Below are 53629 nucleotides of genomic sequence, written 5' to 3' on the forward strand. Positions count from 1 at the left end.
TGCGCCGTCAAAGCAATCCTTAGTTGCGGTGCGGCTAAACGGCCCGGAGTACGGCCGCGCAGACGCGGTCCACCTCGTCCTCGGTGAGATAGGGGTGCATGGGCAGCGACATCACCTGGTGGCACAGCGCCTCGCTGACGGTCAGCGCCGGGGCCGCCGAGAGCCCCGCCGCATGCGCGCCCTGATAGGCCGGCTGATGGTGCAGCGGCTTGGGGTAGTAGACGCCGAAGGGAATCCCGTCCGACTTGAGCGAGGCCTGCACGCGGCCGCGCTCCCCGCCGTCCGCGAGGCGGATGGTGTAGAGGCCCCAGGCGCTCTGCGCCTCGTTGGAGGTGCGCTGGAGCGCGACCTTGCCGGTGAGCCGGGCGGCGTACCAGGAGGCGACCTTGGCGCGGTCCTTCAGCTCCTGCTCGAAGAGGTCCATCTTGCAGAGCAGGATGGCGGCCTGGAGCGTGTCGAGCCGGCCGTTCATGCCGGTGCGCAGCACCTCGTAGCGGCCGCCGCCCTCGCCATGGGTGCGCAGCGAGCGATAGAGCTCGGCGCGCTCGGCGCTCTGGGTCAGCATCGCGCCGCCATCGCCGTAGCAGCCGAGAGTCTTGGTCGGGTAGAAGCTGAGCGTCGTCACATCCGCGTGGCAGCCGAGCGCCTTGCCGTGGAGCGTCGCGCCGAAGGACTGGGCCGCGTCGTCCACCGTGATCATGCCGTGCTTCTTCGCGATGGCGTTGAGCGCGGGCCAGTCGGCCGGCAGGCCGAAGAGATCCACGCCCACGATGGCGCGGGGCTTCAGCTTGCCTTCCTTGATCACCAGCTCGATGCGGCGTTCGAGGTCGGCGAGGTCGATGTTGAAGGTGTCGGGATCCACGTCCACGAAGATGGGCGTCGCGCCCAGCACCAGCGGCACCTCGGCGGTGGCGGTGTAGGTGAAGGCGGGGAGGAAGACCGCGTCGCCGCGGCCGATGCCCTCGGCCATCATGGCGATCTGCAGCGCATCCGTGCCCGAGGAGACGCCGACGGCATGGGCGCAGCCGGCGAAGGCGGCGAGGCGCTGCTCCAGCTCGGCGACCTCGGGGCCGTTGATGAAGCGGCCGGAGGAGAGGACATGCGCGATGCGGCGATCCAGCTCGGGGCGGATCAGCGCCTGCTGGGCCTGCATGTCGAAGAGAGCGATGGGACGGGTCTGGTCGTTCATGGCGCTTTCGTGAGCCAGGGGCGCGGATCGATCAAGCCCCAGTCCCTTCAAGCTGTGTGACCAAGCGCTACGGTCCATCGCCAAATTATAACTAAATCGAAACGTGTGGTGCGAATGGGGAATTTCGTCTTGCCGGATTCCAGGCGAGGCGCGTCGTAAATTTGAATGCAAAGATCTATACTTCAATGCATATTCCTTGCGCTGGCCCGGGTTCCACGTCTCCCGAAAGGCCGAGGGAAGGGAAGCGCCGATGCCGACGCAGGAAATTCTGGATTCCATGGACACGCGCCGGGTCGGCGCCATGACGCTGATCCAGTCGAAACCGGGCCAGAGCACCGCCCGGAACATCCGCGGGGTCGGCTGCAAGATCTACAACTTCAGCGACCCCAATGCGGCGGTGAAGCTCGCCGCGATCGATGCCGGCGTCGCGAAGCTCGCGGACAAGGGATACCCCCTGCCGAAGCAGATCACCTTTCTCCTCTCGAACGAGGCGCAGGGGTTCCTGCGGGCGCCCACCGAGGCTTATGCCCGCAACAAGGCCGGCACGCTCGAGGTCAGCATCTTTCTCGGCATCAATGCCGTCTACGACGGCGGGCAGGTGCAGGGCGCCCTGGGCATTGCCCATAAGCTCGATCGGAAGAAGAAGGGCACCTACACCACGACGGTCGTCGTGCATGAAATCGGCATGTCCTGCACGACATGCTGAGCACGGATTATTTCTGGTCCACCGCCGCCGGCGCCGGGCTGGTGGGCGCGGCCGATACGATGCTCGCCCATAGCGAGATCAGCCCCTATGCCGCGACCAATCCCAAGGAGGTCGTGGCGGAGATCTTCTGCGCCCACAACATGGGCTACAAACTGAACAACAAGAAGGTCATGCCGCTCTACACGCGCTTCTCCGGCCCGGCCCTTCGCTGAGGCCGCTCCGGTGGCGGCCGGCCGGCGCCGTCAATGCCCGCCGCCCCCGCCCCCTGCCTTGGGCTTGCGCAGCAGCAGAACGAGCGGCAGCGCGGCCGCGAAGAGCCCGCACATCACCAGCAGCACGTCGTTATAGGCGAGCACCAGCGCCTGCTGCTCGACCATCTGCGACAGCCGCCGCAGCGCCGCCACCTGCGCCTGCGCCTCGCCCAGACGGGGCGTCAGCGCGGTGGTCAGGTTCTCCAGCCATTGCGTCGCGACGACCCGGCCCGAGCTCACCTGCTCGGCCATGTGCAGCCGGTGCGCCGCGCCGCGATCGGTCACGATCGTGTTGATCAAAGCGAGGCCCACCGCGCCGCCGAGATTGCGCATCAGGTTGTAGAGGCCCGAGGCGTTCTTCAGCCGCGCCGGCGGCAGGGTGCCGAGCGCGATCTGGTTCACCGGCACCATCACCATCATCGTGCCCACGCCGCGCAGGCCGAGCGCGAAGTACATCTCCCAGAAGCCGGAGAGGACGGTGAGGTCCGCGGTGATCCACAGCGCATAGCTCATGATGGCCAGGCCCATCGCCAGCACGACGCGGATGTCCATGCGCTGGGCCATCTGGCCCACGATGGGCGCGGCGACGAACATGGCCAGGCCCGTGACGAACATCGTCTCGCCGATCTGCAGGCTGTTGAAGCCGCGCACCCGCCCGAGGAAGAGCGGGATCAGATAGACCGAGCCGTAGAGCCCGATGCCGAGCAGGAAGGCCAGCACGCTGCCGACCGCGAAGTTCCGGTCGGAATAGGCGAAGAGGTCGACGATGGGGTCCTTGCGCGTGAAGGCGCGCCAGAAGAACAGCGTCCCCGCCACCGCGCCGACGCAGGCGAAAAGGGCGATGGTCTCGTCCTGCAGCCATTCCCAGCGCGGGCCCTCCTCCATCACGTATTCGAGGCTGCCGAGGAAGATCGCCATGAAGGCGAGGCCCCACCAGTCGAAGCGCGCGAGCAGGCTGCGGTCGCCCTCGTCGATGCGCATGGTGGACCACACGACGGTCGCGATGAGGATGCCGAAGGGCACGTTGATCAGGAACAGCCAGTGCCAGGAGAAGGTCTCGGTCAGCAGGCCGCCGAGCGTCGGGCCGATGGTGGGCGCCATGGTCGCCGTCAGGCCGATGAGCACCGAGACGCGCGTGCGCTGCTGGGGCGGGAAGATCGTGAAGGCGGTGGCGAAGACGGTCGGGATCATCGCGCCGCCGAGGAAGCCCTGGGCGGCGCGGAAGGCGATCATCAGCGGCAGCGAGGTCGCCGTCGCGCAGGCGAGCGAGAAGACCGTGAAGCCCACCGCCGAGATGGTGAAGAGCACCCGCGTGGAGAGCAGCCGCGACAGGAAGCCCGAAAGCGGGATCATGACGATCTCCGCGATCAGGTAGGAGGTCTGGATCCAGGAGGCCTCGTCGGGGCTGGCGGCGAGACCCGCCTGGATGTCGGAGATGCTGGCCGAGACGATCTGGATGTCCAGGATCGCCATGAACATCCCCAGCACCATCACCATGAAGCCGAGGAATTTTTCCCGCGACACGGCCGGAATGGCGGGGGCGGCGGGGGCTCCCAGGGTGGTGGCGGACATCGCGCGCGGCCTGCCGGATCAGCCGCTCAGCGCAGGCGCAGCGTCGCGGCGGCGGCGGCGAAGACGCCGCTGGGCGCGGAGGGATCGGCGCGCAGGTCCACCCGCGCCTCGACCGACAGGCCGGGGCGCAGCACGGCGGCGTCCTGTCCGGCATCGAGGGCGATGCGCACGGGCACGCGCTGCACGATCTTGGTGAAGTTGCCGGTGGCGTTCTCGGGCGGCAGCAGGCTGAACAGCGAGCCGGTGGCGGGGGCGAGGCTCTCGACCCGGCCATGCAGCTCGGGGCCGGCATCGACCGACAGCGTCACCGGCTGGCCGGGGTGCATGCCGCGCAGCTGCGTCTCCTTGAAGTTCGCCACCACCCATTGCCGCTCCGGCGGCGGGGCCACGGCGATCAGGTTCTGCCCCGGCCGCACATGCGCCCCCAGCTGGGCCGAGCGATTGCCGACGAGGCCGGCGAAGGGCGCGCGGATCACGGTATAGGCGAGGTTGCTCTCGGCCAGGACGAGCTGAGCGGCGGCCTCCTGGCGGCGGCCCTGGGCGGTGGCGAGCTGGCCTTCCAGCACGGGCAGGGCGGCGCGGGCGGCGGCGGTGGCGGCCTGGGCGGCGGCGACGCTCGCCTCGGCCTTGCGGCGGTCGGCGGTGGTGCGCTCGGCATTCTCGCGGCTGCCGAAGCCCGACTGGGCGAGCGAGCCGTAGCGGCCGGCATCGGCGGTGGCGCGCACGCGCTCGGCCTCGGCCTGGGCGATCTGCGCCTCGGTGGAGGTGATCTGGGCGCGCTGCTGCTCGATCTGGGCGTGGATGGTGGTGATGCCGGCCTCGGCCTGGCGCAGCGTGGCGGCGGCGGAATCGCGCCGGGCGCGCCAGTCGCGGTCCTCGAGCTGGATGAGGGGCTGGTCGGCCTCCACCTGCTGGTTGTCGGCGACCAGGATGGCGGCCACGTCGCCCTCGATGCGGGCGCCGAGCAGGACGATGTCGCCCTGGACATAGGCGTTGTCGGTGGAGGTCATGTGGCGGCCGACCTTCAGCCACCAATTGCCGCCCAGCGCGGCGCCGAGGACCACGACCAGCAGGATCAGCGGGCGCAGCCGGCGGAAGAGCGAGGGCTTCCGCGCCGCCGTCTCGGGCGGGGATTGCTGGGTGACGGCGGGAGACTGAGGGGTCTGGGCATTCATCGGACTAAACCGTTCAGTTCAGTGGGCGCATATGGCGGAGGCGGCGGGTTTGGTCAAGAGTAAACTGAACCGTTCAGTTCAGTCTTGAAATCCGCGCCGGCCCATGCCCATAACAGGGCCATGAGTGCGCAGATGGACAACGTCGACGAGATTTCCCCCAAGCGCCGCCAGGTGCTGGACGCCGCCGGCCGGCTTTTCACGAGCGAGGGCTTCGCCGCCGTCTCGATGGATGCCGTCGCCCGCGAGGCCGGGGTCTCCAAGGCGACGCTCTACGCCTATTTCACCGGGAAGCACGCGCTCTTCGGCGCGGTGGTGGCCGAGCGCTGCGTGGCGATGGTCGAGGCAAGCCGGATCGTCAACGACCACGACGCCCCGCTACGCGAATGCATGCGCCGGCAGGTGGATTTCTGGCTGCGCTTCCTGATCAGCCCGGCCGCCATCGGCACCTATCGCACCGTCCTCGCCGAGGGCGGCCGCTTTCCCGATCTGGCCCACGCCTTCTATGAAGCGGGGCCCGCGGCGGGGCTGCGCTGGATCGGGTTGTGGATCGCCGAGGAGCAGCGGCGCGGCCGGCTGCGCGCGGAGATCGACCCGCGCCGGGCGGCGCCGCAATTCACGGCCCTGCTGCGGGGCGACCTGTACATCCAGGTCGCGCTGGGGCTGATCCCGGTCCCCTCGGAGGAGGCCATCGTCGCCGAGGTGGATGCCGCCACCGACACCCTGCTGCGCGCCTACGCCGCTGCCTGATTCAGCAGCCCGCCAGCGAGCAACCGGAAGGCCTCGACCGCCTTGCCCAGCACGGCGGCCGGATCCTTCGAGGCGGCGACCCAGAGCGAGGCGTTCAGCGCCGCGCCATTGAGCAGGCGGGCCGCGGCCTCGGCATCCACCGGCTTGATGGTCCCGTCGTCGATCAGGGCCTGCAACGCCTGCGTGGTCGTCCGCAGGCAGGCCATCTGGTTGGGCCATTGCGAGGGATCGCCCAGTACCGCCGGGCCGTCGAGCAGCATGATGCGCTGGATCTCGGGCTCCAGCGCCATCTCGATATAGGCCGCGCCCTCGTCAAGCAGGGATTGCCAGCGGCTGGCGGCGCGGTCGCGGACGAGTCCCGTCCGCGCCAGCATCTCGGCGTCGATCTGCTCGATCACCGCTCGCAGCAGGCCCTTCTTGTCGCCGAAATTGTGATAGAGCGCGCCGCGCGTGAGGCCGGCCTCTGCCGTCAGCTCGTCCATCGAGGCGGCCGCGAAGCCCTTTTCCGCGAAGGCCTTGCGCGCCGTGCGGATGAGCCTGGCCCGCGTTTCCTCCATCATCAGCGCCCGACGACCCATGGCCACGACAAACTTCCTATTTCCGCATACGCGACGTATGTGAATTGACATACGCGACGTATGTCCTAAATATGCTCGCATACGGGGCGTATATCAAGTTGCCCTGGTCCCCTCACAAGGAACTCCCATGACCAAGCGCGACGCGATCTTTCCCGCCGGCCGGCAGGCCCTCTACGACATCAACAGATACTCGGCGGCGATCCGCTCGGGCGATCTCCTCTTCGTCTCCGGCCAGGTCGGCAGCCGCGAGGACGGTTCGCCCGAGCCCGATTTCGAGAAGCAGGTGGAGCTGGCCTTCGCCAATCTCCGCAAGGTCCTGGCGGCGGCCGGCGCCAGCTTCGGCGACGTGGTGGACGTGACCACCTTCCACACCGATCCCGCCACGCAGTTCGGCATCGTCAAAGAGGTCCGCTTCCGCGAGATCGGCGAGGCGCCCTATCCCAACTGGACCGCCGTGGGCGTGACCTGGCTTTCGGGCTTCGACTTCGAGATCAAGGTCATCGCCCGCCTGCCGCAGGCGACCTCGGCCTGACCGGCTGTCCCGACGCATCGCCGCGTCCTAGGCTGCCCGCTTCCAGGACGGGTGGACCGACATGACCTTGGCGATGAGTTGGGACGAATGGGCCGGCCATGACGCGACGGCCCTGGCCGGCCTCGTCCGCAAGGGCGAGGTCACCCCGGCCGAGCTGGCGGCCCAGGCCGCGGCCGGTGTCGCGAAGATCAACCCCGCCGTCAGCGCCGTGGTCGAGGTCTTTGGGGATGCGGTCGCCGATCCGGTGGCCAATGGCACGGAGATCGCGGGGCCCTTCGCGGGCGTGCCCTATTTCATGAAGGACCTCGGCCCCACGCTGAAGGGCCGTCTGCAGGAGATGGGCTCGAAGCTCATGCGCGGGAACCGCGCGGCCGCCGACAGCTTCCTGGCCGGGCGCATCCGCAAGGCGGGGCTCAACATCATCGGCCGCAGCACGACGCCGGAATTCGGCACCTGCTCCTCGGCGGAGAATCCCGAGGTCTATGTCACGCGCAATCCGTGGAACACGGGCTTCACCACGGGCGGCTCCTCGGCGGGGACGGGGGCGCTGGTGGCGGCCGGCGTCACGCCCATCTCGCATGCGACCGATGGCGGCGGCTCCATCCGCATCCCGGCGGGGTGGAACGGCAATATCGGGCTGAAGCCCTCGCGCGGGGTCTTCTCCATCGCGCCCTATGGCTCGGACCTCGCCAGCGTCGTTTCCATCCAGGGCTGCCACACGCGCAGCGTGCGCGACACCGCCGCCTTCGTGGATGCCTGCCGGGGCGGCGCGCCGGGCGAGTTCATGCCCTATTGGACCGCGCCCGAGCCCTATACCTCGCTCATCCGGCGCGATCCGGGCCGGCTGCGCATCGCGCTCTCGCATGAATGGGGCGACTACCGCGCGGAGCCCGCGCTCGTGGCCGAACTGGAGAAGGCCGGGCGGCTGCTGGAGGGCCTCGGCCATCACGTGGAATGGGTCGTGCCCGAGGTCGATTTCCGCGCGGCCTTCGCGGCGCAGACGGCCTGCTACATCACCAATTTCGCCCAGACCATCGCCGCCCTGCTGCGCGCCAAGGGGCTGGAGAGCCCGCCGCCCGAACTGGTGGAGCGGATGAACATCCGCATCTGGGAGGCAGGGATCGGCGCAACCTATTCCGAGCGGACGGCGATGCAGGCGGGCTTCAACCTCGCCTCGCGCCAGTTCGGCGCCTGGTTCGAGGAATGGGACGTGATCCTGACGCCGATCACCGCGAAGCCGACGCCGGCGGTCGGGACGACGGAATACCTCACCATCGCCGACAACCCCTCGGTGCAGGACTGGTTCGCCAACCTCTGGGGCATCTTCGCCTATACGCCGCTGTGCAATCTGGCGGGGATTCCGGGGATCTCGCTGCCCATGGGCGAGCAGGCGAACGGCCTGCCCTTTGGCATCCAGGCCATCGGCGGTCTCGGCCAGGACGGGCTGCTGCTGCAACTGGCAGCGCAGGTCGAGCGGGCGCTGGGAGAATGGAATGGCGGGCGGCGGCCGGGGGTGCATGTCACGGCGGTTTGACCGCGGGGTGGAGGGGCGGTTTTTTGCTCTTGAGGGCGTTCATGGCGTGGTAGGAATTGTGGCTCCATCGGGCGTCAAAAAGTTGGTGGAATCTTTGACATCCGAATCTGCGCGCCTTTTCAATAGGCTCTGGGAAGAGTGTTCCCCGCAGGCGCGGGGATGAACCGATTTGCCAGCCGTTCTCATTGGCAAGCTGACGGTGTTCCCCGCAGGCGCGGGGATGAACCGGTGCTAGGGGCGGCGAGCACGAGCTGCTGGTCGTGTTCCCCGCAGGCGCGGGGATGAACCGTTCGGCGAGCCGCCCCAATGCCTCACGCGGTGGTGTTCCCCGCAGGCGCGGGGATGAACCGGTGGCGACCGCCGAGAAGAAGAAGGCGAAGTAGTGTTCCCCGCAGGCGCGGGGATGAACCGGGTCTGCTGCTCCTGGGCACCAGACACGACAGGTGTTCCCCGCAGGCGCGGGGATGAACCGAGCCTCAGTGACGCGTCCACGCCAATGCGGGGGTGTTCCCCGCAGGCGCGGGGATGAACCGTCTTCGACAATCAGGTGCCGGACGATTGGCGGGTGTTCCCCGCAGGCGCGGGGATGAACCGGCAACCGTCCGCTCCGTGGCATCGACCAGCGGGTGTTCCCCGCAGGCGCGGGGATGAACCGTGGACCTATCCGACGTTCTGCTGGCCCGACAAGTGTTCCCCGCAGGCGCGGGGATGAACCGCCTTGGGGCGTGCCAAGAAAGCCAGGGCGAATGTGTTCCCCGCAGGCGCGGGGATGAACCGAAATATGGTGTCCCATGGTGTCCCACCGTCCCGTGTTCCCCGCAGGCGCGGGGATGAACCGCCGAGGGCGTAGTAGCCGTCGCCACCAGCATCGTGTTCCCCGCAGGCGCGGGGATGTACCGAAAGGGCCGACGCTCGCGACAATCGCCTCTCTGTGTTCCCCGCAGTTGCGGGGATGAACCAATCACGGACGCCGTCCAAAGGTCACCTCGCAACCAGCTAAATCACCGGCGCTCCAAAGCCCGCCGCATATCGCGCACCTGGCTCTCCGCCACCACCGGCGCCGCATTGCCCCAGCTGTTGCGGACATAGGTGAGCACCGCCGCCACCTCGTCGTCGGAAAGGTTCCACGCGAAGGAGGGCATGGCCGGTCCGGTTGGCCGCGCATCGGTGGTTCCCGCCCGGCTACCCGCCAGCACCACGCGGATCAGCGAGGTCGGATCGTCATGGACGACCAGCGGCGCCTCGGCCAGCCGCGGGAAGAGCCGCGCGATGCCCTGGCCATTGCCCACATGGCAGCCCGAGCAGCGGTCCGCATAAATGGCCGCGCCGCGCGTCATCTCCGGCGTGTTGGCCGCAGCCGGCGTCCGCGCCGCGCTCTGGCCGCCGAGGCTGCGCAGATAGACCGCCGTGGCCCGCAGATCGGCCTCCGTCCAGTGCTGCGAGGAGTGGCGCACCACATCGGCCATGGGTCCGCTCGCGATGTCGTAGCGGTTGGCGCCGGTGCGCAGGTATTCCGCGATCTCCTCCACGGACCAGGCGCCGATGCCGCTGTGCGGATGGCCGGTGATGTCGGGGGCCAGCCAGCCATCCACGACGCCGCCCATCACGAAGCGGCTGTTCACGTCGCCGCCCGTGAGGCTCTTGGGCGTGTGGCAGGTGCCGCAATGGCCGAGCCCCTGCACGATATAGGCGCCGCGATTCCACTCCTCGCTCTGCTGCGGGTCGGGCACGTATTCGCCCGGCGTGAAGTTCAGCATGTTCCAGCCGAGCAGGCTGAGGCGGATGCTGAAGGGGAAGGGCAGGAGGTTTGTCTCCACCTCGACGCGCACGGGCTCCAGCGATTGCAGATAGGCCCAGATGGCCGCGTTGTCGGCCGCCGTCACGCGCGTATAGGCGGTGTAGGGCATGGCCCCGTAGAGATGCGCGCCGCCGCGGGCCACGCCGCGCGACATCGCGCCCTGGAAATCCGCCAGCGTCCAATTGCCGATGCCCGTGTCGGGGTCGGGCGTGATGTTCGCGCCGACCAGGCGGCCGAAGGGCGTCTCGATCGGCACGCCGCCGGCGAAGGGCTGGCCGCCGGGCGCGGTGTGGCAGGCCGCGCAATCGCCCAGCACGGCCAGATAGCGCCCGCGCTCCACCTGCTCGAAGGAGGCATCGCCGCGCGCATGGGCCACCACGCCGGCCAGGGCCAGCAGCCCGATCCCCGCCAGGGCGGCCGCGCGCCTCACGCCGGCACCAGCGCGCCGGGGGCCTTCAGATAGGGGCCCCGGATCGCCGCCGCCGCCTTATAGGCGAGAGCCCCCACCGTGCCGGTCGGGTTGTAGCCAGGGTTCTGCGGGAAGGCCGAGGCGCCCACCACAAAGAGGTTCGGCACGTCCCAGCTCTGGAGGTATTTGTTCACCGCGCTCGTCTTGGGATCCGCGCCCATGACGAAGCCGCCCACCACATGCGACGACTGGTAGGGCACGGAGTTCCAGTTCCCCGTCATCGGCCGCTCGACGATCTGGCGCGGCCCCATGGCGCGGGCGATCTCCGCGACCTTGGCGGTGCACCAGCGCGCCATGCGCAGGTCGTTCTCCGGAAAATCGAAGGTGACGCGCAGCAGCGGGCGGCCCAGCCGGTCCTGATAGGTCGGGTCCAGCGAGAGGTAGTTGGTGCGGATGGCGTAGCTCGAGGCCTCGCAGCCGATGGACATGTTGCTGGCATAGGACTTCACCGTCTGCCGCTTCCATTCCGAGCCCCAGCGCGGCGTTCCCGGCGGGGTCGGCCGGCTGCCGATGGGGGCCGCGCCGATCGGCGTCACGCGGCTGCTGCCGCCGCCGAAGAAGCCGAGGCCGGAATGGTCGAAATTGTCGTTGTTGAACTCGTCGATCCCCATGCCGATCGCGCCGCCGCCGATGAAGGGATTGAAGTTCTTGTCGTCGAAGAACATCTGCACGCTGTTGGCCGTCTGGTAGCAATAATTGCGCCCGGTGGTGCCCTCGCCCGTGGCGGGATCATAGGGCTGGCCGATGCCCGACATCAGCATCAGCCGCACATTCTCGAAAGTGAAGGCCGTGACGACCACGAGATCGGCCGGCTGCTCCCATTCGCGCCCGGAGGTGTCGACGAAGACGACGCCGGTCGCGCGCCGGCCCGCGGGGTCGAGCGTCACGCGCAGCACTTCCGAATTGGTGCGCGCGGTGAAGTTGGGCTTGCGGATGAGCACGGGCAGCACCGTCGTGATGGCGCTGGCCTTGGAGTAGTTGGCGCAGCCGTAATTGGTGCAGAAGCCGCAGAAGGTGCAGGGCCCCATCGTGACGCCGAGCGGGTTGGTATAGGCCTCCGACAGCAGCCCCGAGGGGACGGGGAAGGGCTTGTAGCCCATCTCCCGCGCGGCCTTGGCGAAGAGCGTCGGCGCATAGGGCTGCTTGGTCGGGCCCGTCGGATATTCGCTGGAGCGCGGCCCCTCGAAGGGATTGCCGCCCTCCTGGATCGCCCCGCCCAGATTGCCGGCCTTGCCGGAGATGCCGGCCAGTCGCTCGAAGGTTGCGTAATGCGGCTCCATCTCGTCCCAGTCGGTGCCCCAGTCCTGCAAAGTGAGCTCGGCCGGCATGGCGGCCGCCCCGTATTTTTCCAGCAGGTGGCTCTTCAGGCGGAAATCACTCGGGCCGAAGCGGAAGTTGATGCCGGCCCAATGGTTGCCCGCCCCGCCCGTGCCGTTGCCCGGATGGAAGGAGCCCCAGGCGCGCATGGGCAGCGCCGTTTCGGAGGGGTTGTTGCGGACGGTGATGGCGTTCTGCGCCGTCTGCAGCATCAGCTCCTGGCGCTGATTGTAGCGCAGCTCGTCGGCGGCGGAAGCGATGTTGAAGTCGCGTGCCGTGTCGCGCCAGGGGCCGCGCTCGATGCCGACGACGTCCAGGCCCTCCTCGGTCAGCTCATGGGCGATGATCGCGCCGGCCCATCCCAGGCCGATGACGACGACGTCCTTGCGGGGAAGCTTCGTGGCCATGCTCAGCTCCTCCGCCGCCATTCGGGGCGTCCGGCGATGGACAAGGGCGGGAGGTCGAGCCGCTCGTTATGGCGTTCCACATAGTCGCGGTAGTCGTAGCGCGCGCCGGGGAAGCCGAGCATCTTCCACGACACCATGTCGCGATTGCCGCCATAGATGGGGTCCGCGAAGAAGCCCTCCATCGTGTTCTGGAGCAGCGCCTCGAAGAGCATCTTCGCCTCGAAGCCGGGCAGGGTGATTTTCCCACCCTCCAGTTCGGTGAGAATGCTGTCGCGCGTCTCGGGCGGCAGCTCGGCGAAGGGGCGCTGGTGTTGCTGGCGGCAGAAGGCGTCGAGCGCCGCGAGGCCGCGCCGGTAGCGCTGCTGCGGCACGAGCGCGGATTGGTCGCCCTGCTGGGGCGTGCCCTCCTGGAAGGGGCCCTGGGTGTAGAGCTTGGCCGAGGTGCCATGGGTGCCGGCGAGCTGGCGGTCGATGAAGACGGCGCAACCGGCCTCCTTGCCCGAGGGACTCAGATCGTCGGCGGGGATGAGGCGCTCCACCGCCGCCTCGACGGCGCGGGCCTCCTCGGGGGTGAAGAAGAGCCAGCCCTGGCCCTCCGGCAGTTCAGGCGGCGAGTGATCCAGGGGCGAGAAGGGCTGCTCGCCCTGGAGGATCGCGGCCTGGGCCGGCTGGATCTGTTCCGCGAGGGCGGCGGCGGCGGCCGTCGTGGCCAGAACCTGACGGCGCGTCGTTTGGGGATCCGGCATTCCGCCTCCAGGGACAGGCACCCGCCGGACGCGGAGGGTGTCCTTCCCTGAAACCATGCCACGTCAAACGGTTTCGAAACGAAATAATCTTAATGCGGGGCTTGGACCCCTCAGGCCCCGCCCTTCTGGGCCACCGTCGCCGCATCCTGGTGGTCGAATTCCGGCACCAGCCGCGACAGCTGCGCCAAGGCCAGCCGTCCATGGCCGCCGCGCGCCGCCGTCGCGATCTCGTCCAGGGCGCGGGCCACCAGCGCGGCATCGGCCGTGCGGGGCGTCGCCACCAGCAGGCCGGGGAATTGCGTCGGCCGCGGCGGCTCCTGGCCGTGGAACATTTCCTCGAAGAGCTTCTCGCCCGGCCGCAGCCCGGTGAAGCGGATCTCCACATCCTCGTCCGGCCGCAGCCCGGCCAGGCGGATCATGCGCCGCGCCAGGTCCACGATCTTCACCGCGCTGCCCATGTCGAGCACGAAGATCCCGCCTTCGCGCAGCTCCGGCGGCGCGTCGTCGCGGTCCACGGCGCCGACCACGGCGGCCTGGAGCACGAGGCCCACCGCCTCGCGCACCGTCATGAAGTAGCGGCGCATGTCGGGATGGGTGACGGTCAGCGGCCCGCCGCGCTCCAGCTGGCGGCGGAACAGCGGCACGACGGAGCCGGTCGAGCCCAGCACATTGCCGAAGCGCACGGTGATGCAGCGCATGCCCTGGCCGGTCTGCCGCGCCTCGCGGTCCAGGGCCTGGCAATACATCTCCGCCATGCGCTTGGAGGCGCCCATCACGCTGGTCGGGTTCACGGCCTTGTCGGTCGAGATGAAGACCATCAGCGAGCAGCCGGCCGCCCGCGCCGTATCGGCCACGATGCGCGTGCCATGCGCGTTGGTGAGCAGGCCCTCCAGCGGGTCGTTCTCCACCATCGGCACATGCTTCAGCGCGGCCGCGTGGAACACCAGCTCGGGGCGGATCTCCTCCATGAGGCGGCGCATCCGCGCCTCGTCGCGCACATCGGCGAGCACCGAGCGGCGGGCGACATTGGGGTGGCGCTCCGACAGCTCCAGGTCGATCTCGTAGAGCACGTATTCGCCGTGATCGAGCAGCGTCAGCACCGACGGCCCGAGAGCCGCCACCTGCCGCGCCAGCTCGCCGCCGATGGTGCCGCCCGCGCCCGTCACCAGCACGCGCCGGCCCTGCACCAGCCGCGCCATGCCCTCGCGGTCGAGCGGCACCTGCGGGCGGTCCAGCAGCTCCTCGATGGAGACGGGGCGCAGGCTGATCTTGGTCGTGTCCTGCGGGCGCGCGGCCTGGCCCAGCACGGTGGGCTGCGGCGCGCGGCGGATGGGCACGCCATGATGGTCGGCGGCGTCCAGCAGCGCCTCCAGCACATGGCCGTTCAGGTCGGGCGAGGCGAGCACCAGCAGGGAGGGCAGGCGGCCCTCGTTGCGGAGCGTCTCCAGCACCGAATCGGTCTCCTCGATGGTGCCGAGGATGGGATGGCCCTGGATGCGCCGCGCCACCTGGCGCGAGCGCCGCGCCAGGATGCCCTGCACGCGATAGGCGGGCTTACGCTCCTGCTCGAGCGCGCGGATGAACAGGTCCGCCTGATCCACCCCGCCGACCACCAGCACCGGCTGCGTCCCCGATTCCTCGGCGATGCGGCGGATGGTGCGCAGCCGGCCATTGAGGCGCGGCAGGCCGAGCAGCCCGGTCAGCGCCATGGCGTGCAGCGCGGGGAAGGCGTGGTTGGGCGAATGCCAGGCGCCGATCAGCCAGAGCGCCGCCGTGAAGAGCACCGCCGCGCCGATGGAGGCGCCGAGCACCTGCAGCAGGTCGCGCACGCCCGAATAGCGCCAGTATTGCTGCGGCAGCCCCAGCGCCCAGGCCGGGGCGAGCATGGAGAGCGCGGCCAGTGGAATGCCGAGCGCCCACCACGGGGCCTCGGGCCAGCTTCCAGGCCCGGCGAGGAGCAGCGCGACCGGCAGCGCGACGACGGCCAGGGCCGCGTCGAGCGAGAGGTTCAGGAGGATGCGTGAAGGGGCCTTAGCCATCCGGCGCCTTATAAGTCCTTCGCACGGCGGCCTCAAACATTCGGTTCCGGCCGGCGTGCCGGCCCTCGGCCAGAAGGGCGCGATAGAGCGCGACCAGGCGCTGCGCCTCGGCCGGCCAGCCCCATTCGCCGCGCGCCGCGCGCCAGCCGGCCTCGCCGAGGCGGACCCGCGCCGCGCGGTCGCTCAGGGCGGCGATGGCGGCGGCGATGCTGGAGGGATCGGCGGCCTCCACCAGCACGCCGCAGCCCGCGCTCCGCACGATCGAGGCGACGCCGGTGGCGAAGGCCGGGGCGATGACCGGCAGGCCGATCGCCATCCCGTCGAAGAGCTTGTGGGGGAGGGCGAGGCGATGGTTCTCCTCGCCCGGCTGGAAGAGGATGAGGTTCACATCGGCCTCGGCCGCGCCGCGGGCCAGGGCGGCCTCGGCGGGCATCCAGCCCGCGAGCTCGATGCGCCCGGCGAGGCCGGCCTGGGCGGCCGCCGCGCGGAAGGCGGGCTCGCTGCCATCGGTGAAGCGGCCGAGGACGAGCAGCCGCGTCTCCGGCGGGCCGAGCGCCATCGCGGCGAGAAGCTGCGGCCAGCCGCGCGTGGCGCCGACCGCGCCCAGGTGCAGCAGGGTGACCGGCCCGTCGCGATGGGCGCGGCGCGGCAGCCCCTCGGGAACCAGGGCGTGGTTGCGCACGGCGACGAGGCGCGTGCCGGCCGGAAAATCCTCGGCCAGCCCGTCCTTGGCCAGGACCACCGCATCGGCCATCCCTCCCATCGCCCGCATGGCAAGCCGCAATGCGCCCCGCGCGACGGGACGCAGCCAGGCCGGCAGGCGCGAATCGAGGCGCGAGGGATAATGCTCGTGCACGTCCAGCACCACGCGCGCGCCGCACCGCGCCCCGGCCAGCAGGGCCACGGCCCAGCTATCGGGCTCCGAGGCGTGGATCACGGCCGGGCGCAGCGTCACCGCCCGGCGATAGAGCGCCGGCAGCCGCCGCAGGCGCGACCCTCCGACGACCGTCTCGATCGCGACGCCGGCGACCGGCGGCAGCGGCCCGCCCGCGCCGGGGCAGAGATGCGTCACGGCCCAGCCGGCGGCGGCGAGGGCCGCGCCCTCCTTGCGGACCACCCGCATGTCGTCGGGCGGATGGGCGGCGGAGAGCAGCAGGATCATGCGCCCGCCTGTGCTGCCGCGGCCTCGGCGGCGGCCACGAAGCGCGCCGTCGTCAGCCGGGTGTCGTAGCGGCGCATCGCCAGCTCCCTGGCGGCCCGGCCCATCGCCTCGCGCCGCGTCGGGCGGGCGGCGAGGCGGGTCAGGGCTTCGGCGAAAGCGGGCGCATCGGCGCAGGTCTCGCCGGCGCCCTCCGAGAGCAGGCGCGCGGCCTCGCCCGGCACGTTGGAGAGCACGGGCAGGCCGGCGGCGAGGTAGTCCATCAGCTTGTTCGGCGCCGTCCATTCGGCGAATTCCGGCACGGGCGCGAGGCAGAGCAGCCCGGCCTGGCTCCCGGCGAGCAGCCGGGCCAGCTCGCGCTTGGGCAGGGGGGCGAGAAAGGTGACATTGGCCAGCCCGCGCGCCGCCGCCCCGGCCATCAGCGCCGGCTTCTCGCCGCCCTCGCCGACCAGGACCAGCCGCACGCGGCGCTCCCCCGCCGCGCGCAGATGGGCCGCCGCGTCCAGCAGGAGCCCCAGCCCGTTCGCGCGGCCATGCGCGCCGGCATAGACGGCCAGGATCTCCTGGCTGCCTGCCCCTTCCGGCCGCCAGGGCGCGACCTGCGGGCCGAAGAGGTCGAGGTCGCAGCCCTGGCCGATGACGTGCAGCCGCGCGGCCGGCGTGCCGCGGGCGAGGGCGGTCGCGCCCATGCCCTCGGTCAGCGCGACCACGGCCGAGGCCTGGCGGCAGGCCGCGTCGGCCAGGCGCGCCATGGCCGGCAGGACGCCGGGCGCGCGCAGGCCGAGCGCGGCCGGCAGCTCCGGCCAGGGGTCGCGGATCTCGAATAGGAAGGGCGTCCCGCGCAGCCGCCGCGCCGCCAGGGCCGGAAGGGCGACGGTCAGCGGCGTGGAGCTGGCGATCACGAGGTCCCAGTTGCCGCGCGCGGCCATCACGCCGGCGCGCGCGGCATAGCGCAGGAAGGCGCTGGCCCGGGCGACCAGACCCATCGCATTGCCGCAGGGGATGGCGAATTCCACCAGCTCGAAGCCCGCGACGCGCCCGGAGCGCCGCCCCCGGCGGAAGGGGCCCGACAGCGCCGTCGCCGCCCCCGCGAACTGGCCGCAGGCCAGGGTCACGGCATGGCCGCGCTGGGCGAGGGCGCGGGCCATGGCGTGGCTGCGGGTGCCGGTCGCGCCCTCGGGCGTGGAGAAATGCTGGTGCAGGTAAAGGATGCGCAAGGCGCCTCTCGCGTCAGCGATGCCGCGCGCGGATCGCCGAGATGGCCCGGAACTGCTCGGCCACCGACATCCCGCTGCCCGAAGGCAGGCAGAGCCCCCGCTCGAAGAGCCCCGCCGCCACCTCGCCCCTCACCGAGGGCGCGTGCCGGAAGGCCGGTTGGAGGTGCAGCGGCTTCCAGACCGGCCGGCTCTCGATTCCCTCCTCGGCCAAAGCGAGCCGGATGGCCTCGCGATCCCCGCCGAAGCGCCGCGGATCGACCAGCATCGCCGAAAGCCAGCGCGTGGCGCGCGCCCAGCCGGGCTCGGGCATGAAGGACAGCCCGGGCAGGGGCCCCAGCGCCTCCACATAGCGCGCGAAGATGGCGCGGCGGGTCGCCACGCGCTCCTCCAGGCTCGGCAGCTGGGCCAGGCCCACGGCGGCGAGGACCGAGCTCATGGCGTAGTTGAAGCCCGTCGTCTCGTGCTGGTAATGCGCCGCCGGCTCGCGGGCCTGGGTGGCGAGGTGGCGGGCGCGCGCGATCATCGCGCCGTCAGCCGAGAGCAGCGCCCCGCCGCCGCCGGCCGTGACGATCTTGTTGCCGTTGAAGCTCACCGCCACGAGGTCGGCGCCATGGCCGGCGGGCAGGCCGTGCTGCAGCCCGCCCAGGGCGCAGGCGCTGTCGGAGAGCACCGGCACGCCCCAATGGGCGCAGGCGGCGCGGATCGCCGCCATGTCGCAGGGCTGGCCGTAGAGATCGGCCGGGACGACGACGCGCGGCAGCCGGCCCCGGCGGGCCGCGGCGGCGAGCTGCTCGCGCAGCAGATCCGGGTCCAGCGTCCAGCTCGCCGGATCGACGTCGAGGAAGCGCGGGGTGGCGCCCATCTGCACGGCGGGGGCGACGGTGGCGACGAAGGTGAGGGTGCTGGTCCAGACCTCGTCGCCCGGCTCCACGCCCAGCATCCGGTAGCCCAGGTGCAGCGCCGCCGTGCCCGAGCTGAGGGCGAGGGCGTGGGGCAGCCGGATCGTCCCGGTCAGCGCGGCCTCGAAGCGCGTCGGCATCGGGCCGGCCGGGGCGAGCCAGCCGGAAGCCAGGGTTTCGCGCAGGTATTCGAGCTCGCTCCCGTCCAGATGCGGGGGAGAAAGATGAAGTCGTGGCGGCGTCGGCGCGCGTTCGCGCCGGAAAGGCAAGATGGGAGCGGAGGAAGACGCAACGGCCGGGTGCACAGGCGCCATGCTGATCAACTCTCGTCTCTAGGACAGACTGAGGAGAACTGATCAGGCAACCAGAATGCAAGTTATGCGTGCATAGGTTGATAAAACTCAACCTATCATTTCATGGCATGGGCCTGCACCAGATGTCGTCAGGTCAGGCCCGGCGACATCTAGGGCTTGTAGGGACGTCAGGCGTTGCCGGCCGTCTGACCGCGACGATTTTGCCACAGTTGGACGAAATCGATGGGGTTGAGCATCACCGGGGGGAATCCGCCGCCGGAAGTCACGTCCGCGAGGATGTTGCGGGCGAAGGGGAAGAGCAGGCGCGGGCATTCCACCAGCAGGACCGGCTCGACATGTTCCTCGGGCACGTTCAGCGTGAAGATGCCGCAATAGGTCAGCTCGGCGATGAAGCACTGGGTGCCGTCCGAGGTCTTCGCATCGGCGCGGATGATCAGCGCGATCTCGTAGACGTTCTCGCCTTCCTGGAGCGGACGGGCCTGGACGTCGAGCGCCAGGTCCACCCGCGGCTGCTCGCGCAGCGTGGCGTAGATGCCCGGCGCGCCGGGAACCTCGAAGGAAAGATCCTTCGTGAACTGGATGTTGAGGGTGATCGGCAGCTGCTCGCCGGCGGGCGGGTTGGGGAGCTGAATCGGCTGGTCGGACATGGCGGCCCCTTAGAGATTCTGTGGGAGAATTTGCCGGAGGCGGCTACCACGGGCCAGGGCTGGCCGCCAGAGCCGGCCACCAGAGCTACCGCCCAGCGGGGGGCAGCCATTCCCAGGGCGGGTTTGTCCGGAGGTTTGCGCATCGCGGCATAAGGACTATCTTATGTTGCGATGCCGTTGTCCGCCCCCTCCGCCCGTAAACTCTCGCACCTGCGGGACATCTCGTTGCGTGGCTATGCGCGCGACGATGGGATGGTCGATATCGAGGCGCATCTCACCGACACCAAGACCTACAGCTTCCCCTCCGAGCATCGCGGCGAGGTCCATCCGGGCGATCCGGTGCACGGCATGTGGATCCGCATGACGGTCGACATGGACATGAAGATCGCCTCCTGCGAGGCCGTGTCGGACTTCACGCCCTTCGCCGTCTGCCCGGGCGCGACGCCGAGCTTCGCCCATCTCGCGGGCCTCACCATCGGCGCGGGCTTCAACCGCGCGGTGAACGAGCGGGTGGGCGGGGTGCTCGGCTGCACCCATCTGCGCGAGGTCATCGCCCAGATGGCGACGGTGGCCTTCCAGACCGTCTGGCCGATGCGCCGGGACCAGCAGGTGGCGCAGCGCGCCGCCGAAGCCGCGGGGGCGCCGCGCCAGCGGCCCCATCTGCTCGGCACCTGCCACGCCTATGCGACGAACAGCCCGGTCGTCCGCAAGAAGTGGCCGGAATGGAGCGATCTCGCCGAGACGCCGACATCGGCCTGAGCTTTCGAACGACGATCTTGATTTCCGGCTTTCGCAGGGACATCTTCGCCCTGTGCTCTTCTCTCTCGCGACCTTTGGACGTCGCCTCGCTCGTGCGGGGCGCCTGATCGCGGGCCTCTAGCCCGGGGAGGGCCGCGCGCGCCTGACGCGCGCACCTCGCTCGGGACGGCATTCACCACCCATGGCTTCAGCGGCGCGGCGACGCGCCTGGCCCCGACGCGTCTCGTTCCGGCGCGTCCGCGGGCCGTCACAGGAAAATTTCGAGATGACCCATCACGACGCGATTCAACGCCCGCCCCTGCTGATGTCCATGGAGGGACATCTCCAGCTCGTCGCGCTGGCCGACGCCGCCGCCCGCCGCAGCCCGCTTGTCGCCAGCCTGCTGCACGAGGAGGCGGATCGCACGGAGCTGGTGCCGGCCGAGGACCTGCCGGCCACGACCGTCGCCCTCGGCTCGCGCGTCGAGTTCCAGGAGGCCGGCACCGAGGGGACGCGCCGCGTCCAGCTCGTGCTGCCCGGGGAGGCGGATATCGCGGCCGGGCGGGTGTCGGTCCTGTCGCTGGTGGGGGCGGGGCTGATCGGCCTATCGCAAGGCCAGTCCATCGACTGGCCGACCCAGGACGGGCGGATGCGTCGGCTGACGGTGGTGCGGGTCGAGCCGGGGCTCGGCGGCTGAAGCGTGATCCGCTTCGGCGATTACGCCCAAGCGGATCGCGCTCTAACCGACTTCCGATGGCGCCCGGAGCGTCAGCGCCAGGGCATGCAGCCCGCCGGAGAACTCGGCCTCCAGGGCGGCATGCACGGCGCGCGAGCGCGCCACGCGGTTCATGCCCGTGAAGATTTCGCTCACGAGCAGGACGCTGTAATGCGTCTGCCCGCCCGGCGCGGCGCCGGCATGGCCCGCGTGTTTGGCGCTGTCATCCACCACCTCGACCCGCACCGGCGCGAATTGCGCTGCCAGCGCGGACCGGATCCGATCGGCCCGATTATCCATGTCCACAGCTTTCGCCCGCCATGCCGACGTTGCCAACCCCATTCCGGGCAACCATAAAGTCCGGATGGCGCGCCGCGCGAGTTTCCAGCCCCAGACCGACCCCAAGGCGCCGCCTCGCGGCTGCGCCTCCTCGGGTTGCGAAAAGCACGGCGAGTTCCGGGCGCCGAAGGACCGCGCCTTGCGCGAATACCTCTGGTTCTGCCTGGAGCATGTGCGCCAGTACAATTCCGGCTGGGACTTCTATCGCGGCATGGGCGAGGCGGCGATCGAGACCGCGATCCGCTCGGACACCGGCTGGCAGCGCCCGACCTGGCCGCTCGGCAGCCTCGGCGGCAGCGCGCGGATCGATCCCGACCTGATGGCCGATCCGCTGGGGATCCTGCGCGACACCGCTTTGCACGAGAAGCGCCGCGCCCCGCCGCGCCACGAGGCCCCGCCGGAGCTGCGGGCGGCCCTGGGCCTGCTGGAGCTGGAATGGCCGCTCGACCCGGCCACGCTCAAGAGCCGGTACAAGGAGCTCGCCAAGCGCTATCATCCGGATGCGAATGGCGGCGACCGCAGCACCGAAGAGCGCCTGAAGGACATCAACCGGGCCTATTCGCTGCTGCGCCAGCGCGTGGGCCGCGCCGAGCCCGCGCAACCGATGCATGCCGGGTGAATCCGGTTGCGGTGGGCGGGTAGCCGTGCGGCGCGGGCTGCCCTAACATCTCCTCAACACCCAAATGCAACGAAGCGGAAGCGTGATGACGAAGCTGGCCCAACTTGGCGATGTGAGCCCCACCTCGGCGGTCAATATGCCTGATATCACGGTGAATGCCCGCGAGGTCTTCGGCGTGGACATCGACATGCAGGTGCCGGCCTTCTCCGTCCGCACCGAGCATGTCCCCGAGCTCGACACCTCCTATCGCTTCGACAAGGAGACGACGCTCGCGATCCTCGCCGGCTTCGCCTTCAACCGTCGTGTGATGGTCCAGGGCTATCACGGCACAGGCAAGTCGACGCATATCGAGCAGGTCGCGGCGCGCCTCAACTGGCCCTGCATCCGCGTCAACCTCGACAGCCACATCAGCCGTATCGACCTGATCGGCAAGGATGCCATCGTCCTCAAGGACGGCAAGCAGATCACGGAGTTCCGCGAGGGCATCCTCCCCTGGGCGCTCCAGCATCCCTGCGCGCTCGTCTTCGACGAGTATGACGCCGGCCGCCCGGACGTGATGTTCGTGATCCAGCGCGTGCTCGAGGTCGAGGGCAAGCTGACGCTGCTCGATCAGAACCGCGTCATCCGCCCGCACCCGATGTTCCGCCTCTTCTCGACGGCCAACACGGTCGGCCTCGGCGACACGACGGGCCTCTATCACGGCACGCAGCAGATCAACCAGGGCCAGATGGACCGCTGGAACATCGTCGCGACCCTGAACTACCTGCCCCATGCGCAGGAGACGGAGATCGTGCTGGCCAAGCTCGGCGCCAGCGGCGACGCGAAGATGAAGAAGCAGGTCGAGGCCATGGTGGCGCTCGCCGATCTGACGCGCGCGGGCTTCATCGCCGGCGACATCTCCACCGTCATGTCGCCGCGCACGGTCATCACCTGGGCCGACAACACGCGCATCTTCGGCGATGTCGGCTTCGCCTTCCGCCTGACCTTCCTGAACAAGTGCGACGAGGCCGAGCGTTCGACGGTGGCGGAATACTACCAGCGCTGCTTCAACGCCGAGATCGAGACGGGCCTTTACAAGAAGGCGAGCTAGACGACGGAGGAGGCAGGGCCCTCGCGCCCTGCCTCGCCCGATGCCTGACGTGGAGCGGCGCCTTCGCCGCCTCGATCCAACGAGCTGATGCATGTCGAAGCAGGACCTCACGCGGCAGGAAGAGTTCAAGCGGGCAACCGCTGGCGTCGTCCGCGCCATCGCCCAGCAGACGGAGGTGCAGGTCGCCTTCCAGCCTGGGCCGGCCGGCGTCTCCGGCAAGCGCGCCCGCCTGCCGCTGCCCACCCGATCCCTCCCTCCCGCCGAGATGGCGAAGCTGCGCGGCGCGGCCGATGCCGTCGCCCTCAAGCTGCGCCACCATGACGAGGCGGCCCATGCCGCCCGCTCGCCCTCCCGCAAGGAGGCCCGCGAGGTCTTCGACGCGCTGGAGGACGTGCGCGTCCAGACCGTGGGCAGCCGCCACATGTCCGGCGTCGCGGCCAATCTGCGCGCGCGCCTGGCCGAGGAATGCGAGGCCGAGGGCTACGACCGCATGACGCGGAAGGACCAGCTGCCGATGCACACGGCGCTGGCCCTGATGGCGCGCGAGCGCCTGACCGGCGACCCCGTGCCGGCCGCCGCCCAGCGCGTGCTGGAGATGTGGCGCGAGACGCTCGACGAGAAGGCCGCCGACGCGATGTCGGAGCTGGCCAGCACCTCGACCGAGGACCAGGGCGCCTATGCCCGCGCGGCGCGCAAGCTGCTGACCGCGCTCGACCTGGCCGAGGCCGAGATCGAGAGCGAGGCCGACCAGGACGACGAGGGGGACGAGGGCGGCGACCAGTCCTCCCAGCAGGACCAGTCCAGCGCCGGCGAGGCGCAGTCGCAGGAACAGGAATCCATGCAGGGCGCCGAGCCCGAGGCCATGGAGGGCGAGGCCGCCGATGAGGAGGCCGAGGAAAGCGAGGAAGAGGGTGCCGCCGCCGAGGGCGACGAGAAGCCCGGCGGGCCCCAGGCCCGCAAGGAAGTCCCGCAGACCGACGACAGCTCGCGCTACAAGCCCTTCTCGACGCAGTTCGACGAGGTGGTCGAGGCCGAGGACCTTTGCGACGCGGACGAGCTGACGCGCCTGCGCCAGCAGCTCGACCAGCAGCTGCAGCATTTGCAGGGCGTGGTCTCCAAGCTCGCCAACCGTCTGCAGCGCCGCCTGATGGCGCAGCAGCAGCGCGCCTGGGACTTCGACCTGGAGGAGGGCATCCTCGACGTGGCGCGGCTTGCCCGCGTGGTCGCGAACCCCACGCTCTCGCTGTCCTACAAGCGCGAGCGCGAGGCCGATTTCCGCGACACGGTCGTCACGCTGCTGATCGACAATTCCGGCTCGATGCGCGGCCGGCCGATCACGGTGGCCGCCATGTGCGCCGATATTCTCGCCCGCACGCTGGAGCGCTGCGCGGTGAAGACCGAGATTCTCGGCTTCACCACCCGCGCCTGGAAGGGCGGCCAGTCGCGCGAGAAGTGGGTGCAGGAGGGCAAGCCGCGCAATCCCGGCCGCCTGAACGACCTGCGGCACATCATCTACAAGTCGGCCGACGCGCCGATGCGGCGCTCGCGCCGGGCCATCGGGCTGATGCTGCGCGAGGGTCTCCTGAAGGAGAACATCGACGGCGAGGCGCTGAATTGGGCCTATCGCCGCCTGCTCTCGCGCACCGAGCATCGCCGGATCCTGATGGTCATCAGCGACGGCGCGCCGGTGGACGACAGCACGCTGTCGGTGAATCCGGGCAACTATCTGGAGCGGCACCTGCGCGAGGTCATCAAGGAGATCGAGGGCCGCAGCGCCGTGGAGCTCATCGCCATCGGCATCGGGCATGACGTGACGCGCTACTACCGCCGCGCGGTCACGATCGTGGATGCCGAGGAGCTGGGCGGCACGATGATGAAGAAGCTTGCCGAGCTCTTCGACGAGGATGCGGCCGAGGCCTGGCATCGCGCCACGGCGGAACGCGCGCCCCTGGTCGCCTGAGGCGGGGGGCAGCGCCCCTCGTTTCGCCTTGCCCCTCGTTTCGCCTTGATTGTCCGGCATTGCCGCCCGCGCACCTCCGGATGATCCTGGCTTGATCCGTCGCCGCCATCTCTTCGCGGGCCTTTCCCTGCTGTCCGTCGGTTCGGCCGTCGCGGCCAGCCCGGCCACGACGCCGCTCCACCTGCCCATGCCGCGCAGCGGCCGGCTGCTGCCCCTCGGCGGGCTGGAGCTCGACACCTCCAGCTGGGGCTTCGGCGGGCTGTCGGGGCTGAACCTCGCCCCCGACCTCACTTTGACGGCGATCTGCGACCGCGGGCGCTGGTGGCGCGCGCCGCTGCGACTCGAGTCCGGCCGGCTCGCCGGCCTGGGCGAGGCCAGCTTCGGCCCGCTGCGCGATGGCCGGGGCACGCCCTTCGCGCAGGGCACCCAGGCCGATGCGGAGAGCCTGGCCCGCCTGCCCAATGGCGACTGGCTGGTGGGCATGGAGCGCACGCACCGCATCCTGCGCTACCGCGACCTGGCCGGCCCGTCCCAACCCTTCGACGCGCCCCCCGGCCTCGAGGCCGCGCCACGCAACGGCGGGCTGGAAGCGCTGACCCTGCTGGCCGACGGGCGCCTCCTCGCCGTCGCCGAGGGGCTGGCGGGCAGCGATCCCGAGAGCCGGGCCGCCTGGATCGGCACCTTCCAGGGCGCGCGCCCCATCTGGCAGCGCACCGAATACCGCCCCGCTCCGGGCCTGGAACCCACCGACGCGGCCGCCCTTCCGCAGGGCGGGGCGCTGATGCTGGAGCGCCGGTTCTCGCTCTTCGGCGGCTTTTCCGCGCGACTCGCCCACCTGCCCGCCGCCGCGCTCGCGGGTGCCGCGCCGCTGACGGCCGAAACCTGGCTGGAACTGCCGCCGGACGCGCCGGCCGAGAACTGGGAGGGTGTCGCCACTGTGCGGCATGGCGGGCGGACCCTGGTCGCGCTCATCTCCGACGACAACCAGAATCCCTTTCAGCGGACCCTGCTGCTGCTCTACGCGATCGCCTGATCCAGCGCGCCGACACGCTCGGGCGGCAGCGAGAGGAAGGCGCGGGCGCCGACGCCCGGCGCCGCCTCGATCACCAGCTCGCCGCCGTGGGCCCGCAGCAGCGAGCGCGCCAGCGACAGGCCATAGCCCAGCCCCCGGGTGCGCTCCGTCGTGCCGTCATTGCCCGCCGGGGAAAGGTCCTCGATCGCGACGCCGAGCCCTTCATCCTCGACGATGATGGAGGCCGCGTGCGGGCGGAGATCGGCGCGGATGTCGATGAAGTCGCCTTGCAGGGTCGCGCGGGCGGCGCGGCCGAGCACCTGGACCAGGGCGCCGCGCAAAGCGCGCCGGTCGGCCGTGATGCTCAGCCGCTCCAGCCCCGGCGTGATGCGCCAATGACGGGAACCGGGCCCGAGCTGGGCTTCGGCGAGCGCCACGGCCTCGTGCAGCACGGGGCCGAGGGGAAAGCGCTCTTCCACGAGGTTGCGCGCCAGGGCCGCGCTGGCGCCCTCCTCGGCGGCGGCATCGGCCAGCGCCAGGAGCAGCCGGGCCTCGCCCTCGAAGGCCTGGCTTTCGAATTCGGGGCCCATCTCGCGCCCCAGATGCTGGGCGCGGCCGAGCAAGGCGAGGCCGATTCCGTGCATGTCGTGGGCGACGAGGGCGAAGCTCCGGGCCCGGCCCTCGGCCAGGCCGCGCTGGGTGACGAGCTGGGTCGACAGCCGCGCGGCGCGCGAGGAGGAGGCCAGGGCGGCCAGGGCGCCGCACAGCGACAGGACGATCAGGAAGGCATGCAGGGCATCCAGGGTCATGCCCGGAGGATGCGGCCGAAAGGTTAACGCGCGGCTAACCGCAAACACCAAAACGGGCCCGGTTCAGCTGAACCGGACCCGCTTCGAGAAAGGATTCGCTGGGCGGGCCGGATGGCCCGCGGCGGATCAGGCGGCCGCGGCGGCGGCCTTCTTCGCCTGGGCGCGCGTGACGCGGCGCTTCAGGATCAGGGCCTCGGGCGGCAGGTTGCGCGAGGGCGTGGTCAGCAGGAACGCGTCCAGGCCGCCATTGTGCTCGATCGTGCGGATGCCGTTCGTGGTCAGACGGATCTGGATCGAGGTCGCGAGGATGTCCGAGAAGAACGAGGTTTCCTGCAGGTTGGGCAGGAAGCGGCGACGCGTACGATTGTTCGCGTGGCTGACGTTGTTGCCGGACTGAACGCCCTTGCCAGTGATGCCGCAGCGGCGAGCCATGATGGTTGATCCTGCAATCAGGTCGCACACGGAGGACCCGCGGCGGGTGGAAAATGGAGCGCGGCGTATGCGACAGCCGCGCGGGTGAGTCAAGTCGGCGCGTCGAGGGTCAGCGCTTCGGCAGCGTGGGCAATTGCCGCAGCTCGCCCGCCTCGACGCTGGCCAGGGCCTGGCGCAGCACGCCGGCGATGGCGCGGTCGTCCATGTTGCGCGCGAGCAGGCCCAGCGCGCCGCCCAGCAGGGCCGAGGCGGCCGAGACGGGGGCGATCTGCTGCTCGAGCATGTATTCGATGGCCTTGTCCACGACCGAGCCGGCGTGGCTCAGATCCTCGGGGGCTTCGTCATCCATGAATGTCTCTCCAGTCACGTCGGGAAATGGGACGGAAACATTTCCGGGGAAAGCCCCGGAGACGCTTCGGGGGATAAAACCACCTTCGAATTACAGCTTTGTCATTTCTCCGGCCGCCCGCGCGCTGGTCCCGGTCCCGAACTCGGCCTGCGCCTGGGCGAGGGCCGCCGCCTCGGCGGCCGCCACCGCCTCGGACTGGCGGCGCCACATCTCGGCATAGAGCCCGTCCTGGGCGATCAACCCGCCATGCGTCCCGCGCTCGGCGATGCGCCCATCCTCCAGCACGATGATCTCGTCCGCCTCGACCACGGTGGAGAGCCGGTGCGCGATGACCAGGGTGGTGCGCCCGCGCGAGACGTCGCGCAGGGCAGCCTGGATCTCCTGCTCGGTGCGGGTGTCCAGCGCGCTGGTGGCCTCGTCGAGGATGAGGATGCGCGGGTCCTTCAGGATGGTGCGCGCGATGGCCACGCGCTGCTTCTCGCCGCCGGAGAGCTTGAGGCCGCGCTCGCCCACCCGCGTCCGGTAGCCCTCGGGCAGCTTCAGCACGAAGTCGTGCACCTGGGCGAGGCGGGCGGCCTGCTCCACCTCCGCGTCGGTCGCGCCGGGGCGGCCATAGGCGATGTTGTAGCGGATGGTGTCGTTGAACAGCACGGTGTCCTGCGGGACCACGCCGATGGCGCGGCGCAGGCTGTCCTGCGTCACGGCGCGCACGTCCTGGTCGTCCACCAGCACGGCGCCGCCGGTCGTGTCGTAGAAGCGGAAGAGCAGGCGCGAGAGGGTGGATTTCCCCGCGCCCGTGGGGCCGACGATGGCCAGCATCCGGCCCGGCGGCACCTCGAAGCTTACGCCCTTCAGGATCTCGCGGTCGGGGCGATAGGCGAAATGCACGTCGCGGAAGGCGATGGCGCCGGCGCCGACGGCCAGGGCCGGCGCGCCGGGCGCATCCGCGATCTCCTGCGGGACGTCGAGCAGATGGAACATCTCCTCCATGTCGGTCAGGCCCTGCTTGATCTCGCGATAGGCGAAGCCGAGGAAGTTCAGCGGCAGATAGAGCTGGATCAGATAGGCGTTCACCATGACGAAGTCGCCGACCGTCATGGTGCCGTTCGTGATGCCGCCTCCGGCCAGCAGCATCACCGTCGTCAGCCCCAGCGACATGATGAGGGCCTGGCCGGCGTTGAGCGCGTTGAGCGAGACTTCGGAACGGGCATAGGCGCGCTCGTAGCGGCTCAGGCTCTCGTCGTAGCGCCGGGCCTCGTGCTCCTCGTTGCTGAAGTACTTCACCGTCTCGTAGTTGAGCAGGCTGTCCACCGCCTTGGTGTTCGCCTCCTGGTCGGTCTCGTTCATGGTGCGGCGGAAGGCGATGCGCCAATTGGTGAAGAGCAGCGTGAAGGTCACGTAGCCGCCGATCGTCAGCAGCACCGTCACCGCGAAGGAGACGGCGAACATCCACCACAGGATCACCGCCACGAGGATGATCTCGAGGATGGTGGGGATGATGTTGAAGAGCAGGAAGTTCAGCGCCGTGGCGATGCCCCGTGTCCCCCGCTCGATGACGCGCGAGAGCCCGCCCGTGGAGCGGTCCATGTGGTAGCGCATGGAGAGGCTGTGCAGGTGGCGGAAGACCTCGAGCGCCACGCGGCGTCCGGCGCGGGCTTGGACCTTGGCGAAGACGGCGTTGCGCAGCTCGTTCAGCACGGCGGCGGTGAGGCGCAGCAGCCCATAGCCCAGGACGAGCGCGATGGGGATCGCGACAATGGCGGCGGCGCCGGCCTTGGGCGTCAGCGCGTCCACGGCGCGGGCATAGGCGATGGGGACCAGCACATTGGCCGCCTTGGCCGCGATCAGGCAGATCACGGCCAGCACCACGCGCGCCTTCAGCTCGAACTCCCCGCGGGGCCAGAGATAGGGGAGGATGGCCAGGAGGGCCTGGCGGTGTCGGGACGGTTGCGCGCTCATGGTCCCCATGTGGCGCGCGATGGGGCTTTTGGGAACGGGCGTCTTCCGCGTCGGCCCTCCAGGCGCCTTCGCGCCCGGAGGGCCTGCTGCCTCAGCGGCCGGCGCGGGCGCTGGCGATCAGGCGGTCATAGGTCTTGCAGGTCTCGTCCGTGGTGGGCTGCAGCATCAGGGTCTGCATCTCGGTGGCGATGGTGCCGGTCAGGGTCGGGTTGCGCGTCATCAGTGGGCCGAGGAGGTTGGTGAGCTCGGTCATCTTGGCTTCGGCCTGGGCGTCGGTGCAGGCGGCCATGGCCGAGGCCGAGCCGGCGGAAACGGCGAGAGCGAAAGCGAGAATCCGAAGCGCGCGAAGGGCTGACATTGTGTGATCCAGGTCTTCAACGCGGGCGATGCAGGAAGATTCCCGTATCCGACCCGCATCGCCTGCTAGCCCAGCCGCCGGCCGGACAATAGGGCCGGAATGCCTTGCATGCGCAGGCAATTATATCGCTGAATCAAGGGTGTGGTAGAAGGCCGCGCATGAGCAAGCCCCTCTTCCGCCACATCGACGCCTGCAACAACACGCCCTCGCCCAACCACCTGCTGCCCTTCCATTTCGGGGCGGAGCAGGTCGGCTGGGTCTCGGCGGAGCTGGCCCGCGCGCTCACCTTCTTCCCGCGCGACTTCCACTTCGAGGGGCGCGGCGTCTCGATGGCGGGCCGGCTGCGCACGCCGGGGATGCGCAGCGACGCACTGGCGGCGACCACGCGCGAACTGGCCAAGCAGGGCTTCGGACGGATTCGCGGCGAGCTCTTCGACATCCGCGCGGAGGCCGACGGCCCCGTGCTCGGCACGCTGGACCGCGGCGCGATTCCGCAATTCGGCGTGATCGGCCAGGGCGTGCATCTCAACGGGCTGGTGCGCCGCGCCGATGGGCTGCACGTCTGGATCGGCATCCGCGCCAGGGACAAGGCGGTGGCGCCGGGGCTGGTGGACAACCTGGTCGCCGGCGGCATCCCGGCCGGTCTGGGTCCGGAGGAGACGCTGCTGAAGGAGGCGGGCGAGGAGGCCTCGCTGCCGCCGGAGCTGGCGGCGATGGCGCGCAGGACGGGGCGGCTCTCCTACATTCTCTCCAATGACGAGGGCCTGCGGCGCGACGTGCTGCACGTCTTCGACCTGGAGATCCCCGAGAGCTTCGTCCCCACACCCAATGACGACGAGGTGGAACGATTCGAGCTCTGGCCCGCCGCGCGGCTGCTGGACTTCGTGCGCGAGACGGAGGAGGTGAAGTTCAACGTGAACCTCGTGCTCATCGATCTCTTCCTGCGCGAGGGGCTGATCGACCCGGCGGGCGCGGAGGGGCGGGCGCTGCGCGAGGGGCTGGACCAGGGGCCCTGAGGGCCTCCGCCGCGCCCTCTGCCTCCCTGTTTGGATTTGACGGCACCGCACCGGCCCTTTAGGTCGCCCGCAACGTCACTCGGTCGGGAAATAGATCCATGCTTCGCACTCATCGCCGTGCCCTGCTGGCGGCTGGCGCCAGCTTCGCCATCATCGGGCGCTCGAACGCCCAGGCCCGCCCCATCATCCGCGTGGGCTGGACGACCAGCGAGGGTCCGCAGGATCCCTATGCCAATGCGGCGCGCTGCTTCAAGGAAGAGGTGGAGAAGCTCACCAACAACCGCCTCGACGTGCAGCTCTTCCCCAACCGCGCGCTGGGCGACGAGCGCCCGATGCTCGACGGCCTGCGCCTGGGCACGGTCGATGTCGCCGTGATCACCAATGCCGTGATTTCGCAGATCGAGCCGGCCTTCCAAATCAACGACATGCCCTTCCTCTTCGCGGACGAAGCGGCGGCGCAGCGCGGCCTGGACGGCGAGATGGGCCGCACCCTCGCGGCGCGCCTCGAGACGCGCGGCGTGGTGAACCTCGGCTATACCGAGGGCGGCTTCCGCCAGATGATCAACAACGTCCGCCCGATCGCCCGCCCGGCGGATGTGCGCGGCGTGAAGTTCCGCGTGATCCAGAGCCCGATCTTCGTGGGCATGTACAACGCGCTCGGCGGCACGGCCGTGCCGATGGCCTGGGGCGAGACCTTCACCGCCGTCCAGCAGGGCACGATCGACGGCCTGGAGATCCCGCTCGCGGTCATCGACGCCAATCGCTACAACGAGGTGACCAAGTATCTCTCGCTGACCAACCACGTCTATTCGATGAACGCGCTGCTCATGAGCAAGCGTAACCTGGAGCGCCTCCCGGCCGATCTGCGCGACGCGGTGCGCGCGGCCGGCCAGGCGGCGACGGTGCGCCAGCGCGAGATGTCGATCACCTTCGCGCGCCAGATCGTCGAATCCCTGCGCGGCAAGGGCATGACGGTGAACCAGGTCAACGACACGGCCGAGTTCCGCACGGCCGTGATGCCGATGTACGAATCCTTCCGCGGCGCGATCGGGGCGGACGTCGTCCGCCAGGCGCTCGCGGCGTCGCGCTGAGATGAAGCCGATCGCGGCGGGCCTGGGGGCGCTCGCCGCGCTCCTGCGGTGGAGCCTGATCCTGGCGACCTTCGTCATGCTCGCGCTCATCTTCCTGCAGGTGGTGATGCGGTATGTCTTCTCGAGCCCGCCGCCATGGTCCGAGGAGCTGGCGCTGCTGGCCTTCTCCTGGGCGACCATGGGCGGCCTCGCCTTGGGCGTGCGGGAAGGGTTCCACGTGCGCCTTTCCCTGCTGACCGACTTCCTGCCGTCGCGCGCCGCGGCGGCCTGGGAGGTGGTCGTCAACCTCCTGACGGCGGTTCTGGGCGGCGCGATCTTCTGGGCCGGCCTTCGCTTCATGGACTTCACCGGCGGCAGCACCTCGGCCGCGGTGGAATATCCGATCGAGCTGCTGAACGGCATGGCGCCGATCGCCGGCGCGCTCGTCTGCCTTTTCGCCCTGGGCCGGATCATCCTGCCTCCCCCGCCGCCCATTGATATGGCCGAAGCATGAGCGTGACACTTCTTCTGACCGGCGGCTTCGCGCTCCTGGTCATCTGCGCCATCCCCTTCGCCATCTCCATCGGCCTCGTGACGCTGGGCTCGGTGATCTCCGGCGACATGGAGCCGGCCTTCCTCGCGCAGCAGATCATCGCCGGCTCGCAGTCCTTCAGCCTGCTGGCCATCCCGCTCTTCATGCTGGCGGGCGAGATCATGACCGCGGGCAAGCTCTCGCAGCGGCTGGTCGAGGTCGCCTCGACCCTGGTGGGCCACCGCACGGGCGGCCTCGCCATCGTGACGGTGCTGGCCGCCACGGTCTTCGCCGCCATTTCCGGCTCGGCGCCGGCCACGACGGCGGCCATCGGCGGGATCATGATCCCGGCCATGGTGAAGGCCGGCTACGACAAGGCCTTCGCGGCCTCCATCGCCGTCTCGGCCGGCGTGCTGGGGCCGCTGATCCCGCCCTCCATCGCCTTCGTCATCTGGGGCATCGTGGCGGAGCAGTCGATCGGGCGGCTCTTCCTCTCGGGCGTGATCCCGGGCCTGTCGATCGTGGTGGGCCTCATCTTCGTCTGCTGGCTCCATGCGCGCCGCAACAACGTGCCGAAAATGGCACCGGCGAGCTGGTCACAGGTGGGCCGCGCCATCCGCGACGGCAAATGGGCGCTGCTCTCGCCGGTCTTCGTGCTGGGCGGCATCTATGGCGGCGTCTTCACGCCGACCGAGGCGGCCGCCATGTCCTGCGTCTACGCGCTGGTCGTGGGCGTGCTGACCGGCACGCTCGATCTGCGGCAGATGCCCGAACTCTTCATCCGCTCGGCGCGGACCAGCGCGATGGTGACCTCCATCATCGCGGTGTCGGTGGGCTTCGGCGTGCTGGTCGCGCAGGAGCGGATCGCCGTCGATTTCGCGGCCTGGATGGCGGACAACCTGCGCGACAAGTGGCTGGCCCTGGCCTCGCTGAACCTCGCCTTCTTCCTGCTGGCGGCGGTGATGGACGAGATCGCCATCATGGTCGTGCTCGGGCCGATGCTGATCGCCATCGCGACGCGCTTCGGCGTGGACCCGGTGCATTTCGGCGCGATCATCGTGACGAACGTCGCCATCGGCATGGCGGCGCCGCCGATCGGCTATTGCCTCTTCGTGGGCATGGCGATCAGCGGCCTGTCGCTCGCGCGGATCTCGCGGGCGATCTGGCCGCAGATCCTGGTGATGCTCGTGGTGCTGATGCTCACGACCTATATCCCGGAGTTCGCGCTGCTGCTTCAGCCGAAGTAGGAAAATGCCGGCGGTTCGCCGCCGGTATCTTATGCGTTTGCATGTAACGAGCGGAGCCAGCTAGGATCGCCCTCGCCAGGAATTGGCGAGGGAAAAGACATGAAGCTGTTCTCCGCTCGAACAACCTCCAGCCTTCCGACTCTCGCGACGATGCCTCCCTCCCACCAGCGCTGACCGACACGCCCCTCGGGGGCAAGGAGGGCCTGGATGGACGTCACCATCGTCTTCACCGTGGCCTTGGCCGGCGATGCCACGCCGCATCACGCCAAGCCCCCGACGCTGCGGCGCACGCTCCCCGATGCCGAGGCCATCCCGCTGACCAGGGCGGGGACCGGCTTCCAGGCGCGCGTTTCCCTGTCCCTCATCGGTGCGAGCTTCGTGCTGAAGCTGTCGGGGCAGGATTATTTCGACACCGAGATCGGCTTTTCGATCCTGCCGACATCGCCTTTGCCCACCGTTCTCGCGCTGAACGACCTCGTGCGCCGCGTGAGCACCCGCGCGGGCCCGGTCGTCGCCTTCGAGATCCTGGCGCCGCAGCTGCGGGAAGTGGTCGGGCCGGGCGCGGCCTTCGATCCGGTCCAGGCCGTCAACCGGATCGAGGACGATCCCCTTCAGGCCTTTCCCCGCCCGGCGAAGGTGGGCCCGGGGAATGGGGTGGCGCCGCCGCGCGCGCGCGACAGCGACGACTTCCTCCGGCCGGTCGACGTGGCCGTCGAGCCCTCGAGGCTCCGCTTCTTCGAGCATCGAAGCGGCCACCCTCTCATCGCGACCTATGTTCCCAGCCGCGCCTTGCCGACCGCGGGCGACTACATCGTCTATTTCAAGCCGCCGAAGCACAACGCCGCCACGCCGAAGGCGGTCGTGGAGGGTTATCTGAGCCGGAACGGCGCGACCTCGCTGCTCGCGGGCATCGAGCAGGCCCGGTCGACGGCGGTCATGTGCTTTCTGATCGGCGAGGCGGGCCGCCCCTCGGAATTCCTGGTCAGCGCCAATGGCATCGCCTCGATGGTGCAGGAGATCGACGCGCGGCTGCGGGCCGGCAACCCCTTCCTCGTGGGGCGGGGCGTCCGCTCCGTCGCCCTGGCGGGCTTCAGCCAGGGCGGGGAGTTCCTGGCCAAGGTCCTGCGCAATGTCACGACGTCGCGTCTCGCCGGGCTGCTGAAGGCCGTCTTCATCTTCGACTGCTACTTTCCGGCCGGCGAGGGCAAGTTCAAGACCGACCTGCGGGCCTGGTTCAACTCGGCCTCGGACCTGGTGATCCGCTCCTATTGGGGCTTCACGGTGCATCCCTGCGATCTTTATGCCGGGGAGCATCCGGGTGTTCCGGCCGATGACGGGGCCGAGACGCGCAGCGTGAGCTTCGGCCATCCGGCGGGCGTGCCGGACTATATGTGGGTGCATTTCACCGACGCCTTCCTGAAGCATCATGGCCGCTCGCTCGCGGCGCGGACGGACCTGCATCACGCGATCCCGCAACTGTTCCTGTCGCATGCCCTGCGGACGGCGGGGATGGCGCGCTCCCTGGTCTGAGGGAGGGGCCGCGGCGGTGTCGCGCCCGGGCGGGCGTGGACAGGGGGCGTCGCGAGGTCCTACCGTCCGCCTCCGCCGTCTTCGGGCGGAATGAGGCAGCGTCCAAGGAAGCGATGATGGCGTTTGAACGCATGGTGCTCGAAATCGGCATGGGCACCGATATTCGCGGCGCGGATTACACCAAGGCGGCCGTGCGCGCCCTGCGCGACGCGCTGTGGCACAACACGCTCACCCTCGGCGCCGTCGTCGGCCAGCCGGTCGATGCCATGGAGGTCGAGGTGCTGATCGGGGTGCCGAAGCCCGAGCTGGTCGACAAGGCCGAGGTGCTGGCCATCCTGCCGCACGGCACGGGCACGGTGACCGTCGTCGAGGGCGGGCTCGAGATTCCCAATGACGAAGGCACGGGATCGACCGTCATCGCCAATTGCTGCGCCATCGTGCGCCTCGACATCTAAGGGAGGGCGCGAAGATGGCCTTGAAGCGAATCATCCTCGAGATGGGGACCGGCAACGACCTGCATGGCGGGGACTACACCAAGGCGGCGCTGCGCGCGGTCCAGGACGCGCTGCATCATTCCTCGCTGTCCTTCATCCGCACCCTGGGCCTCGACATCCACAAGATGCAGGTGGAGGTGACCATCGGCGTGCAGCGGCCCGACCAGGTGGATATCGAGGCGGTGCGCAAATCCCTGCCCTATGGCGTCGTCACGGCCAAGGCGGTGAAGGGCGGGCTGGACGTGCCGGAGGAAGGACGCCACGACCGGGCGGTGATCGCCTCCGCCGCCATCGCGGTGCGCTTCGATCTGCCGTGAGGAGGGGCGTGCCGCGGCCGTAGACCGGCCCAAGCCGATTTCGTCTTTTCCGATCCTCGCCTAAGCTCGCGGCATGAGCAGCAGCACGAACCAGAAGATCAACGGCGCCCGTCTCTGGGACGCCCTCATGGCCATGGCCGAGATCGGCGCGACGCCCAAGGGCGGCGTGAAGCGCCTGACGCTGACCGAGGTCGACAAGGCCGGCCGCCGGCGCTTCACCGAATGGTGCGAGGCCATCGGCCTCACCGTCCGCGTGGACTCCATCGGCAATATGTTCTGCCGCCGCGAGGGGCGCGACCCGACGCGCAAGCCCGTGCTTCTCGGCAGCCATCTGGACAGCCAGCCGACCGGCGGCAAGTTCGACGGCGCACTGGGCGTGATCGCGGGCCTCGAGGTCATGCGCACGCTCAACGACCTCAACATCCAGACCGAGGCGCCGATCGAGCTGGTGAACTGGACCGACGAGGAGGGCAGCCGCTTCGGCCACTCCCTCATGGGCAGCGGCGTCTGGGCCGGCGTCTATGAGCAGGACAAGGTCTATGGCCTGAAGGATCTCGACGGCGTGAGCGTCGGCGAGGCGCTGGACTCCATCGGCTACAAGGGCGCGCACGCGGCGAAGCCCTTCCCGGCCGATGCCTATTTCGAGCTGCACATCGAGCAGGGCCCCTTCCTGGAGCGCGAGGGCAAGCAGATCGGCATCGTCACCGGCGCGCAGGCGCAGGTCTGGTACGACGCCGTCATCACCGGCCAGGACGCCCATGCCGGCACCACGCCGCCCTCGACGCGCAAGGACGCGCTGGTCGCCGCCGCCCGCGTGATCGCCAAGGTGGACGAGATGATGCGCGCGCGCGGCGATGACGGCCGCGGCACGGTCGGCCGCCTCCAGGTCTTCCCCAACAGCTGCAACGTGGTGCCCGGCGAGGTGCGCTTCAGCATCGAGTTCCGCCACCCGGACGGCGCGCAGATCGACGCCATCGCGAAGTCCTTCCCCGCCGAGGCCAAGGCCCTGGTGGAGGAGGGCGGCTGCGCGCTGGAACTGAAGGAGCTCTTCGTCATCCCCGCCCAGCCCTTCGACGCGGAATGCGTGGACCTGGTGCGTCAGGCGGCGAAGCGGCTGGGCTATCCGGCGCGCGAGATCATCTCGGGCGCGGGGCATGACGCGGTCTATGTGGCGCGGCTGATCCCGACGGCGATGATCTTCACCCCCTGCAAGGACGGCCTCAGCCACAACGAGGCCGAGAGCATCCTGCCCGAGGAGGCCGAGGCCGGCTGCCAGGTGCTGTTCGAGGCGGTCGTCGCGCGGGCGAACCGGTAGAGCAGATCCCGGTCAGGCTGCTTCACCTGATCGGGTGAAGATACTCGGAAAACAATAGGTTAGAGCTTTTGAAGTGAGTCTGTCCGAACGGAAAAAGCTCTAGAGACGAAAAACGCCGGCCGCGCGAGGCGGCCGGCGTTTCCCGGGACTTCTAAGCCAGGCTCAGAGCGCGGCGAGGACGGCTTCGGCCTTGCTCACTTCGAAGGCGCCGGCGGCTTCCACGGCCACATGCGTTACCACGCCGTTCTTCGCCACCAGGGCAAAGCGCTGGCTGCGCACGCCCAGGCCACGCGCCGTCAGGTCGAATTCCAGGCCCATCGCCTTGGTGAAGGCGGCGCTGCCATCGGCCAGCATCACGACCTCCTCGCCGATCGACTGGTCCTTGCGCCAGGCGCCCATCACGAAGACGTCGTTCACCGAGATGCAGGCGACCGTGTCCACGCCCTTGGCCTTCAGCTCGGCGGCATGGGTCACGAAGCCCGGCAGGTGCTTGGCCGAGCAGGTCGGCGTGAAGGCGCCGGGCACGCCGAAGAGGACGACGGTCTTGCCGGCGAAGAGGTCATCGGTGGAAACCTCCAGCGGACCATCGGCCGTGGCCTGCATGAGCTTGGCCGAGGGGATCTTGTCGCCGATCTTGATCGTCATCCGGGTGTTCCTCCGAGGGGATATTCCAAAATATGTAGGCGGTCCCGGAAGGCCTGTCACGCTTGCGCCGGCAATGTCGCGACCTCACATTCCTCGTCATGGCAAGACAAGACTGGAAATCGGCCTTCGGGGCCGCCACGCCCTCCCAGGATCTGGAGACGCAGCTCGCCGGCCAGCTGCTGGTCGCCATGCCGAGCCTGCGCGACCCGAATTTCGCGGGCAGCGTGATCGTCCTCTGCGCGCATTCCGCCGGCGGCGCGATGGGGCTTATCCTGAACCATTCCATCCCCAGGCTCACCTTCGAGGAATTGCTCAAGCAGGTCGGCGTGGAGCCGCTGCCGCCGCAGCGGAGCATCCGCCTGGTCAATGGCGGCCCGGTCGAGGAAAGCCGCGGCTTCGTGCTGCACAGCGGCGAGTGGAAGGCCGAGGGCTCGCTGCCCATCGAGGGCGGCTACGCGCTGACGGCGAACCTGGACATCCTCAAGGCCATCGCTTCCGGCGGCGGGCCGCGCCAGGGGCTACTGGCGCTCGGCTATGCGGGCTGGGGCGCGGGGCAGCTGGAGAGCGAGATCGCGCGCAACGACTGGCTGTCCGTGCCGGCGGATGACGACCTGCTCTTCGGCGGGGAGGACGCCACGCGGTGGCGCCGCGCCTTGGCCAAGCTGCACATCGACCCCCTGCTGCTGTCAGGCGAGGCGGGGCACGCCTGAGGGTCTGGCATATTCACTTTTTGTTCTTGACGCAGGCGAGGGCATTCGCCACCTTCCGTACAGGAACAAGAAGAGAACACGGTCATGCCCGACGGTGCTCATTATCCCCATGCCCAGAAGGGCCGCGGCGCGGTCTCCAACCCGCATGTGCGCTTCGAGACACAGTCCGCCGAGGCCTTCGACGACGGCTGGGGCGCCCTCCTCGAGGACGTGCCGCCGCTGCGCACGACGCTGACGCGCGAGGCCGCGAAATCCGCGCTCAACTACAATGACAGTCCCGATATCGGCTTCGACCGCTCGCTGAACCCCTATCGGGGCTGCGAGCATGGCTGCGTCTACTGCTTCGCCCGGCCGAGCCATGCCTATGTGGGTCTTTCGCCCGGCCTGGATTTCGAGACGAAGATCCTCTTCAAGCCCGACATGCCGGAGATCCTGGCGCGCGAGCTGTCGCGCCCCGGCTATAAGGCGAAGCCCGTGACCCTGGGCGCCAATACCGACCCCTATCAGCCCATCGAGCGCACGCAGGGGCTGACGCGCCGCATCCTGGAGGTGCTGGAGCGTTTTTCGCACCCGGTCACGATCGTCACAAAGGGTGCGGGCGTGATCCGCGACATCGACATCCTGACGCGGATGGCCCGCAAGAACCTGGTGCGCGTCTGCGTCTCCATCACCACGCTGGACGCAAGGCTGGCGCGGGTGATGGAGCCCCGCGCGGCGAGCCCGCTGCGGCGGCTGGAGGCGGTGCGCCAGCTCTCGGCGGCCGGCATTCCAGTGGCGGTGCTGGCCGCCCCCATGATCCCGGGCATCAACGACGCCGAGCTGGAGAAGATCGTGGAGGCCAGCGCCAAGGCGGGGGCGGATAGCGCGGGCTATGTGCTGCTGCGCCTGCCGCTGGAGCTGAAGCAGATCTTCGAGGAATGGCTGGACCAGCACTTTCCGGATCGCGCGGCGAAGGTGTTGGCTTTGGTGCGGCAGACGCGGGGCGGCAAGCTTTATGATTCGGCGTTCGGGCAGAGGCAGAGCGGGCAGGGGGTCTATGCCGGAGTGCTGGGGCAGAGGTTCGCGCTGGCGGTGAAGCGGGCGGGGATGGCGGAGCGGGTGTGGGCGAAGGGGTTGGATTGCGGGCAGTTCAATGGGCGGGCGGATGATCGGCAGTTAGCGTTGTTGTGATTATAAAATCGTCATTCCTCAAGAGATATTTTGTTGACCATCACGATATTATCAGAAATAGATATTCATCTTTACATGGAATAATTGTATTTAATTTCATAAATAGAAATTTTGGAGGAAATATTGATTCATCCGCGGGAATTTACAGTGGGAAATATCACTCATGCTTCGCCCCTGAGCCTTGTTCTCCCTATCTCGGCAGATGGAAATGCGTTTTTAATAGGTGGAACAAAGGAAAAGCCATGTGCAGTATTTCTGAATGGCGAGCAGGACAAATTTCAGTTTTTTGAGGCCGATGAGGGCTATAATTGGACCGGCATAATTATTCCGGATGTCCATATTGAAGTTGATCCCAAAAGTATTGGTCAGAATTTCGGGAAAGCAGGGTCTTTGTTAAGAAAAGATGCGGATATCTCGATTAACGGGCGGTTACCTCGGGGGTTTGGCGGAGTTAGGCGCGTATTGTTGATGGATGGACTGCCAGAATCTGACAAGGATTATTCGGCCACTTTTTCAAACTGGGTGGTGGTTTTGGGAAGTGGTCCTTCGAGGCGTGTCCTATGGGAAGGGTCGGCATTAACGTGATGGAGGGAATCCGTGTCGTAAGGGATCCTTAGGCGGTCTTGCAATTTTAGGATTATTAACCTAAAATGCGGCATGCCCGCTCCCCTCCGCATCCCCCACACTCTCCTCTCCGATGCCGAATGGGCCGCCCTCCTCCCCCACGTCCGCCGCGCCACCCGCCCCGGCCGCCCCTGCGACCACCGCGCCCGCTTCGACGCCATCTTCCGCGTGGCCGCCACCGACGGCCCCTGGCGCGACCTCCCCGAACATCACGGCAAGCCTGACACCATCTCGCGCTACTTCCGCCGCCTCACCCATCAGGGCCTCTGGGAACACCTGCTTCTGGCCCTGGCCGCCGCCCCCGAGGGGCATGCGATCAAAAACCTCCTTGGCCCCATCTGCCGCGCTGCCCGCCGCGCCATCCCGGCTGCGCGGCCTGCGCATCATCCTTCTCGCCCGCCGCCTGAACCTCAAGCGCGCGCTTGCCCGCCCCGCCCTGGATGTGCCCCGATCCGGATTTGTCCGAAATCGTCTTCGCCCTGCCACTTCCGCAGCGCATGCCGCCGACGCGCGCCCTGCGAAGGGCCGCCATCGACTACCTCTGCACCATCCGGAAGCTGCTCACCGTCGCCGCCGGCCGGCGCTACATCCCCCGCGCCCTTCGGTACTGCTGGCCATGACGAAAATCCTAGCCGACCAGCCGCCGCACCGCCGCCATCATGGCCGGCGTGTCCCAGGCCGCGTCGCCCCTCCAGCCGGGCGCGCTCCTGGCCCGTCCGGTCCACGATCACCGTCGTGGGCAGCCCCGCGCGCGCCCAGCGCCCGCGCCGCCGCGCCGCGCGGGTCGAGCCAGACGCCCAGTCCCGTCAGCCCCACGCGCTGGTAGAAGGCGTCCACTACCCGGCTTGCCGCCGCGATCCGAGGAGAGCGGCAGCACCGCGATCCGCTCGCCGGCCAGCGCCGCCGCCATTTTCTCCAGTGCGGGCATCTCGGCCACGCAGGGCGCGCACCAGGTGGCCCAGAGGTTGAGCACCAGCCCCTGTCCGGCGAAGTCCGAAACGGTCTTTTCCTGGCCCTCGGCGTCGAGGAAGGTGAAGGCCGGCAGGGGGCGCGCCTCCTCGCGCAGGCGCTCGGGCCCGGCGGCGGCGCGCGCGGCTTGCGTCGCCATAATGGCGGGGGCTACGACCATGCCAGCCTGGATCAGCCGGCGGCGCGACATCAGCACGGAAGCGGTACTCCCCTTGTCCATCCCGAACGAAACCAACACGAATCAGCAATGGGGGCGGCCGCTTCGCGGAGGGCCCCTCGGCCATCATGCAGGCCATCAATGCCTCGATCGGCTTCGATGCCAAGATGTGGCGGCAGGATATCCGCGGCAGCCTCGCCCATTCGGCGATGCTGGCGCATGTGGGGATCATCTCCGCCGATGACGAGGCCGCGATCCAGAAGGGCCTCGCCGACATCGCCCAGGAGATCGAGGCCGGGCGCTTCGAATGGTCCGAGGCGCTGGAAGACGTCCACATGAACATCGAGGCCCCGCCTGACCGACCGCATCGGCGAGGCCGGCAAGCGCCTGCACACCGCGCGGTCGCGCAACGACCAGGTGGCCACCGACTTCCGCCTCTGGACCCGCGACGCGATGGACGGCCTGGCCGCCCAGATGCTCGATTGCGTGAAGGCCTTCGTCGCCCGCGCCGAGGAGCATGCCGGCACCATCATGCCCGGCTACACCCATCTCCAGCCCGCCCAGCCGACCACCTTCGGCCACCACATGCTGGCCTATGCCGAGATGATCTGGCGCGACCGGGGCCGCATGCTCGACGCCCGGGCCCGGCTGAACGAGAGCCCGCTGGGGTCGGCCGCCATGTGCGGCACGGGCTTCCCGACGGACCGGCACATGACCGCCAAGGCGCTGGGCTTCGACCGGCCGACGCGCAACAGCCTGGACGGCGTGGGCAGCCGCGACTTCGCGATGGAATTCCTGGCCGCCTGCGCGATCTGCTCGGTCCATCTGTCGCGCCTGGCCGAGGAGATCGTGATCTGGACCAACCCCTCCTTCGGCTTCGTGAAGCTGAGCGACGGGCTGACGACCGGCAGCTCCATCATGCCCCAGAAGCGCAACCCCGACGCGGCCGAGCTGGTGCGCGGCAAGACCGGCCGCATGACCGGCAACCTGGTGGGCCTGCTGACGGTCGTGAAGGGCCTGGCCCTGACCTATGCGAAGGACCTCCAGGAGGACAAGGAAGGCGTCTTCGACTCGGCCGAGAACCTGACCCTCTGCCTCGCCGCCACGGCCGCGATGGTGAAGGACATGCAGCCCAACATCGCGAAGATGGCGGCGGCGGCCGGGCAGGGGTTCTCCACCGCGACGGACCTGGCCGACTGGCTGGTGCGCGAGCTGAAGCTGCCCTTCCGCGACGCGCATCACGTCACGGGCAAGCTGGTGGCCAAGGCGGAGGGGCTGGGCGTGGATCTCTCCGGCCTCACCATCATGGAGATGCGCGAGGTGGAGCCCCGGATCGACGACAGCGTCTTCGGCGTGCTGACGCCGGCGGCTTCGGTGGCCTCGCGGCGGTCCTATGGCGGCACGGCGCCGGACAACGTCCGCGCGATGGTGGCGGAATGGAAGGAACGGCTGAAATGAGGGCGCTGCTGATCATCCTGGCGGCCTCGGTGCCGCTGGTCGCCTGCGGCCGGGTCGGGCCGCCGCGCCCGCCGGGCCCGCGCGAGGCGCTGACCTATCCGCGCCAGTATCCGGCGCCGACGGCGGTGGACCGCGAGGTCACGCGGACGCGCGCGCTCGGGATTCCGCCGGGTGTGGCGCCTTCCGCGCCGTGAATCGGGCCGCCGGCGGTTGACTCTGCCGGTGTGCCCGACTAATTCGCTGCCTTCTCGGGGCCGGCGTCGTCTGCCCCGCAACCCTTTTCGCGTTTTGTGAGTCCGCGCCATGAAGATCCGCAACAGCCTGAAGTCCGCCAAGTTGCGCGACAAGAACTGCGTGGTGGTCCGCCGCCGTGGCCGTCTCTACATGCTGAACAAGAAGAACCCCCGCTTCAAGGCGCGCCAGGGCTGAGGCCCGGCCGGCCGGGACCGTCCCGGCTGGCATAGGCCCGGTTTTCCGGGCCGCTTGCCCCGGCGACTGTTTTTGCCGGGACTTTCGTTCCCCATATGTCATCATAAGGCATGTGGGAGCCGATCGCGTGAGAGCACCGGGTTTTCTGAAGAAGCGGTTTCTTTCCTTCCGCCGCGAAGCCGTTCTTCTCGGATTCGCCATCAGAAACCCCGCGACGCCCTGGTATCTGAAGGCCGCGAGCCTTCTGGCCGGGCTCTATCTCATCAGCCCCATCGATCTCATTCCGATCACCGTGCCGTTCCTCGGCGTGCTGGACGATGCCATCATCGTCCCCACGGCCGTGGCGCTCATCACGCGGTCCCTGCCTCTGGCGGTCGCTGCCGAGGCGGGCGGGAAAGCCGACGTCTTCGTCCAGCGCTGGTTCAAGCGCCCGCTCCTCGCGGCGGCGCTGATTCTCGGCGGCCTGGTCGTGATCTGGTTCGCCGTCCTCTATCTCCTTTACCGCCTGATCCTTGGCTGACAGCGTGACCATGCTGGAAACCACCATGGTGGCGGCGCGCGACCGCAAGCGCCTCGCCGAGATCGCCGCGGTCTTCGCGCGCCACGGCGCAGGCGACATCGCCGTCCGACTCGGGCTCGGCGCGCTGCTTCCGCGCGGAGCCGGGAAGGCCGACCCGGCCTTGACCCAACCTGAGCGCCTGCGTCTGGCCATCGAGGCCCTGGGCACCACCTTCATCAAGCTCGGCCAGATCCTCTCGACCCGCGCGGACCTCCTGCCGCCCGAATGGATCGCTGAGCTGGAGAAGCTGCAGAGCGCCGTCCCGCCCGTCCCCTGGGACCAGCTACGCGGCCAGGTGGAGGAGGACCTCGGCGGCCTGCCCGAGGAGGTCTTCGCCGCCTTCGACCCTGTCCCGCTGGCGGCCGCCTCCATCGCCCAGGTCCATCGCGCCCGGCTGCGCAGCGGCGAGGAGGTGGTGGTCAAGATCCGCCGCCCCGACCTCCGCCCCCGCGTGGAGGCCGATCTGCGCCTGCTCGGCCATGTGGCGGGGCTGGTGGAGGAGAACTGGCCCGAGCTCGCGCGCTTCCGCCCCGTGGAGATCCTGCGCCACCTGGGCGCCGCCATGGCCGAGGAACTCGACCTCTCGGCCGAGGGCCGCAATGCCGAGCTGGTGGCCGCCAACCTCGCCGACCTGCCCGAGATCGTCATCCCGCGCATCCACGGGCAATGGACCTCGGAGCGGCTGCTGGTGCAGGAATTCCTGCACGGCATCCCACCCAATGACCCTGTTGCCCTGGCCGCGGCGGGAAACAGCGGGCCCCTCCTGGCCGAGCGTGGCTCGCGCGCCTTCCTGCGGATGGCGCTGGTGGACGGTGTCTTCCATGCCGACCCGCATCCCGGAAACCTCCGCGCCTTGCCGGGCGACCGCGTCGGCTTCCTGGATTTCGGCATGGTCGGGCGCATCGGCGCGCGGCGGCGCGAGCAGCTGGTGACGCTGGTGGGCGCCATCGTCCAGCACGACGCGGCGGCGGTCGCGAGCCAGCTGCTGGAATGGTCCGGCCGCACCGATCTCGATCTGGGCCGGCTGGAGGCGGATTGTGACGCCTTCGTCGCGCGCCATGGCGCCCCACCCCTGCGGCTGGGCGTGGCCATCACCGACATCATGGCCCTGGCGCGCACCCATGAGCTCGCCTTGCCGGCCGATCTCGCCTTGCTCTTCAAGGCGCTGATCACCGCCGATGGCGTGATGCGGGCGCTCGATCCCGAGTTCGACGCCCTGCGCGTCGCTGCCCCCCTCGTGCAGGAGGAGATGCGCCGGCGCTTCCTGCCCGCCAACCTCCTGGCCAAGGGCGGCAAGGCGGGGCTCGACCTGCTGGCCCTGGCGCGGGAGGCGCCGGGGCTGCTGCGCCTGCTGACCCTGCGCCTGCGCCAGGGCCGTCTCGTCGCCGAGGTCGAGCTGCGGGGGCTGGACCGGATCGGCGCCGATATCCGCTGGGGCGCGACGCGCCTGGCCGTCGCCGTCGTGACGGCGGCCTTCGCGCTGGGCATGGCGCCGCGCCTGCTGGATTTCGGGCCGAGCCTCTTCGGCGTGCCGGTCACGGGGCTGGCCGGCTTCGGGGTGATCGCGGTCGGGCTGATCTGGCTCGTTGTCCCGCGCCGGAGATAGGGCGGGCCAACGGCTTGCGGCCGGGCAAGGTGAGCGACATCTTCATCCTCGAAGACGTCCGGACCCCGTTGTCATGATTCCGCTCCCGGCTCCCAAGCCCGAGATCCTCGCCCGCCGCGACACCATCCTCGCGGACCTGGCGCGCCTGCTGCCCGCCGACGCCGTGATCGGCGAGCCGCTGCGCCTGCGTCCCTACGAGACGGACGGCCTCGCCGCCTATCGGCAGATTCCGCTCGCCGTCGTCCTGCCGCGCACGACCGAGGAGGTCGCCGCCGTGCTGCGCTACTGCAATGCGGGCGGCATCCGCGTGGTGCCGCGCGGGGCCGGCACCTCGCTCTCGGGCGGGGCGCTGCCGCTGGCCGATGCGGTGGTCATCGGCCTCATGCGCATGAACACGATCCGCGAGATCAACTATGAGGACCGCTACGCCATCGTCGGCGCGGGCGTCACCAATATCGGCATCACCAACGCCGTGGCGGGCGACGGCTTCTTCTACGCGCCCGACCCGTCCAGCCAGCTCGCCTGCATGATCGGCGGCAACGTCATGATGAATTCCGGCGGCGCGCATTGCCTGAAATACGGCGTCACCGCGAACAACCTGCTGGGCCTGACCTTCGTCACCATCGAGGGCGAGGTCATCGAGATCGGCGGCAGGCACCTGGACTCGGCGGGCTACGACTGGCTCGGCCTCATCACCGGCAGCGAGGGCCAGCTCGGCATGGTGACCGAGGTGACCGTCCGCATCCTCCGCGGTCCCGAGGGCGCGCGCGCCATGCTGGCGGCCTTCTCCAGCGTGGAGATCGCGGGCGCGGCGGTGGATGCCATCATCGGCTCGGGCATCATCCCCGTGGCGCTGGAATTCATGGACCGCCCCTGCATCCACGCCTGCGAGGCCTTCGCCCATGCCGGCTATCCGCTGGATGCCGAGGCCATGCTCATCATCGAGGTCGAGGGCAGCATCGCCGAGCAGGACATGCTGCTGGACCGCATCCGCGGCATCTGCGCGAAGTTCGACCCCATCAGCATGAAGGTGGCCGAGAGCGCCGAGCAGTCGGCCGCCATCTGGAAGGGCCGCAAGGGCGCCTTCGGGGCGGTGGGCCGCATCTCGCCCGACTACCTCTGCATGGACGGCACCATCCCGACCGGCGAGCTGCCGCATGTGCTGAAGCGCATCAACGAGATGTCGGTGCAATACGGCCTGGGCGTCGCCAACGTCTTCCACGCGGGCGACGGCAATCTGCACCCGCTCATCATGTTCGACGCCAACGACGCCGACAGCTTCCGGCGCGCCGAGGCCTTCGGCGCGGACATCCTCACCCTCTGCGTGGAGGTCGGCGGTTGCCTGACCGGCGAGCACGGCGTGGGCGTGGAGAAGCGCGACCTGATGACCAAGCAGTTCACCCGCGCCGAGCTGACGCTCCAGCGCCAGGTGAAGTCCGCCTTCGACCCGGAATGGCTGCTGAACACGGCGAAGGTTTTCCCCCTCGACGACAACCCGAAGATCGCGGCGTGAACATCATCTCCCCTGAGACCGAAGAGGCCCTGGCCCGCGTCGTCGCGCGCGCCCATGCCGCCGGCCAGCCGCTCGCCATCGAGGGCCATGGTACCAAGCGCGCCATGCTGCGACCCGTGCAGGCAGGCAGCACGCTCTCCACGCGCAACCTCACCGGCATCACGCTCTACCGCCCGACGGAGCTGATGATCCGCGCCCGCGCCGGCACGCCCATCCCCGAGATCGAGGCCGCGCTCGCCGAGCACGGCCAGCACATCATCGCCGAGCCGCCCGACCTGCGCGCGCTCTTCGGCACGCAGGAGCCGGCGACGCTGGGCGGCGTGGTCTCCACCAATCTCTCCGGCCCGCGCCGCATCATGTGGGGCGCGATGCGCGACCATGTGCTGGGCATCCGCGCGGTCGCCGGCGATGGCGAGATCTTCCGCTCCGGCGGGCGCGTGCTCAAGAACGTCACCGGTCTCGACCTGTGCAAGCTGCTGAGCGGCGCGCATGGCACGCTGGGCGTGCTGACCGAGGTGGCGTTGAAGGTGCTCCCGGCCGGCGAGGCGACGGGCACGCTCTCCCTCCGCGTGCCGGATGTGGCGTCCGGTGTGGCCGCGCTGAGCGCCGCTTTGGGCTCGCCCTATGGCGTCAGCGGCGCCGCGCTGCTGATGGGGGCCGAGGGCCTCACCGCTTTGGCGCGCATCGAGGATTTTTCGGAAAGCGTGAGCTACCGCCTCGGTCGTCTGCGCGAGGATCTGGCGCCGCGTGGGGACGTGACGGTGGTCGAGGATCCGCGCCCGCTCTGGCGCTCCATCCGCGATGCGGAACCGCTGGGCGCCGCGCCGGAGGACGCCATCTGGCGCCTCTCCCTCGCGCCCTCGCAGGCCGCGCACGCGGTGGCCGCCTTGCAGGAGGCCTTCGCGGCGAAGCTGATGCTCGACTGGGGCGGGGGGCTCGTCTGGATCGCCGGCCCGGCCACGGCCCAGGCCCATGGCGCGGTGATGCAGGCGGCCGCCGCTTCCGGGGGCACCTTCACCCTCTTCCGCGCCCCTCCGACGCTGGCCGCCAGCGTTCCCGTCCTGCCGGAGGAGCCGCTGCCGCTCGCCGCCATCGCGCGGCGCGTGAAGGCGGTGCTGGACCCGGCTGGCGTGCTCAACCCTGGACGTATGCGGGCCTAGACGATGCAAACCACCTTCACCGCCGAGCAGCTGCGCGATCCGGACACCGCGGAGAGCAACCGCATCCTGCGCACCTGCGTGCATTGCGGCATGTGCACCGCGACCTGCCCGACCTTCCTGCTGCTCGGCGACGAGCTGGATTCGCCGCGCGGGCGCATCTACCTCATCAAGGACATGCTGGAATCCGGCCGCCCGGCCTCGGAGCTGGAGGTCCGCCATGTGGACCGCTGCCTCTCCTGCCTGTCCTGCATGACGACCTGCCCCTCGGGCGTGAACTACATGCACCTGGTCGACCATGCGCGGACCTATATCGAGGCGACCTATAAGCGCCCCTGGCCCGAGCGGATGCTGCGCGCCGTGCTGGCCCGCGTGCTGCCGAGCCCGAAGCTGTTCCGCCTCTCGCTGAAGGCCGCGGCCCTCGCGCGCCCGATGGAGGCACTGGTCCCCGGCCAGTCCATGCTCGCGCAGCGCCTGCGCGGCATGCTGGCGCTGGCCCCTAAATCCCTGCCCGCGCCGAACCCCGTTCAGGAGCCGCAGATCCATCGCGCCGAGGGCGAGCGGCGCGGCCGCGTCGGGCTGCTCACGGGCTGCGCGCAGAAGGTGCTGGACCCCGAGATCAACGCCGCCACCATCCGCCTGCTGACGCGCATGGGCATCGAGGTGGTGATCACCTCCGGCCAGGGCTGCTGCGGTGCGCTGACGCATCACATGGGTCATCACGAGCGCGCCATCTCGGCCGCGCGCGCCAATATCCACGCCTGGTCCGCCGAGATCGCGGGGCAGGGGCTCGACGCGATCGTGGTGAACGCCTCGGGCTGCGGCACCACGCTCAAGGATTACGGCTTCATGTTCCGCGAGGAGCCGGATGCCGAGGACGCCGCGCGCGTGGCCGCGCTGGCCATGGACATCACCGAGGTGCTGGAGAAATTCGCCTATGCGCCGACGCGTGAGCAGCCGGCGCTGACGGTGGCCTATCACTCCGCCTGCTCGCTGCAGCACGGCCAGAAGATCACGGCACTGCCCAAGCAGCTGCTCACCCGCGCGGGCTTCACCGTGAAGGAGCCCGCCGAGGGCCATATCTGCTGCGGCAGCGCGGGCACCTACAACATCCTGCAGCCGGTCATCGCCGGGCAGCTGCGGTCCCGCAAGCTGGAGAACATCCGGCGCACCCAGGCCGACGTCGTCGCCGCCGGGAATATCGGCTGCATGACGCAGCTCGCGGGCGATGCGATGCCGGTGGTCCACACCGTGCAGCTTCTCGACTGGATGGCGGGCGGGCCGAAACCCGCCGGCCTCGACCGCCCCGGCTAAGTCGTTCTAACTTCCGAATAACACCGGGAGTGCAACCAAGATGCTTCGTCGATCCCTGTTCGCCGCGCCCGCGCTGCTCGCGCTGCCCGCACGCGCGCAGACCGCCTTTCCCGAGCGGCCGATCAACGTGATCGTCGGCTTCCTCGCCGGCGGCTCGACCGACATCGCCGCGCGCCTGCTGATCGACCGGATGGCGCCGCAGCTGGGTCCGAATGCGCGCATGGTCATCGACAACCGCGCCGGGGCCGGCGGCTCGATCGGCGCGGAGTTCCTCACGCGCCAGGCGCCCGACGGCTATAATATCGGCGTGCTCTCGGCCTCCAGCCAGGGCACCAACCCGGCCGCCCTTCCCGACACCGTGCGCTACGACGCCGTGGAGGATTTCTCCCACATCGCCATCCTGGGCGGCGGGCCGATGCTGATCATCGTGCCCGGCTCCAGCCCGCATCGGACCCTGGCGGATCTCGTCAACGCGGCCAAGGCGAGCGCGACGTCTCCGCTCTGGGCGAGCTCGGGCGTGGGCGGCATCGGCCATCTGACCGGCTCGCTCTTCGCCCATCGCGCGGGCTTCCGGGCGGAATACGTGCCCTATCGCGGCGGATCGGCCGTGCTGGAGGCGATGCGCAAGGCGGAGGTCGACTTCTCGGCCGAGGTGCTCGCCTCGGCTTATCCGCATGTCCGCGACGGCTCCTCGCGTCCGCTCGCGGTGAGCTCGCTGACGCGCCACCCGCTGCTGCCGGAGGTGCCCACGATGCAGGAATGCGGCTTCAACGGCTTTGACGTCGTCACCTGGAACCTCGTCCAGGGGCCGAAGAACATCCCCGCGCTCATCCTCGCCCGCCTGAACAAGGCCGCCATGGACGCCCTGGCCGAACCCGCCTTGCGCCGTCGCCTCGCCGATGCGGGCGTGGACCCGGCCGAGCCCTCGACGCCCGAGAGCACGCGGGCCTTCGCCGCCTCGGAGCTGGAGAAGTTCAAGTCGATCGTGCGGGAAACCGGCCTCGTGATGGGTCGCGGCTGACTTCGCTTGCGTCGCGGGGCGCGCGGGCGGAAAATCCGGCATGCGCCGCATCCTGCTCGCCCTGCTCCTCCTCGCCCCCGCCGCCTTCGCCCAGCCCGCCTCGAATCCGGCGCAGGCGGAGCGCGACCTCGACCGCGCCTTCGAGGCCCTGCGCGAGGCGACCGACGACCGCGGCGCGCAGATGGCCGAGGCCGCCATCCGCCAGATCTGGGGCCGGCAGGCCACCGCCGCCGTGGGCCTGCTGCTGAACCGGGGCGTGCGCAACCTCCGCGCCAACCAGCCGCAGGACGCACTGGAGGATTTCGACGCGGCCATCACCCTCGCGCCGACCCTGGCCGATGCCTGGCACTGGCGCGCCCAGGCCTATGCGGCGGCCGGCGACCGCGTGGCCGCCGCCGCCGATCTGCGCGAATGCCTGCGCCTCGATCCCCGGCACTTCCCCGCGCTGATCAGCCTCTCGCGCCTCCAGGAGGAGGCGGGCGATGATCGCGGCGCGCTGCTGAGCCATGAGACGGTGCTGGCCATGCACCCCCGCCTGGCCGGCGGCAACCAACGCCTGCGCGACCTGCTGCGAAAGGCCGAAGGCGAGGCGATGTGATTTCCCCTCCCTGAACCCGCCGCGCTGCGCCACTCTGCCCCGATAGGGAGACATCGACATGAAGAAGCTCGTCAACGACCCGCGCCACGTCGTGCGCGAGATGCTTGAGGGCATCTGCGACCTCCATCCCGGCCTGGCCCCTCGCTGGCCAACGAGGACGTCATCGTCCGCGCCGGACTGCCGGTTCCGGCCGACCGCCATGTGGCCATCCTCTCGGGCGGCGGCGCAGGGCATGAGCCGGCCCATTGCGGGGCTATGTCGGCCCGGGCCTGCTGACCCGCCGCCATCGCGGGCGACGTCTTCACCTCGCCCAGCGTGGACGCCCGTCCTGGCCGGAATCCCGCGCCGCGGCCGGTCCGGCCGGCGCCGTGCTGATCGTGAAGAACTACACCCGGCGACCGGCTGAATTTCGGCCTCGCCGCCGAGCTGGCCCGCGCCGAGGGCATTCCCCGTGGAGATCGTGGTCGTCGCCGACGACGTGGCCCTGCGCGACACGGTGCCGCCCGATCGCCGCAGGGGGCATCGCCGGCACGGTGCTGATTCACAAGATCGCCGGCGCGGCCGCCGCCTCGGGCAGGAAGGTCGCCGATGAGGTCGCGGCCCTGGCCCGTGCCGCCGCCGAGAACCTGGGGCAGCATGGGCGTGGCGCTCGGCGCCTGCACGGTGCCCCGCCGCCGGGCGTCCCGGCTTCGAGATCGGCGAGGCGGAAATCGAGCTCGGCCATGGGCATCCATGGCGAGCAGGGCGTGGAGCGCGGCCCGATGCAGCCGGCCGACGCGCTGGTGGACCGCATCCTCGCCACCAATCGTCGAGGATCGCCACCTGCGCTCGGGCGAGCATGTCGTACTGATGGTCAACGGCCCTGGGCGGCACGCCGCCGATGGAGCTGGCCATCGTTGCGCGCCGGGCGCTCGCCGCGCTGCGCGGCAAGGGGCTCATCGTGGAGCGCGCCTGGGCGGGGCGTCTTCCTCTCCGCGCTGGAGATGACCGGGCGTCTCGCTCTCGGTGCTGCGGGTGGACACCCCGCGCCTCGCGCTGCTCGACAGCCATGGCGAGGCGTGCGCCGGCCTGGCCCGGTCCGGGGCGGGGTCGAGCCCTCGCGCCACATGCTGCCCCGGCGCGCCCCGAGCCGCTGCCTGAGGCCTTCCCGCCGGCCGGCCCGCTGGCCCTGGCGCTGAAGCAGGCGGCGATGGCGGGTCGCGACGGCGCTGGAGGCGGCCGAGTCCCACCTCACCGAACCTCGACAGCCGGGCCGGCGACGGCGATCTGGGCATCAGCATGCTGCGCGGCGCGGAAGCCCTGCGCGCCTTGCCCGAAGGCGCCTGGGCCGATCCGCCGACCGCGCTCGAAGCCCATGGCGGGCACGCTGCTGGCGGGCCCTGGCCGGCAGCTCCGGCCCCTTCTACGCGACGGCCCTGCTGCGCGCCGCCCGCGCCTTGCCGCCCACGCCGACGCCGCGGGACTGGGCCGAGGCCTTCGCCCAGTCCGTGGCGTCGATCGGCGAGCTCGGCGGCGCGAAGCCCGGTGACCGCACCATGCTGGACGCCCTGGCGCCGGCCGTGGCGGCCTTTGCCATGGGCGGGGATCGCCGCCGCCCGCGAAAGGCCGCCGAGGACGGCGCCGCCGCGCACGGCACAGATGATCCCGCGGGTCGGCCCGCGCCAGCTATCTCGGCGCGCGGGCCGTGGGCGCGCCCGATGCCGGCGCGGCGGGCCGTGGGCGATCTGGCTTCGGGCGCTGGCCGGCTAGTTCCAAGGGGTTGCAGGAAGGGCGTGCCCGGATCGGGCGACGTAGAAGATGACCACCCGGGCCGGCTCGGTCGCGCTGCGATTGTGGCCGGTCATTGGCACGTTGGGCGGCTCGATCATCGCCCGTCCGGCCGGCACGACCACGGTCTCGCGGCCCTGCAGATCCAAGGTGAAGGTGCCCTCCAGCACGAAGACCGTCACCGGGAAGGCAATGGGTGTGGAAGACGGTTGCTCTGGCCGGGCGCGATGGTCGCGGTGAGGACCTGGACTTCCTGGCGCTCGCCGCGCGGCAGGCCGGCGATGGTTTCGCGCAGCAGCAGGTTCGGCCGGGCGGAATCCTGCGCCCGGGCCATCGCAGGCAGGATCGCTCAGGAGCGACACGGCAAGGCGGAGCGGAAAGCGCATGGGCTCGTCCTCCGACGGGGGAGCCAGGACTTCGTTGCGTTTTAGAACGGACAGGGACGCGCCATCCACGGAATTCTCGCCTCCGGCGCCGGGATGGGCGATGCTCCCGGAATGATTCGCAAGCTGATCCTCCTGCTTGGCCTGCTGTCGGCGGCCTGCGCCGGCCCGCTCGCCGCCGACGACGAAGCGGCCTTGACGCCCGCCGTCCCCGCCCAGCGCATCACCGTCCCCGGCGCCGAGGGCGCGCAGCTTCGCGCCCTGCTCTTCGTCCCCGAGAACCCGACGCGCGAGCCGGTCATCGCGCTGCATTCCTGCTCCGGCCTGGGCACGGCCGAGCGGCCCATCCGCC

Annotated in this window: 56 protein-coding genes, 3 pseudogenes and 1 CRISPR repeat array; of the genes and pseudogenes, 37 read left to right on the top strand and 22 right to left on the bottom strand. The window is 69.9% G+C overall.

From position 1 onward, the window contains the following. Positions 1-34: 34 nt before the first annotated feature. Positions 35-1189 (bottom strand): DegT/DnrJ/EryC1/StrS family aminotransferase, encoded by a 1155-nt coding sequence (locus ACO057_RS09670; protein WP_421991052.1) that lies wholly within the window; start codon positions 1187-1189, stop codon positions 35-37. Between the two features lie 250 nt (positions 1190-1439). Between ACO057_RS09670 and ACO057_RS09675 the strand changes: the two genes are divergently transcribed. After that, on the top strand, positions 1440-1895 hold the full coding sequence (locus ACO057_RS09675) for a hypothetical protein (RefSeq protein ID WP_421991054.1): 456 nt from the start codon (positions 1440-1442) through the stop codon (positions 1893-1895). Beyond that, complete coding sequence (locus ACO057_RS09680; protein WP_421991056.1) at positions 1889-2107, top strand: hypothetical protein; 219 nt, start codon at positions 1889-1891, stop codon at positions 2105-2107. The genes ACO057_RS09675 and ACO057_RS09680 overlap by 7 nt, the downstream gene beginning before the upstream one ends. Before the next feature lie 30 nt (positions 2108-2137). On the opposite strand, the gene ACO057_RS09685 is transcribed toward ACO057_RS09680, so the two are convergent. Continuing rightward, positions 2138-3718, bottom strand: coding sequence for a DHA2 family efflux MFS transporter permease subunit (locus ACO057_RS09685; protein WP_421991058.1), 1581 nt, complete (start codon positions 3716-3718; stop codon positions 2138-2140). A gap of 26 nt (positions 3719-3744) precedes the next feature. After that, positions 3745-4893: an HlyD family secretion protein gene (locus ACO057_RS09690; RefSeq protein ID WP_421991060.1), complete on the bottom strand. Its 1149-nt coding sequence runs from the start codon at positions 4891-4893 to the stop codon at positions 3745-3747. Between the two features lie 132 nt (positions 4894-5025). Here ACO057_RS09690 and ACO057_RS09695 point away from each other — a divergent pair, with 132 nt between their 5' ends. Beyond that, positions 5026-5640 carry a TetR/AcrR family transcriptional regulator gene (locus tag ACO057_RS09695; protein WP_421991062.1) on the top strand — a complete coding sequence of 205 codons (615 nt, stop codon included), beginning with the start codon at positions 5026-5028 and terminating at the stop codon, positions 5638-5640. On the opposite strand, the gene ACO057_RS09700 is transcribed toward ACO057_RS09695, so the two are convergent. Next, positions 5625-6218, bottom strand: a complete 594-nt coding sequence (locus ACO057_RS09700) for a TetR/AcrR family transcriptional regulator (RefSeq protein WP_421991172.1) — start codon at positions 6216-6218, stop codon at positions 5625-5627. The two genes, ACO057_RS09695 and ACO057_RS09700, sit on opposite strands and share 16 nt — an antisense overlap. Before the next feature lie 127 nt (positions 6219-6345). On the opposite strand from ACO057_RS09700, the gene ACO057_RS09705 reads away from it, so the two are divergent. Both ACO057_RS09705 and ACO057_RS09710 read left to right on the top strand, forming a co-directional pair. After that, complete coding sequence (locus ACO057_RS09705; protein WP_421991064.1) at positions 6346-6750, top strand: RidA family protein; 405 nt, start codon at positions 6346-6348, stop codon at positions 6748-6750. A 73-nt stretch (positions 6751-6823) separates the two neighbouring features. Continuing rightward, the gene (locus ACO057_RS09710; RefSeq protein ID WP_421991066.1) at positions 6824-8284 is read left to right on the top strand and encodes an amidase; all 1461 of its coding nucleotides are present in this window, start codon (positions 6824-6826) and stop codon (positions 8282-8284) included. 138 nt (positions 8285-8422) lie between these two features. Next, positions 8423-9244: a CRISPR direct-repeat array (repeat unit 29 nt; unit sequence GTGTTCCCCGCAGGCGCGGGGATGAACCG). 41 nt (positions 9245-9285) lie between these two features. Here ACO057_RS09710 and ACO057_RS09715 read toward each other — a convergent pair. From ACO057_RS09715 to secB, 8 genes are all read right to left on the bottom strand, one after another. Continuing rightward, positions 9286-10512, bottom strand: a complete 1227-nt coding sequence (locus tag ACO057_RS09715) for a c-type cytochrome (RefSeq protein ID WP_421991068.1) — start codon at positions 10510-10512, stop codon at positions 9286-9288. Then, positions 10509-12275, bottom strand: a complete 1767-nt coding sequence (locus ACO057_RS09720) for a GMC family oxidoreductase (protein WP_421991070.1) — start codon at positions 12273-12275, stop codon at positions 10509-10511. The genes ACO057_RS09715 and ACO057_RS09720 overlap by 4 nt, the downstream gene beginning before the upstream one ends. A 2-nt stretch (positions 12276-12277) precedes the next feature. After that, the gene (locus ACO057_RS09725) at positions 12278-13021 is read right to left on the bottom strand and encodes a gluconate 2-dehydrogenase subunit 3 family protein (protein WP_421991072.1); all 744 of its coding nucleotides are present in this window, start codon (positions 13019-13021) and stop codon (positions 12278-12280) included. A 110-nt stretch (positions 13022-13131) separates the two neighbouring features. Continuing rightward, positions 13132-15060: a polysaccharide biosynthesis protein gene (locus ACO057_RS09730; RefSeq protein WP_421991074.1), complete on the bottom strand. Its 1929-nt coding sequence runs from the start codon at positions 15058-15060 to the stop codon at positions 13132-13134. Beyond that, positions 15053-16222, bottom strand: coding sequence for a glycosyltransferase (locus ACO057_RS09735; protein WP_421991076.1), 1170 nt, complete (start codon positions 16220-16222; stop codon positions 15053-15055). The genes ACO057_RS09730 and ACO057_RS09735 overlap by 8 nt, the downstream gene beginning before the upstream one ends. Next, the gene (locus tag ACO057_RS09740) at positions 16219-17436 is read right to left on the bottom strand and encodes a glycosyltransferase family 4 protein (protein WP_421991078.1); all 1218 of its coding nucleotides are present in this window, start codon (positions 17434-17436) and stop codon (positions 16219-16221) included. The genes ACO057_RS09735 and ACO057_RS09740 overlap by 4 nt, the downstream gene beginning before the upstream one ends. A gap of 13 nt (positions 17437-17449) precedes the next feature. Further along, entirely contained in the window at positions 17450-18649 is a 1200-nt protein-coding gene (locus ACO057_RS09745; protein WP_421991080.1) for an aminotransferase class I/II-fold pyridoxal phosphate-dependent enzyme, read from the bottom strand. Between the two features lie 167 nt (positions 18650-18816). Beyond that, positions 18817-19296, bottom strand: a complete 480-nt coding sequence (gene secB, locus ACO057_RS09750) for a protein-export chaperone SecB (protein ID WP_421991082.1) — start codon at positions 19294-19296, stop codon at positions 18817-18819. Positions 19297-19467: 171 nt separating this feature from the next. Between secB and ACO057_RS09755 the strand changes: the two genes are divergently transcribed. Together ACO057_RS09755 and rnk are read left to right on the top strand one after the other, a co-directional pair. Beyond that, positions 19468-20055 (top strand): DUF2889 domain-containing protein, encoded by a 588-nt coding sequence (locus ACO057_RS09755; RefSeq protein WP_421991084.1) that lies wholly within the window; start codon positions 19468-19470, stop codon positions 20053-20055. Between the two features lie 265 nt (positions 20056-20320). Continuing rightward, a complete protein-coding gene (rnk, locus tag ACO057_RS09760; protein WP_421991086.1) occupies positions 20321-20731 on the top strand; it encodes a nucleoside diphosphate kinase regulator in 411 nt (136 codons plus the stop codon). A gap of 42 nt (positions 20732-20773) precedes the next feature. On the opposite strand, the gene ACO057_RS09765 is transcribed toward rnk, so the two are convergent. Continuing rightward, complete coding sequence (locus ACO057_RS09765) at positions 20774-21049, bottom strand: BolA family protein (RefSeq protein WP_421991088.1); 276 nt, start codon at positions 21047-21049, stop codon at positions 20774-20776. Positions 21050-21113: 64 nt separating this feature from the next. Between ACO057_RS09765 and ACO057_RS09770 the strand changes: the two genes are divergently transcribed. The 4 genes from ACO057_RS09770 to ACO057_RS09785 all read left to right on the top strand — a co-directional run bounded on the left by ACO057_RS09770 (position 21114) and on the right by ACO057_RS09785 (position 25790). Further along, positions 21114-21707 carry a J domain-containing protein gene (locus tag ACO057_RS09770; RefSeq protein ID WP_421991090.1) on the top strand — a complete coding sequence of 198 codons (594 nt, stop codon included), beginning with the start codon at positions 21114-21116 and terminating at the stop codon, positions 21705-21707. Positions 21708-21792: 85 nt separating this feature from the next. Then, the gene (gene cobS, locus ACO057_RS09775; RefSeq protein ID WP_421991092.1) at positions 21793-22797 is read left to right on the top strand and encodes a cobaltochelatase subunit CobS; all 1005 of its coding nucleotides are present in this window, start codon (positions 21793-21795) and stop codon (positions 22795-22797) included. 91 nt (positions 22798-22888) lie between these two features. Then, complete coding sequence (cobT, locus tag ACO057_RS09780; protein ID WP_421991094.1) at positions 22889-24757, top strand: cobaltochelatase subunit CobT; 1869 nt, start codon at positions 22889-22891, stop codon at positions 24755-24757. Between the two features lie 91 nt (positions 24758-24848). Continuing rightward, entirely contained in the window at positions 24849-25790 is a 942-nt protein-coding gene (locus ACO057_RS09785; protein ID WP_421991096.1) for an esterase-like activity of phytase family protein, read from the top strand. Here ACO057_RS09785 and ACO057_RS09790 read toward each other — a convergent pair. From ACO057_RS09790 to ACO057_RS09810, 5 genes are all read right to left on the bottom strand, one after another. After that, on the bottom strand, positions 25775-26578 hold the full coding sequence (locus ACO057_RS09790; RefSeq protein WP_421991098.1) for a sensor histidine kinase: 804 nt from the start codon (positions 26576-26578) through the stop codon (positions 25775-25777). The two genes, ACO057_RS09785 and ACO057_RS09790, sit on opposite strands and share 16 nt — an antisense overlap. A gap of 126 nt (positions 26579-26704) precedes the next feature. Further along, positions 26705-27010 carry a 50S ribosomal protein L28 gene (gene rpmB / locus ACO057_RS09795; protein WP_421991100.1) on the bottom strand — a complete coding sequence of 102 codons (306 nt, stop codon included), beginning with the start codon at positions 27008-27010 and terminating at the stop codon, positions 26705-26707. A gap of 109 nt (positions 27011-27119) precedes the next feature. Continuing rightward, the gene (locus ACO057_RS09800; protein ID WP_421991102.1) at positions 27120-27359 is read right to left on the bottom strand and encodes a hypothetical protein; all 240 of its coding nucleotides are present in this window, start codon (positions 27357-27359) and stop codon (positions 27120-27122) included. Between the two features lie 90 nt (positions 27360-27449). Next, positions 27450-29318 carry an ABCB family ABC transporter ATP-binding protein/permease gene (locus ACO057_RS09805; RefSeq protein WP_421991104.1) on the bottom strand — a complete coding sequence of 623 codons (1869 nt, stop codon included), beginning with the start codon at positions 29316-29318 and terminating at the stop codon, positions 27450-27452. A 91-nt stretch (positions 29319-29409) separates the two neighbouring features. Beyond that, on the bottom strand, positions 29410-29676 hold the full coding sequence (locus tag ACO057_RS09810; protein ID WP_421991106.1) for a hypothetical protein: 267 nt from the start codon (positions 29674-29676) through the stop codon (positions 29410-29412). 158 nt (positions 29677-29834) lie between these two features. On the opposite strand from ACO057_RS09810, the gene ACO057_RS09815 reads away from it, so the two are divergent. The 8 genes from ACO057_RS09815 to ACO057_RS09850 all read left to right on the top strand — a co-directional run bounded on the left by ACO057_RS09815 (position 29835) and on the right by ACO057_RS09850 (position 37197). After that, positions 29835-30692 carry a DUF4743 domain-containing protein gene (locus tag ACO057_RS09815; RefSeq protein ID WP_421991108.1) on the top strand — a complete coding sequence of 286 codons (858 nt, stop codon included), beginning with the start codon at positions 29835-29837 and terminating at the stop codon, positions 30690-30692. 98 nt (positions 30693-30790) lie between these two features. Continuing rightward, entirely contained in the window at positions 30791-31783 is a 993-nt protein-coding gene (locus ACO057_RS09820) for a TRAP transporter substrate-binding protein (protein WP_421991110.1), read from the top strand. A 1-nt stretch (position 31784) separates the two neighbouring features. Beyond that, positions 31785-32276: a TRAP transporter small permease gene (locus ACO057_RS09825; protein WP_421991112.1), complete on the top strand. Its 492-nt coding sequence runs from the start codon at positions 31785-31787 to the stop codon at positions 32274-32276. Next, positions 32273-33541, top strand: coding sequence for a TRAP transporter large permease (locus tag ACO057_RS09830; protein WP_421991114.1), 1269 nt, complete (start codon positions 32273-32275; stop codon positions 33539-33541). The genes ACO057_RS09825 and ACO057_RS09830 overlap by 4 nt, the downstream gene beginning before the upstream one ends. Before the next feature lie 207 nt (positions 33542-33748). Beyond that, the gene (locus ACO057_RS09835; RefSeq protein WP_421991116.1) at positions 33749-35071 is read left to right on the top strand and encodes a hypothetical protein; all 1323 of its coding nucleotides are present in this window, start codon (positions 33749-33751) and stop codon (positions 35069-35071) included. A gap of 116 nt (positions 35072-35187) precedes the next feature. Then, the gene (locus tag ACO057_RS09840; protein WP_421991118.1) at positions 35188-35526 is read left to right on the top strand and encodes a Lin0512 family protein; all 339 of its coding nucleotides are present in this window, start codon (positions 35188-35190) and stop codon (positions 35524-35526) included. 14 nt (positions 35527-35540) lie between these two features. After that, positions 35541-35882, top strand: coding sequence for a Lin0512 family protein (locus ACO057_RS09845; RefSeq protein WP_421991120.1), 342 nt, complete (start codon positions 35541-35543; stop codon positions 35880-35882). Positions 35883-35955: 73 nt separating this feature from the next. Then, positions 35956-37197, top strand: coding sequence for a Zn-dependent hydrolase (locus ACO057_RS09850; protein ID WP_421991122.1), 1242 nt, complete (start codon positions 35956-35958; stop codon positions 37195-37197). A 162-nt stretch (positions 37198-37359) separates the two neighbouring features. Here the strand turns inward: ACO057_RS09850 and ACO057_RS09855 are convergent, their stop codons facing one another. After that, positions 37360-37842 carry a peroxiredoxin gene (locus tag ACO057_RS09855; RefSeq protein WP_421991124.1) on the bottom strand — a complete coding sequence of 161 codons (483 nt, stop codon included), beginning with the start codon at positions 37840-37842 and terminating at the stop codon, positions 37360-37362. A gap of 98 nt (positions 37843-37940) precedes the next feature. Here ACO057_RS09855 and ACO057_RS09860 point away from each other — a divergent pair, with 98 nt between their 5' ends. The 5 genes and pseudogenes from ACO057_RS09860 to ACO057_RS09880 all read left to right on the top strand — a co-directional run bounded on the left by ACO057_RS09860 (position 37941) and on the right by ACO057_RS09880 (position 40966). Beyond that, positions 37941-38552 (top strand): YqgE/AlgH family protein, encoded by a 612-nt coding sequence (locus ACO057_RS09860; protein ID WP_421991126.1) that lies wholly within the window; start codon positions 37941-37943, stop codon positions 38550-38552. Between the two features lie 84 nt (positions 38553-38636). Further along, positions 38637-39722, top strand: coding sequence for a PA0069 family radical SAM protein (locus ACO057_RS09865; RefSeq protein WP_421991128.1), 1086 nt, complete (start codon positions 38637-38639; stop codon positions 39720-39722). Between the two features lie 147 nt (positions 39723-39869). Continuing rightward, positions 39870-40307 (top strand): hypothetical protein, encoded by a 438-nt coding sequence (locus tag ACO057_RS09870; protein ID WP_421991130.1) that lies wholly within the window; start codon positions 39870-39872, stop codon positions 40305-40307. Between the two features lie 72 nt (positions 40308-40379). Continuing rightward, positions 40380-40565: pseudogene (locus tag ACO057_RS09875) on the top strand (transposase); the annotation flags it as partial. 203 nt (positions 40566-40768) lie between these two features. Continuing rightward, complete coding sequence (locus tag ACO057_RS09880; protein WP_421991132.1) at positions 40769-40966, top strand: hypothetical protein; 198 nt, start codon at positions 40769-40771, stop codon at positions 40964-40966. Positions 40967-41073: 107 nt separating this feature from the next. On the opposite strand, the gene ACO057_RS09885 is transcribed toward ACO057_RS09880, so the two are convergent. Then, positions 41074-41553, bottom strand: a complete 480-nt coding sequence (locus ACO057_RS09885; RefSeq protein ID WP_421991134.1) for a TlpA family protein disulfide reductase — start codon at positions 41551-41553, stop codon at positions 41074-41076. Here ACO057_RS09885 and argH point away from each other — a divergent pair. From argH to ACO057_RS09945, 12 genes and pseudogenes are all read left to right on the top strand, one after another. Then, a pseudogene (gene argH / locus ACO057_RS09890) lies at positions 41474-42930 on the top strand (argininosuccinate lyase). The gene ACO057_RS09885 and the pseudogene argH overlap by 80 nt on opposite strands. After that, the gene (locus ACO057_RS09895) at positions 42927-43124 is read left to right on the top strand and encodes a hypothetical protein (RefSeq protein WP_421991136.1); all 198 of its coding nucleotides are present in this window, start codon (positions 42927-42929) and stop codon (positions 43122-43124) included. Before argH ends, ACO057_RS09895 begins: the two are co-directional and overlap by 4 nt. A 109-nt stretch (positions 43125-43233) precedes the next feature. Continuing rightward, positions 43234-43359, top strand: coding sequence for a type B 50S ribosomal protein L36 (gene ykgO, locus ACO057_RS09900; protein WP_421991138.1), 126 nt, complete (start codon positions 43234-43236; stop codon positions 43357-43359). 127 nt (positions 43360-43486) lie between these two features. After that, entirely contained in the window at positions 43487-43879 is a 393-nt protein-coding gene (locus ACO057_RS09905) for a YkvA family protein (RefSeq protein WP_421991140.1), read from the top strand. A 10-nt stretch (positions 43880-43889) separates the two neighbouring features. Beyond that, a complete protein-coding gene (locus ACO057_RS09910) occupies positions 43890-45524 on the top strand; it encodes an ABC1 kinase family protein (protein ID WP_421991142.1) in 1635 nt (544 codons plus the stop codon). Positions 45525-45597: 73 nt separating this feature from the next. After that, complete coding sequence (locus ACO057_RS09915; protein ID WP_421991144.1) at positions 45598-47037, top strand: FAD-linked oxidase C-terminal domain-containing protein; 1440 nt, start codon at positions 45598-45600, stop codon at positions 47035-47037. Continuing rightward, complete coding sequence (locus tag ACO057_RS09920; RefSeq protein ID WP_421991146.1) at positions 47034-48197, top strand: FAD-binding protein; 1164 nt, start codon at positions 47034-47036, stop codon at positions 48195-48197. Before ACO057_RS09915 ends, ACO057_RS09920 begins: the two co-directional genes overlap by 4 nt. Before the next feature lie 3 nt (positions 48198-48200). Continuing rightward, positions 48201-49508, top strand: a complete 1308-nt coding sequence (glcF, locus tag ACO057_RS09925; RefSeq protein ID WP_421991148.1) for a glycolate oxidase subunit GlcF — start codon at positions 48201-48203, stop codon at positions 49506-49508. Between the two features lie 40 nt (positions 49509-49548). Then, positions 49549-50529 (top strand): Bug family tripartite tricarboxylate transporter substrate binding protein, encoded by a 981-nt coding sequence (locus tag ACO057_RS09930; protein ID WP_421991150.1) that lies wholly within the window; start codon positions 49549-49551, stop codon positions 50527-50529. A 40-nt stretch (positions 50530-50569) separates the two neighbouring features. Beyond that, positions 50570-51127, top strand: a complete 558-nt coding sequence (locus tag ACO057_RS09935) for a tetratricopeptide repeat protein (RefSeq protein ID WP_421991152.1) — start codon at positions 50570-50572, stop codon at positions 51125-51127. A 533-nt stretch (positions 51128-51660) separates the two neighbouring features. Further along, positions 51661-52305, top strand: a complete 645-nt coding sequence (locus tag ACO057_RS09940; protein ID WP_421991154.1) for a dihydroxyacetone kinase subunit DhaK — start codon at positions 51661-51663, stop codon at positions 52303-52305. 258 nt (positions 52306-52563) lie between these two features. Continuing rightward, a pseudogene (locus ACO057_RS09945) lies at positions 52564-52680 on the top strand (DAK2 domain-containing protein); the annotation flags it as partial. Positions 52681-52872: 192 nt separating this feature from the next. On the opposite strand, the gene ACO057_RS09950 reads toward ACO057_RS09945, so the two are convergent. Then, complete coding sequence (locus ACO057_RS09950) at positions 52873-53076, bottom strand: cupin domain-containing protein (RefSeq protein ID WP_421991174.1); 204 nt, start codon at positions 53074-53076, stop codon at positions 52873-52875. Continuing rightward, positions 53073-53228, bottom strand: a complete 156-nt coding sequence (locus ACO057_RS09955; RefSeq protein ID WP_421991176.1) for a hypothetical protein — start codon at positions 53226-53228, stop codon at positions 53073-53075. Before ACO057_RS09955 ends, ACO057_RS09950 begins: the two co-directional genes overlap by 4 nt. 163 nt (positions 53229-53391) lie before the next feature. Between ACO057_RS09955 and ACO057_RS09960 the strand changes: the two genes are divergently transcribed. Further along, the coding region (locus ACO057_RS09960) for a hypothetical protein (RefSeq protein WP_421991156.1) at positions 53392-53629 on the top strand (238 nt) is incomplete at its 3' end.

This window comes from Roseococcus sp., assembly GCF_965227005.1.
Classification (GTDB): Bacteria; Pseudomonadota; Alphaproteobacteria; order Acetobacterales; family Acetobacteraceae; genus Roseococcus.

Bases quoted from the DNA above. Each gene is read 5' to 3' on its own strand.
- ACO057_RS09670 (WP_421991052.1), bottom strand. From the start codon at position 1,189: ATGAACGACCAGACCCGTCCCATCGCTCTCTTCGACATGCAGGCCCAG.
- ACO057_RS09675 (WP_421991054.1), top strand. From the start codon at position 1,440: ATGCCGACGCAGGAAATTCTGGATTCCATGGACACGCGCCGGGTCGGC.
- ACO057_RS09680 (WP_421991056.1), top strand. From the start codon at position 1,889: ATGCTGAGCACGGATTATTTCTGGTCCACCGCCGCCGGCGCCGGGCTG.
- ACO057_RS09685 (WP_421991058.1), bottom strand. From the start codon at position 3,718: ATGTCCGCCACCACCCTGGGAGCCCCCGCCGCCCCCGCCATTCCGGCC.
- ACO057_RS09690 (WP_421991060.1), bottom strand. From the start codon at position 4,893: ATGAATGCCCAGACCCCTCAGTCTCCCGCCGTCACCCAGCAATCCCCG.
- ACO057_RS09695 (WP_421991062.1), top strand. From the start codon at position 5,026: ATGGACAACGTCGACGAGATTTCCCCCAAGCGCCGCCAGGTGCTGGAC.
- ACO057_RS09700 (WP_421991172.1), bottom strand. From the start codon at position 6,218: ATGGGTCGTCGGGCGCTGATGATGGAGGAAACGCGGGCCAGGCTCATC.
- ACO057_RS09705 (WP_421991064.1), top strand. From the start codon at position 6,346: ATGACCAAGCGCGACGCGATCTTTCCCGCCGGCCGGCAGGCCCTCTAC.
- ACO057_RS09710 (WP_421991066.1), top strand. From the start codon at position 6,824: ATGAGTTGGGACGAATGGGCCGGCCATGACGCGACGGCCCTGGCCGGC.
- ACO057_RS09720 (WP_421991070.1), bottom strand. From the start codon at position 12,275: ATGGCCACGAAGCTTCCCCGCAAGGACGTCGTCGTCATCGGCCTGGGA.
- ACO057_RS09725 (WP_421991072.1), bottom strand. From the start codon at position 13,021: ATGCCGGATCCCCAAACGACGCGCCGTCAGGTTCTGGCCACGACGGCC.
- ACO057_RS09730 (WP_421991074.1), bottom strand. From the start codon at position 15,060: ATGGCTAAGGCCCCTTCACGCATCCTCCTGAACCTCTCGCTCGACGCG.
- ACO057_RS09735 (WP_421991076.1), bottom strand. From the start codon at position 16,222: ATGATCCTGCTGCTCTCCGCCGCCCATCCGCCCGACGACATGCGGGTG.
- ACO057_RS09745 (WP_421991080.1), bottom strand. From the start codon at position 18,649: ATGGCGCCTGTGCACCCGGCCGTTGCGTCTTCCTCCGCTCCCATCTTG.
- secB (WP_421991082.1), bottom strand. From the start codon at position 19,296: ATGTCCGACCAGCCGATTCAGCTCCCCAACCCGCCCGCCGGCGAGCAG.
- ACO057_RS09755 (WP_421991084.1), top strand. From the start codon at position 19,468: ATGCCGTTGTCCGCCCCCTCCGCCCGTAAACTCTCGCACCTGCGGGAC.
- rnk (WP_421991086.1), top strand. From the start codon at position 20,321: ATGACCCATCACGACGCGATTCAACGCCCGCCCCTGCTGATGTCCATG.
- ACO057_RS09765 (WP_421991088.1), bottom strand. From the start codon at position 21,049: ATGGATAATCGGGCCGATCGGATCCGGTCCGCGCTGGCAGCGCAATTC.
- ACO057_RS09770 (WP_421991090.1), top strand. From the start codon at position 21,114: ATGGCGCGCCGCGCGAGTTTCCAGCCCCAGACCGACCCCAAGGCGCCG.
- cobS (WP_421991092.1), top strand. From the start codon at position 21,793: ATGACGAAGCTGGCCCAACTTGGCGATGTGAGCCCCACCTCGGCGGTC.
- cobT (WP_421991094.1), top strand. From the start codon at position 22,889: ATGTCGAAGCAGGACCTCACGCGGCAGGAAGAGTTCAAGCGGGCAACC.
- ACO057_RS09790 (WP_421991098.1), bottom strand. From the start codon at position 26,578: ATGACCCTGGATGCCCTGCATGCCTTCCTGATCGTCCTGTCGCTGTGC.
- rpmB (WP_421991100.1), bottom strand. From the start codon at position 27,010: ATGGCTCGCCGCTGCGGCATCACTGGCAAGGGCGTTCAGTCCGGCAAC.
- ACO057_RS09800 (WP_421991102.1), bottom strand. From the start codon at position 27,359: ATGGATGACGAAGCCCCCGAGGATCTGAGCCACGCCGGCTCGGTCGTG.
- ACO057_RS09805 (WP_421991104.1), bottom strand. From the start codon at position 29,318: ATGAGCGCGCAACCGTCCCGACACCGCCAGGCCCTCCTGGCCATCCTC.
- ACO057_RS09810 (WP_421991106.1), bottom strand. From the start codon at position 29,676: ATGTCAGCCCTTCGCGCGCTTCGGATTCTCGCTTTCGCTCTCGCCGTT.
- ACO057_RS09815 (WP_421991108.1), top strand. From the start codon at position 29,835: ATGAGCAAGCCCCTCTTCCGCCACATCGACGCCTGCAACAACACGCCC.
- ACO057_RS09820 (WP_421991110.1), top strand. From the start codon at position 30,791: ATGCTTCGCACTCATCGCCGTGCCCTGCTGGCGGCTGGCGCCAGCTTC.
- ACO057_RS09825 (WP_421991112.1), top strand. From the start codon at position 31,785: ATGAAGCCGATCGCGGCGGGCCTGGGGGCGCTCGCCGCGCTCCTGCGG.
- ACO057_RS09830 (WP_421991114.1), top strand. From the start codon at position 32,273: ATGAGCGTGACACTTCTTCTGACCGGCGGCTTCGCGCTCCTGGTCATC.
- ACO057_RS09835 (WP_421991116.1), top strand. From the start codon at position 33,749: ATGGACGTCACCATCGTCTTCACCGTGGCCTTGGCCGGCGATGCCACG.
- ACO057_RS09840 (WP_421991118.1), top strand. From the start codon at position 35,188: ATGGCGTTTGAACGCATGGTGCTCGAAATCGGCATGGGCACCGATATT.
- ACO057_RS09845 (WP_421991120.1), top strand. From the start codon at position 35,541: ATGGCCTTGAAGCGAATCATCCTCGAGATGGGGACCGGCAACGACCTG.
- ACO057_RS09850 (WP_421991122.1), top strand. From the start codon at position 35,956: ATGAGCAGCAGCACGAACCAGAAGATCAACGGCGCCCGTCTCTGGGAC.
- ACO057_RS09855 (WP_421991124.1), bottom strand. From the start codon at position 37,842: ATGACGATCAAGATCGGCGACAAGATCCCCTCGGCCAAGCTCATGCAG.
- ACO057_RS09860 (WP_421991126.1), top strand. From the start codon at position 37,941: ATGGCAAGACAAGACTGGAAATCGGCCTTCGGGGCCGCCACGCCCTCC.
- ACO057_RS09865 (WP_421991128.1), top strand. From the start codon at position 38,637: ATGCCCGACGGTGCTCATTATCCCCATGCCCAGAAGGGCCGCGGCGCG.
- ACO057_RS09895 (WP_421991136.1), top strand. From the start codon at position 42,927: ATGAGGGCGCTGCTGATCATCCTGGCGGCCTCGGTGCCGCTGGTCGCC.
- ykgO (WP_421991138.1), top strand. From the start codon at position 43,234: ATGAAGATCCGCAACAGCCTGAAGTCCGCCAAGTTGCGCGACAAGAAC.
- ACO057_RS09910 (WP_421991142.1), top strand. From the start codon at position 43,890: ATGCTGGAAACCACCATGGTGGCGGCGCGCGACCGCAAGCGCCTCGCC.
- ACO057_RS09915 (WP_421991144.1), top strand. From the start codon at position 45,598: ATGATTCCGCTCCCGGCTCCCAAGCCCGAGATCCTCGCCCGCCGCGAC.
- glcF (WP_421991148.1), top strand. From the start codon at position 48,201: ATGCAAACCACCTTCACCGCCGAGCAGCTGCGCGATCCGGACACCGCG.
- ACO057_RS09930 (WP_421991150.1), top strand. From the start codon at position 49,549: ATGCTTCGTCGATCCCTGTTCGCCGCGCCCGCGCTGCTCGCGCTGCCC.
- ACO057_RS09935 (WP_421991152.1), top strand. From the start codon at position 50,570: ATGCGCCGCATCCTGCTCGCCCTGCTCCTCCTCGCCCCCGCCGCCTTC.
- ACO057_RS09955 (WP_421991176.1), bottom strand. From the start codon at position 53,228: ATGGCCCGGGCGCAGGATTCCGCCCGGCCGAACCTGCTGCTGCGCGAA.